The following is a 57,671-nucleotide window of genomic DNA, read 5'->3' on the forward strand; positions in this document are numbered from 1 at the left end:
AAAAACGGAAAACTCCTCTGCGACAGAAACTGAAAATCCGACTGTTTCTGAAATTCCCAATTCTGATCCAAATCCTGCTGATCCAAAAACAGATTCTCCCGCAGTAGAAACTGAAAATCCGACAATTTCCGAAAATCCCAATTCCGATCCGAATTCTGCTGAGATAAAAACGGAAAATTCCTCTGCCACAGAAACTGAAAATCCGACAATTTCTGAAAATCCCAATTCTGATCCAAATCCTGCTGATCCAAAAACGGAAAATTCCTCAGCGGGAGAAACCGAAAACCCCACAATTTCCGAAAATATCATCTCAACTATCTCAGAAAACACTCAACCAGCGATCGCAGTTGTCAACTCAATCGACTTCATCACAGGTGACAAAATCGAAACACCCGTCTTTTTCCAACCCGACAAACCAGAAATATCGGCAATACCCGCAGAATCCACAGACATTCTCACTGGGGAAATTGAAAACATCTCCCCAACTCTTATCGATACCCCCGAAATAGCCAGCCAAACTCCTGAAAATTTCCCGCTAATTTCTCCCGAAGAAATTTCCCAACTGTGGGAAAGCCTCAACAGCATATTAGCCCAACAATTCCCTAACATTCCCGAAACAGAATCCAGCCAAAATCATCAACCATCCGCATCAGAATATATAGTTACCGACGCCCAAACTATTATTCCCGAAATTGCAGTCACTGAAAATCATCACTCACAACAATCGGAAAATATCACCGCCGACAGCGACAATCAGCCACCAACAACCATCGATGAATATGTAAACCCCGACTTCGACTCCGAAAACATCGCCATTACTCCCGAAATACCATCCGAGGAAAACAATCAGCCAGACAATTCACTTCATATCATCGCTGACTCCGAAATCGCAACTGCAACTGACAGCGACTCCGAAACAACCATCAACGAATACACAATCACCGACACAGAAACCCAACCAGAAATAACCCCCAACCTCCCCCAACAAAACCAACCATTAATCGGCATCATCGACACCGGCTTCACAACCAACAATCCCAACATCAACTACAGCAAAATCATCCTCGGAAAAGACTTAATCGAGGGCGACAACAATCCCCTACTCCAACCAAACCAAGCAAACCAACACGGCGACACAATTTTAGAAATTATCAGCGACTCCGACAATCAAAGCGACATCAAAAAATCTCCTGCGATTTGGTTGGGACGAGCAACTGGCAGCGGCAACTGGCAGCAATCCCTGATAGAATTTGTAGACGCCGCCAAAGCTTCCAAACAACCCAATGCTGTCGTCAACCTCAGCTTCGACTTAACCCAAATCAATTCCGACGGCACGCAAACCACACGCTACCAACTGACACCAGAAGAAAAATCAGCACTTAAATACGCTCAAGATAACAACATTCTGATTGTAGCAGCGGCCGGTAATGAAGGAACTCTCGCATCAGCCCTCGGACAAGCCTCCACCGAATTCGACAACATTATCACAGTCGGAGCATCCGAAAACAACAATCGAGCCGCCTATTCCAGCTACGGAGGCGGTTTAGATATCCTAGCACCAACAAGCCTTACACAAACAGCAGAACAGTCAACAACCGAAACAAAACAAGGCACATCAATCGCTGCTGCTTTCGTTACAAATACCCTCTCCCAAATGTGGGCAGCAAACCCATCACTGAACCGCCAACAAATCAAAAACATCCTCCTAAAAACAGCAACAGACATCGACGTACCCTCATGGGACGAAAGGACAGGATACGGAATATTAAACCGCGAATTGGCAATTGCTACCGCCACAGAAACAATCCCCGCAATACCAGTATTAGCAGCCACCAAACAATTGACAAAATCGCTGATTGATGCCGATGCAAATGTCAGTAACTCTCCGAATAGTACAGCCAAACCCTCAGAAAGACCGACCGCAACCAACGCCCCAGGCACACCAAAAACTACCAGCACCTCAACCGGAGACTACAACTCTGGCACCAGCTCCTATACCACAGAATTAGCGCCATATACAACTACCTCTACCAGTAGTTCCAACGGCACAACCATCACCAACTCTCAAACCAATAGCAACTTCTCAAACACCGAATCAAGCTGGGATCAAAACGCCGTCAACACCAACAGCAAGGGCAACTCTTTTAACGAATACACCAGCGATTCCAGCACAAATGCTGCTACCTACACCAGCAAAAACTTTTCCCAAAACTCAGTAGAAAACACAAATCAATCGCAGCAAAACTACAGCCGAGTTAAATACGAAGGCACTCGCAACGACCAAAGCTCATATCTTCAAAAATCCCGCTCTTCTAGCAATTATACCAGTCCCGAACAAACTACAAACACCACTGCCGACAGTTACCGAAACAGTTTTTCCCAATCAGACAGTCAATACGGAACCGACTATGCAATTAATAACGGCAACCGCCAAGACGATTGGGGTTCAAAATCAACTTCAAACACTCACTATACTAGCAGCACCGGAAGTTCTCTCAACAACAGTTCAACTCAAATTCAAGGCAAAGCCGATTGGACGAATAGCAGCAATGGTAATAGTTCCATCAACACTCACAGCGGGGAAGAAAGCCAAGTAAATCGCTCGAACTATGAGAGTAGCAGTAGCAGCGGTTTTTACAAAAATGGCAACAGCAGCGACAACTATTCAGTAATCAATTCAACTTGGGACAACACTACAACTGACGGCAAAACAGTCGGCAGCAACAGCCGCGATACTTATTCAGAAGCCAATAGTAATTATCACAGCAGTTACGATGACGGCCAGTCAAAAAATACCAGCAATCGAGACAGTTACACCGTCAATCAATCTCAAGAAACCAACAGCAGCAACGGCCCCTCATACTGGCACAACAACCGCAATAACAATTATTCTGTAAGTCAAGGGAATGACACGCAAAGTTACAAAAACGGGCCGTCAACTAGCAGCCACAATCGGGATACTTATTCTGTCAGTAAGTCTAATTCTTCCAGCAGCAACAGTGAGGGGAAAGTTAGTTATAATTCCGAGCTTGAAAATTATTCAGAAAATCATGCTCAGTGGGAGAGCGAGTATAATGCTGATACTTATACTACTCAAAGTACCAGCGACGAATCGACAATAACCGCTACCAAAAGTAACAGCAGTACCGAGGGCAACAATTCCACCTCATCTAACAGTAGCGACACCTCCCGTACTTGGAATTCACAGACAGTTACAACTTATAAAGATGGCCAAAAAACAGAAAATGGCAGTTCGAGTTACGAGAAATGGTCGAGCGAAAGCACTTACGATAGTAACGGCGTAGCTAGTTCGGTGTCCAAGTATTCTAGCTGGAGTTCAAGTTACAGCAAGTATTATTTTAAGGGAGGTTACAGTTGGACGGAAACTGTGAGCGGTTACGACTCAGAATCGGTGACGAAAGGGGGTGTCTATACGAGTAATGGCAGCAGTTGGAGTTGGACTCGCAGCGGGACAGTATGGGATGATGGAAGGAATAGTTGGAGTGAAAGTTGGTCGAAATATAGTTGGAAAGATGGGGAGTATACGACGATTGAGTCCTCGTCAGCAGGGGGAGGGTTCGATGCTTCGGGGACGGGGGAGCAGGTTAATGATTTGCCCTCAATTGGGGAGGCGCCGCGGTTGAATAAGGCGCCGAAACAAGAGGTGCCGATTGATTTTCAGAAGTTGCCGAAGCCTAGTGATGATATTTGGCAGTTGCCGACTTTTATTGTTAAGGAGCCTGAGTTTAAAGATGTCTTTGCTAGTTATGAAGTTGATGCGCCTTCAGGTGGGAGTGGGAATGATTATTTAGCTAATAATCCGTCTGGTGGTTCTGGTGCTCCTGGTGGAAAATTACCTGAAAACAAACGTTCTGCACTGGCAGAAGTTATTCAACAATTGTTGAATTTTTTTAGACCTCTTGGGATGTTTGTTGCTGGCGCAGTATATCAGTATCTACGTAATATCGGAGATTCAACTAAATGGTTATTCCAGGTCTTCAACCCTTACTGGGATGGACAAGAACAAGATGTGGAACGAGGGCTTAAAGGGCTTCCCGACTACAATTATTTTTGGTGGGGACAACGGTTAGGAGATGGGGCAGCAATTGTCACAGGAATTTTGGAAATCATAGCAGGCGGTGGTGCTGCCGCGGGAGGTGGATTTTTATGTATAGCAGGATTCACTTGCATCGGAGGTGCTCCCGCCATAGTAGCAGGTGTAGCTTTGGGACTACACGGAACAACTACGTTGGTGGCTGGTCTAAGAAATATAGTTCAGGAACTTGGAGTATTATATTCTCAAGGAACAGGCGGTACAGGGAGTCAACTTTACCAAAAGATGACAACACCTCAATTGGAGAAAGCCCGAAACTCCTATCAAGACCTAATCCAAGAACACGAGAAAAAGCTCAATGACTACATAGCAAATCCCGATGCTTATGATAACGATGGCAGGCTTAAAAACGCACCAAATCCACAAATAAGGGAACAAATTATACAGGGGCGTATTAATGCACTTCAAAAACAAATCAAGAAGCAAAGAGATGAGTTAATCAAAATAGAACAAGAACTTAATCGCAGATAGAGAGGATAAATCGATGAATGTGACGGTTGGTGAACTACGGATATTGTTTGATAAACTCATGAATAAAATGGAACAAGAGGGCATTATATCATTAGATATTAATGATATAGATTACTATTGGATAGTTTCGTCTGATGAATGGACAAACTTTGAAACTGATGTTAGTCTAGATGTAGGTTCACTGATAGATGATTGGAAAAGCCTGCAAAAAGTTATATCCGAAGAACATATCCCCACATATGTTGATTTCGATCGCCTCGCCTCAATATTAAGAGCTGTAGCGGAGACGATTGTCCCACTAAAAGAGGGATAATATGACAAGCTCAAATAATCGACGTGGCGGGCGATTAGTTTTGTTCGCTCGAATGATTATCTATAGCTTTACAAAGAAGGGTGATAGTATTTCTCTGGATTACGAGAGATCGTAATTTTCTCTGGCGGGCGGAGGGAATCTGAGGGGATCGCACTTTGATATTAATGGCGATCGGATTTTTCGAGATTAGGGCGATCGCTCTTTTCTCAACTACGGCCGATCGTCCTTTCTTAAATTAGGGGCGAGCGCGCTTTTCCCTTACCTGCGATCGCATTTTCTTAAATGACGGGAGCTCGCACTTTCTAAAATTACGAGGAAATTACGGGCGATCGCACACGGGATAGTAAGGGTGTAGCTAGTTCGGTTTCCAAGTATTCTAGTTGGAGTGAGAGTTATAGCAAGTCTTATTTTAAGGGAGGTTACAGTTGGACGGAAACTGTGAGCGGTTACGACTCAGAATCGGTGACGAAAGGGGGTGTCTCGACGAGTAATGGCAGCAGTTGGAGTTGGACTCGCAGTGGGACAGTATGGGATGATGGGAGGAATAGTTGGAGTGAAAGTTGGTCGAAGTCTAGTTGGGAAGATGGCAAGTATGCGCCGAGTGAATCGGAGGTAACGAGGGGGTCATTTGACCCAGAAGGAACACAGACCCAGACGAATAATTTGCCGGAATTTGGGGAAGCGCCGCGGTTGAATAAGGCGCCGAAACAAGATGTGCCACCGGATTTGATGAAGCCTCCGAAGCCGAGTGATGATATTTGGCAGTTGCCGACTGTGATTTTTAAAGATGCTGCATCTAAAAATGCTTCTGAAGACAAGACTTTTTGGCTCCCAACTGATATTTACAAAGAGCTTGAGTCTCAGAAGGTAATTAATAGAGATGGCTATTTTAATGCAAGTAGCCCTAAGAACGAAAGCCCTTGGGACAAATTTTTGGCAAAATTGCGTAGATTTATCCAAAGGTTGTTGGAGCTATCTCAACAAGGCAAGCAAGCTGTTCTGGAATTTTTAGGCGCGCTTCTTTACTACTATCTCAAGAATAATGGGGCTTTACTTCAGCCTTTCACTGACCTTCTGATAAGTAGGTAGGCGTAAAAAAACCAAATTATGTTAAGATAAGTAAACACTCAAGATTTAATTTACAAAATCAACAAATATGGGCGCACGTTTAAGAGTATTTCTCAATCAAGAAGAAGACCGAACACTATTTGAATTGAGGGCGGCAACAACAGTACCTCAAAAAGTAAAAGATCGAGCACAAATTATTAGATTAAACTCCCAGGGATGTTATGTAGAGGAGATAGCAGCTCATTTTAATTGTAGAGAGCAAACAGTTAGAGAAGTAATTCATCGGTGGGTGAAAATGGGTTTGACAGGATTATGGTCAACCAGAGGTAGAGGGGTCAAACCAAAATGGAAAGAATCAGACATTGTTCATCTAGAAGAATGTCTCAGAAATGAACCACGCAGATATAATAGTCGTCAACTTGCTCAAAAATTAGAACAAGAACGTGGGGTCAAATTAAGTCCTGACAGATTAAGACGTATCCTCAAAAAAAAAAGATTATTTGGAAACGAACCCGACCAAGCCATAAAAACAAGCAAGACCCATTACAACGCTCAATAAAACAGGCAGATCAAGATATGTTGGAGTTGGCATCGGCGGCGGGAGAAATCGATCTGAAATATCTGGATGAATCAGGTTTTTGCTTGTGGAGTCCCACTGGATATACATATTACCCAATAGGAGTGCAAAAACGGTTAGAGCAAACTAAACGAAGGGGGCGAAGACTTAGTATTTTAGGCTTGCTACAGCCGTGTGTCAGTTTCGCATATGGGTTTGCTGTCGGGAGTTTTAGCAGCAAATCATATATCACTATGATGGAAAATGAAGCACAACAAGCTGAGTTGGAAATGAAATTAACTGGACGGATCAGAGTGATAATTCAAGATAATGGTCCCATACACAAATCTCTGGATGTCCAACAAAAATGGTCTCAGTGGGAAAGCCAGGGATTGTATATTTTCTTTTTACCTAAATACTGTTCGGAAATGAACAAGATTGAACTGGAATGGCAGCAACTTAAAAATCATGAACTGGTCGGACAAATGTTTGAAGATGAACTAGATATTGCCTACGCAGTAATGGATGGAATTGAAGCGAGAGGGCAACGAGGAAATTATATAACTAATCGCTTTAAATTCAGCTCCAATTCCGCTTGTTAACATTTCTTTACTTACCTTGGTTTTTTTATACCGACCTACTTACCAGGAGGAGCACAAGCACGAGACAAACTGGAAAAACTCTTACAAAAGAGTCAAGCAGCTCAGGCAGGAAGGGCTACTGCTGATTTAATCGGAATTTTGCAAGGAATAGCGGAAATTTTGTTTGGAGCTGGTGGTAGTATTGGAGGTGGTTTAACTGGAAACCCCGCACTGGTTGCTGCAGGATTGGGAGCGCTAGTACATGGGATCAGCTTAGTGGGAGTTAGTGTCCAGGATCTCTCTAATCTGATTGTTCAGGTGCTTCAAAGTAATTCCGGTAATAATCCTTGGGATGATGTTCCCGATGAGGACTTGGAAGAATTTTTTAATCCAGCGTATGAGTATATCAATACTCGTTCATGGCATCCAGGTAGTGAGGCGACACCTGAAATTTCTGTAAAAAAACATTTTAGGGATCATGGTGCGGAAGTAGGTGCAAATAATGTGGAGGAATATATTCAGCTAGCAGAGGATTTTAAACAAGTAGTTCTGAATGATAAAACAACCCAAATACGCTGAATAAGTGGAGCTACCTCAAATGTTTCTAGGTACGAACTGGGAGATAAATACATAGATTTAGTAGATTTGGATCAAGGAAGATATGGTATAATATATTTTGGAAAACTTTGGCATCGCTGATTGAATCAAGTGTTAATAGAATAAAGAGGTTTGTTGAAATATGGCGCTAGAACATAGATTTTTTTGCTTAAGAGAAGGAGAAGTCAGTTATGCAAAGTGCATGAATTATTATGAAAAGGAGTTTGAAGTTAGTATCCACGATGACATAATGCGGTACATGAATGATACCTTAATGTGGATACCGTGTACTCATCTTTCACTTCCCTATAAAAAGAAAACAAAGGGATTAGCGCTTTATGGTACTACAATTATTCACCAAGAAGATGGGGAAATGTTTTATCACGTAATCGATTCATGGTCTCGCTTATTTTCAAAAGCTCCTGATAAATTTCAGCTTGATGGAGGAATAATTATAGAAGGTGACAGAACGGTTTCTAGTCCACCCAAAGTTCATAATATCGAAGTTGAGCGAGACTTGCTTCTGGAAAAGCTGCAAATTTTGCTAAATTATGCCAATCAGGTGATTGAAGGTGAATTCTTTATTTTGCATCTAGGTATTTAGTGAGATTTGGACCATAAAATATCAGCTCCAGTTACGAGAGATGGTGGAGCGAAACAACAACCAAGTCTGACTTTTTAAATTGCGGACGATCGCACACCGGGTACAATTTCCTTTGAGTTGATCGACTTTACAAGCGAGTTGTTTTGTGCGCTCGCATGATTGTTGATAGTTTTATACCCCTCGGGCGATCGTACACCGGGTACAATTTCCTTTGAGTCGATGATCGGCCGGTCTGATTGAACAAACGGGCGTTCTCACTTTTGTACTGGCCGCAGGATCGATCGGGAAGGGCGATCGATCGGCTTGAAAAAGCTGTTGTACGGGCGATCGTCGTATCCTCTCATTTTTGTGTCACATCCTTCAGGGGATATCAGCACGCACCCCTGCCTGGCGTGCGATCGACACGGCACTAATTCTTGGAGGAACACCGGAGCTTGCTCCAATCTAGGATACAACGAGGCAAGAAAACCCGCCCTAGCCTGTAAACTAGGGATAACAGAATACGCAGGAAGGATCTATGCCGTCGGAACACCAAGACTTGCTCAAAACTCAAACACCTAACAGTCCAAAGTTGCCAGTTCCCTCAGACATTTTATTGAGCTTGGTCGCTTTACCCATGCTGGGCGGGTTGGTGGTGGCTAAAGCTGCTGCTGAGTTTGTTGCGTCGCTCGGCGTTGAAAGCGAAGAAGTCTTTCGGGGTTCGCGCCTCCCCGTGCTCAACTTTCCTCAATCACAGGACTAGAAGGCGCAAGGAAGGATGCAGCAGCTAGAAGTTAATTTTTTTGACCCCGCCCAAAAAACAAATACCAGCCCCCGACTTCTGTCGTGGAGAGCTCAAAATTTTCGACCCTAGTTCAAGAGCCCAGATTCATCTTTGAAGTAAATCTCACATCGTTCGACGCGATCGCCGAACGTCTCACGCCGATCGTCTAAAATCTCAAATCGCAAATCAACGAACCTGAAAGCTTGACAATCGGTACAATCCGTGCTGTGAGAATTAATTTTTCCTTATACTTTGTAAATAAGTGCCTTTTACTTTCTACCTTGCAATAAGTTGTCTCAAATTTGACTGCAAACAAAAGTGTTTTAGGCGAAACTAAACAATACAATTTTCTTGACACCCGCAGCTATTGAGGAACAGCCCGATGAGTTCAGTCCTCCAGTCTTCAGAACAGGCTATTGATGCAACATCTATTTCCCATTCTCCCGCTTACTCAAAATCAGACCTGTTTCTGCGAAATCGCCTCAAAGTAGTAGAGGACTTGTGGGAATCGGTGCTGCGACAGGAGTGCGGGCAGGAATTGGTGGATTTGCTCCAACAAATGCGATCGGTCAATTCCGCCGAGGGACAAGCCACTCACTTTCGCGAGTCGAATGTCGTACAGCTAATCGAAAAGCTCGATCTCAACGCTGCCATCCGCGCCGCTCGGGCTTTTGCACTGTATTTTCAGTTGATCAACATTGTCGAACAGCACTACGAACAGCGAGACCAACAGCTAGCTTACGCTAGCAGCAACGATGCTGGTGGGCGGATGTTTTCTAAGCTGCCAGGACAAGCAACCGATGCCCCCGATCGCCCGCGCCACAGGGAAGGCCCCGGCCCCGGCCAAATGGCTTTGAGCAAGGCAGACAGCAGCGAGACGATCGCCCGCGATGCCGGCACTTTTCACCAACTGTTCCCCATGCTGCTGCGCTTGAACGTGCCCAGCCAGCAAATTCAGCGCTTGATCGATCAGTTGGACATCCGCTTAGTATTCACCGCTCACCCGACGGAAATTGTCCGCCACACGATCCGCACCAAACAGCGACGAATGGCGAAGATTCTCCAACAGCTAGACCAAGTTGACGAGAAATTTCAGGTGTTAGGGGCAGACTATCCAAGCCCCTACCCGGTGTCTTGCTGGGAAGCGGCGGCTCTCCAAGAGCAACTGATGGAAGAAATTCGCCTCTGGTGGCGCACTGACGAACTGCACCAGTTCAAGCCGACTGTGCTTGACGAGGTGGAGTACACTCTGCACTACTTCGAGGAAGTGCTGTTTGATGCTATTCCCGAACTCTACCACCGCCTCAAACAAGCTCTGCACGCTTCTTACCCTTATCTGAAACCCCCTAGTTACAATTTTTGCAAGTTCGGTTCTTGGGTGGGTTCCGACAGGGACGGCAACCCTTCTGTGACTCCAAAAGTTACTTGGCAAACGGCTTGCTATCAGCGCCACTTGGTGCTAGAAAAGTACATCGTCGCGGTGAAACGGCTGAACGAACTTTTGAGTTTGTCGCTGCACTGGAGCGACGTGCTGCCGGAATTGCTGGAATCTCTCGATCGCGACAAATCGGAATTCCCGGAGGTTTACGAGCAGTGGGCAATCCGCTACCGCCAAGAACCTTATCGGTTGAAGCTGGCCTACGTGCTGCAGCGACTGGAAAATACGCGCGATCGTAATTGGCGGCTCTACAAAGGAGACGAGTTGCAGCGGGAGCGCGAAGCTTTGTCGGAACATCCCGGAATGACCGGCCTTTATCGATCGGGAACTGAGTTTTTGGCCGAGTTGCAGCTCATTGAGCACAATTTAGTGGAAACAGGTTTGAGTTGTCGGGACTTGGAAAATCTGCTTTGCCAAGTAGAAATCTACGGGTTTAATTTGGCTTACCTAGATATCCGCCAAGAGTCAACAGTACACTCCGACGCTTTGAGCGAAATTGCTGAATACTTGCAAATTTTGCCCAAGCCTTACAATCAAATGTCGGAATGCGATCGAATTATTTGGCTCGCAACAGAACTGCAAACTCGCCGCCCTTTAATTCCTGCAGAATTGCCGTTTTCTCCCAAAACTTGCGAGACAATCAATACTTTCCGAATATTGCGGCAAATGCAGCAGGAGTTTGGTCCGGAAATTTGCGAAACTTACGTGATCAGCATGAGCCACGATGTCAGCGATTTGCTGGCGGTTTTGCTGTTAGCAAAAGAATCAGGACTTTACGATCCGGCGACAGGAATTAGCACCATTCAAGTAGTTCCCCTGTTTGAAACGGTGGAAGATTTGAAAAAAGCGCCGGAAGTAATGCAGCAAATATTTGATTTGCCGCTTTATAGGGCTCTGCTAACAGGAGGATACGCGCAGGAAGTAGCGGATAAAAGCGAACACAATCCACAAAACCCAATCCACAAGATAAAATTGCAAGAGGTAATGCTGGGCTATTCTGACAGCAATAAAGATTCTGGTTTCCTCAGCAGTAATTGGGAAATTCAGAAAGCTCAAAAAGCTTTGCAAATGGTTGCGGAAAAACACAGTGTGGAGTTGCGGATTTTTCACGGCCGGGGCGGCTCTGTAGGGCGCGGCGGCGGGCCTGCTTACAAGGCGATTTTGGCTCAGCCCGGAAAGAGTATCAGCGGGCGAATTAAGATTACCGAACAAGGCGAGGTTTTGGCTTCTAAATATTCTTTGCCGGAGTTGGCGCTTTACAATTTGGAAACTGTGGCGGCGGCGGTAATTCAAGCTAGTTTGCTGCACACTGGTTTTGACGGCATCGACCCTTGGAATCAGATTATGGAGGAGTTGTCGGTGAGATCGCGATCGCACTACCGCCATTTAATCTACGAACAGCCGGATTTAGTCGATTTCTTCCACCAAGTTACCCCGATTCAAGAAATCAGCCAGTTGCAAATTAGTTCTCGCCCGGCCCGGCGCGGCGGCAAAAAAGACATCAGCGGTTTGCGGGCAATTCCGTGGGTGTTTAGCTGGACTCAAAGCCGCTTTTTGCTGCCTTCTTGGTACGGTGTCGGCACAGCTTTGCAAGAGTTTTTGCTGGAGGAACCGGAAGAACACATGAAACTTTTGCAGTATTTCTACTTGAAATGGCCGTTTTTTAGAATGGTAATTTCTAAGGTGGAAATGACTTTATCTAAGGTGGATTTGCAGATTGCAGAACACTACGTCCAGGAGTTAGCTTTGCCGGCTGACAGGGAGCGTTTTAAGGCTTTATTCGATCAAATTGCTGCTGAATTTCACTTGATTCGGGATTTGGTTTTAACTATTACCGGACACCAACGTTTGTTGGACGAAGATCCGGCATTGCAGCGTTCCGTGCAGTTGCGAAATGCGACGATTGTGCCTTTGGGTTTGTTACAGGTTTCGCTGCTGAAACGCTTGCGGCAGCACGGTAGTGGCGGGATTCCGGGGGTGATTCACTCGCGTTACAGCAAGGGTGAATTGTTGCGGGGAGCTCTGCTGACTATTAATGGTATTGCTGCGGGGATGCGGAATACGGGCTAGGGAAATAGTTTTGAGTTTTGAATTAGTGGTAAGGTGCGCTGCAGCGCACCTTACCACTGGTAGTTTCAGAATTCAGGCGATCGCCCATTGTAGTCACAGCCATAGAAAACTGTTCGCTATCCTAGCTGAGATTTTTTTATGTCTAAACGCAAACAGTCTGAAGGTTGCCGCCCGATGCTGCGGCGCACTTTTTTATTTTTAACGGGCATAGCTTTGGCGCGGGTTGCGGCTGACTATTTTGTGATCGCCCACAACCGAGATAGTTTCTTGACTCTCGCGGGTCAAGTGTGGCAAAAGTCACTCGCTTTCTTATCCAGTATACAATCAAATCAAACTCCTCCACATCTCCCTAACAATCCCATTGTAAAATCGGGAAAAACCAATCAACCTCTGCCGAGTAATCCTATTGTAAAATCCTCCGAAAATTCTCCTGCTTCGCCGCCGTCTCAACCTCAAATTCTCAAACGTTCCGCTAAGCAAGCAAAACCTGTACAACTGGGCCGCCAAAATGTAGCTGGCGCAAGTTTTTATCTAACAACTATTGACCTTGCAGACCCGGAAATTTATATCACAATTGGGTTAGCTAATAATGCAGATTTTGCAAATACTTCTAAAGTAACGCGGGGCGACGAACCTTTTGAAAATATGGTGTCGCGTTACCGGGCTGCTGTTGTTGCTAACGGGACTTTTTTTGGTAAAGATGAGCAGAAATCTGTGCTGGGAAATATGGTGGCGGCGGGTAAGTTTCTGAAATACAGCCGATGGGAAAATTACGGCACGACTTTGGGGATTAAAGCGGGAAATCAATTGGAAATGGTGACGGCTAGAACTGAAGGTAAGCCGGATTGGAGTCAACATTGGTTTTCTCTGACTTGCGGGCCGAGATTGGTTAAAGGGGGGAAAGTTTGGCTGTCTCCTTTATCGGAAGGTTTTAAAGATTCTCATGTTTTGGGCGTGGGTTCGAGAACGGCGATCGGCTTTCCAGCTTCCAGAGATAAGTTATTTTTGGTGACTTTTCTTGATAGTTTGTCTTTGGAAGCAGAAGCTAAGGTTATGCAGGCGATGGGCTGTTTTGAAGCGATGAATTTGGACGGGGGCGCTTCCGTGGGTTTGGCTCATCAAGGGGAAATTTTATTGCCACCGGGCCGGAATTTGACGAATGTGCTGGTGGTTTACGATCGCGAAAATCCAGCGCCGGCTCAGTTAAAGGAGTCCTGGGAACGCTTTCAAAAGGGATCTCGACCTTCCCCCGATCCGTCCGTTTTTTTTGATTGATCTAGCAGAATGAAGTTCGGCTTCCGTTGCAGGCGATCGGGATGTAACGGATGGAAGAAAGAAGGAAGAAGGAAGAAGGAATCGAGGGAGCATCCCGATTTTGGGTAGTGATCCCGAGGGAAGGATGAGAGAATTAGAGATCATGCTATAACCAGTGCTTGGGATACGTCCTTTCTGCCGCTAAATTATTAAAGATGACGGCGCACAAGACCAAGATTATTGAGCCCTCAAAAGCAGGTGTTAGCAAAAATTTCCAGTCTGGTTTGGTCATCATGACGACTAAGGCAACTGCTCCCGAAGGCGGATGTAGAGTTCTGGTAATCTGCATAATTCCGATCGCACTAGAAACAGCCATTCCCATCGCCCAGGGAGAAGAACCGAGAAAATGCACAATCATTAAACTGGTGAGAGCAGCTAATAAATTGCCCCCAATGACGTTCCGGGGTTGAGCCAAAGGGCTGTCAGGGACACCAAAGATCAGAACGCTTGTAGCGCCAAACGGAGCCATTAGTAAAGGAGAATTAGTTTTTAAAGCAAGATAGGACGTTGCAGTAATTGCCAAAAAACTGCCAATCAAACTCCAAAAAATATGCCGAGGATGAGGTCTGTCTACTGGGCAGGTCAATGGACACTTACGCCATCTCCCAAAGGTTTTAAACCAATAACTTTCCCATTTCAGTTGAATTTTTTTACTGTCAATCATAAATCAGGTTACTTGATAACCAGGCTTCTTAAATTGTCTGAACTAGCCTCGGGTAAAGTTAAGATATCATAACAATTGGTCAAAAAGTAGTTAAACGCACAGATTTTTTACTTCTATGCCACTATAGCTGCCACTAACCACTCCGTTGGAACGGACTAGCAAGTTTGGTCGGTTATTTGTAAGGTGCGAGGCGCAGTAAGCATGAATTGAAAGATCGCACCCACACTTGGGATAAGTCTCTAGTTCAGAATGCGATCGCCGTTTTCTGATTAGTGCGATCGTCTCGATCGCACTCGGATATAATGACGAACTTAATCTGCGCTACGGAGAGTTTTCCCACTCGGCGGTAAGCTTGCGGAAATTGTATTTAGATGCACCGGGGTGACAAGTAACGCAACTGCTGATATTTGCTGGTTGCTGCAGCTTGACTTTGGGGTGCAGTGCTTTGAAATAGCGAGAACTGGCGACTCGGTAGGCCAGTTCTTCATCTTTTGCTTGGGGACGGGAAAAAGTTTGCAGGTAGTTCCACACTAGGATGCGGGGCGGGTCTACTAGCAGTTTGATGGTTTGTCCGTAGTGTTGGGGATCTTGCAGCAATCGGCGCCAAGTTTCTGTGGGTAATACTTGCGGCGGTAAACCGATGTGACAGGTGGCGCAGTTTTCTAGGTACAGTTGCTGTCCGAGTTGGTAGCGTTCGGGGATATGATCGACAGTGCCATTATCCTCGATCGAAGATACCTGAGCCAGTCGCGCGGGAGTGCCAGAATAGGCAGTCTGAGCTGCAACCCATCCGCCGCAGGTACAACAGATAATTATCAATACTAGCAACGTTGAGTAAAGCCCCCGCAAGCCTACTATGCGACGTTTGCGGGGTTTTTCCTGTTTCATAATTCTGAATTTATTTTTGATTAAATCACTGGTATGCTCATGCCTTCGCGGGCTAAGCAGGCATTGGCAAACGCTGCCTGCACCTCTGCTTCGACTCCATCAAGAAAATTGTCGTCGTGACCCGGATCGTGGTGAAACATCACGATTTTTTTGACTCCAGCAGCTTTCGCTACTTCTACTCCTGCTTGCCAAGTCGAGTGTCCCCAGCCGACTTTGGGGGTTTTGAAGTTGTAATACTCTTCGTTGGTGTAGTTGGCGTCGTAAATCAGCACGTCGGCGTTGCGAGCTAGGTGTACCACATTGTCGTCCAGGCGATCGGGGAAATGTTCTGTATCGGTGCAGTAGACGGCCGTGTGTCCCTCCCAGGTGACTCGATATCCGATCGCGGTGTTGGGATGGTTGAGCAGCGCCGTTTCTATTTTCACATCGTCTAGTTCGAGAATATCCCCAGGGGTCAAATCGTTGAATTTGAGGTCAGATTGCATCACCTGGATGGGGACTGGAAAATTGGGGTGGTGCATTTGATCGGCAAGACGGTGTTTGATGGTAGTGCCGTTGGGGGCGATCGCACCGTAAATGTGAAAGCAGTTCCCTGGGATAAAGGCGGGAGTAAAGAACGGAAACCCTTGAATGTGATCCCAGTGAGTATGACTAAAAAACATATGGGCTTCGACAGGCATTTGCCGCAGCAAGTTTAAGCCCAGAACTCGCAGGCCAGTGCCACCGTCAAAGATTAGGCGTTTTTTGCCCAAGCGCATTTCTACACAGGAGGTGTTGCCTCCGTAGCGCAGGGTTTTGGTGCCGGGGGTGGCGATGCTGCCCCGCACACCCCAAAACTGAACGACAAACTCGGTCAAAGGACTATTTTCCATTGTGGCTTTGCGATCGGAAGGCTGTGGATTGGGTAGAGAGGGTGCGGAATCAGGCATTTTTTTTAGTTTTGGGGGCAGGAATTTGGGAGTTGAAATCTTAGTTTTTACTTTTTAGTTTTTAGCAATCTGTACTATAATCAAGCGCTTGATCGGGAAACCATTCGAGTGCCTAATACTTGTAGGAGATGTCACGCTTGAGAGATTATTTGTTGTACCCTGTGGGCTGTTGAGCTTGTTCTGTGTTCTGAGATTAAGATAGCGCCGAACAAGAGTCTTAGGGTAAAATTTTCTCAAACGTAGAACGCATTCCCCTGGGGTAGAATTTGCGCTTCATATTACTCTAGGAGTAGTATTTTTTTCAAGATTGGGGGCGGGGTTTTGAGGAATGCCGTTCCGGTGACTCGGCATTCACGACTGATTTGACATTCTAGCTACCCGTTCCTCGACTGCATCCCTAGACGTGCAGCGATCGCCTTAAGTTCGGCCTCCTGAGTTTTTAGTCGGGGTTGCAGTCGAGGAGTGCGGGCTAGGGGCTTATTTGCGATCGGCTGCGATGCACTTTTCCACTAAGGGCATTACTTGATCGACATCTTGCCAACCCAGAATTTCTGTGACTTTTTTCTCCAAATTTTTGTAGGTTCTAAAAAATTCGGCTATTTCGTCCAAGCGGTGGGGGGCTACGTCTTTGAGGGACTTATAGTGAGCATAGCGGGGGTCTTTGTCGGGAACGCACAGGAGTTTTTCGTCCCTGTCGCCTCCGTCGATCATTTCCAGCATTCCGATCGGACGAGCCGCAATCACGCACCCTGGAAATGTGGGCTCATCCATCATCACCATGCCGTCGAGGGGGTCGCCATCATCGGCTAAGGTATTGGGTATGAAGCCGTAGTCGCACGGATATTGGACTGAGGAAGAAAGCACCCGATCGAGAGCAAAGGCTTGCAAGTCTTTATCAAATTCGTACTTGTTTTTGCTACCGGCGGTAATTTCGATGAGGACGTTGAGCAGTCCTGGTTTCGGCTGTGCCGGAATTAGCGATAAGTCCACAACAATATCTCCAAGTTAACAGATGATTGGGATGAGTGCTACTTGCCAAATCCCTTTGATAGCATTTTACGGGCGATCGGGCCGCACGGCTGCATGAGATTGAGAGAATGCGGGGGAGGGCGATGGGGGTTGCACAATTTGAGGATGATGCTTGTGGGGTGTCCCGCCTGCTGGGAAAATACACCGGAGGGGCGGGACGCATCCTACAGTTTGAGAGGGGAATGCTTTGTTTGGGCGATCGGAGATATTTTCAGAACCATTTATCTGTTTTACCGTTTCTCAAAGTTCTGTGAATTTTCAATCCCAACCGCTGGCTTAGTTCTGTCGCTAACCACTCGATTTCTGATTCACTTAGTCCCTGCTTCACTCCTAGTCGATATTTTTGGTTGCCGGCTTGAATAATCATCTGAGAAACTTTGTATCCAATTTGTTTAATTTCTAACTGGCAAATGTCCTGTCTGCGGGCAGGCTTGGAATGATTCCATCTCAACCCCAGCAGATTGCTGGTATGGGAGATTTGCTCCCGATCAATTCTGAGATGCAATTCCCGAAATAGCGCACATAGAAACATTGCTACTACCGTAACTAAGCAAATTCCTGATACTATATTAAATTCCGCATATGTCCGCCCCTCAACAAACTCGAACAATAATTTGAGATTCGCAGCAATCCAACTCCAAACCAGGGCAATTAAACCAAAACCGACTCCCTGCGGCGGAGTGGTAATTTCTATAAAATCCGAAGTTTTTGTTAGTTTAACATCGCTGCCTTGCCGTTGCACTGCCATAGACTTTTTATCGATCGGGCGGGGATTTTTGAGCGATTGCAATGCTTCTTGGGCCGAAGACAATCGTTTGGGCAAGCTCGGTTCTGTCATCCACTCCAGCCAATCTATTAAATTAGAATTGAGATGCCTTACCCGATCGGCAAATTGAATTTTTAAATCCTGCTGGGACAGTTCGGTCGGATGCAAACCTGTTACCAAATAAATTAAAGTTGCGCCTAAACCGTAGAGATCCGAAGCTGGAACGGATCGCCCGCCAAATTGTTCCGGTGCCATATATCCGTAAGTTCCGACTACCGTAATTGTCCCGCCAAATTTTGCAGCTTGGTTCTGCACCGAACCGAAATCAACTAAATAAACTTGTCCGACCGAGTTACCGGATCTGCTGTGCAGTAAAATATTACTGGGTTTAATGTCACGGTGAATAACAGGAGGATTTTGCTTGTGCAAATAATTCAAAATTGCTAACAGCGATTTAGCTAATTGTTTCACCTCGCTTTCGCTAAAAGTACGCCCCGAACGCAAATGCTCTTCCAAAGTTTTTCCCTCTACATAAGTCTGTACCAGGGCAAAGCTTTTACTGTTTGGTTCGTCAATTTCCAGGTAGTCGAGGTAGCGCGGAATTGATGGGTGAGAAAGTGCTTTTAAAGTTTCCGCTTCCCGTTCAAATAGCTTGAGGTCTTGCCATTCAAAATCGCTACCGAGGAATAGCTGTTTGATGACAACTAATTTTTGAGTTTGAATATCGCGAGCCAGCAGCGTTTGGCGGCCTGTTTGTTTTCCTAGTTGTCGCTGCACTTCGTAGCGTTCTGCTAATATTCTGCTACTCATGTTTTTTTAGCTTTATTTTAACTTGAGGTTATCATCGGGATTCAGAAACCTGGTTTTTTAGTGAGTCTGGCGGTTGCAATGAAGTATTTTAGTAAAAACCTGATTTCTTTGGTCGGAGTGCGTAAGTCCTATCTAAATTTTAAATTAAAGTTCACTTTCTTGTTGATACCACCGGGCAATAGACTTGCTAGTTGCCCGCATTGATAGTCCTGCAATTATCGACGGTGCAAGTACGAAGATAAAATAATGTATGGCACTTACTGCTCTACCATTGAATCCCCCCACCTTTTCTAAGAAGACGATGCTTATCGAAGTACAGATTACGATACTAATTGCATTTAAAACTTGTCGGTGAAGTTTGGGATTAGTTAAAGGAAAAAACCACAAGCGCGTCACGATTCCTACGATTATTCCGTTCCCCAACCCCAGCAGCAAGCCGAGAAAAAAGCCCATGGTTACTGTCATAGTTATCTGATCGGGGGGCATAATGAAGATGAAGGGAATAGCTACACCAACTCCTAGAGCTAGAGAGCCTGTCCAAGTGCTGCGCCCGATCGCATTCTTGAACAAGCTAAAGGTGTTCACGGTTTTTCCCTGTCTCAATGGCAGGGAATATTGTTTTATTTGCTGTGGTTTTTCTAAAACTTCTTTTGCTATTTGGACTGAGGCGGGACGGCGCTCTAAACTGGGATGCGTCATCCACTTCAGCCAGTTGGTAAAAGCGGGGCTTAGTTGGGTGATTTGCTCGAATTCGATCTGCAAATCTTTCTGCGGCAAGTCGGCAGGATGCTGCTTGGTAATTAAGGCGATTAAGGTTGCTCCCAAGCTGTACAAGTCGGAAGCGGGAACCGCCCTCCCGCCAAATTGTTCGGGCGGCATATAGCCATAAGTTCCGACAACGGTGACTGTTTTCCCTTGTTGGGTTGCTAGGGTTTGAACTGCACCGAAATCGACTAGGTAGACTTCCCCGACGCTGTTGCCCGATCGATTTTTGAGCAAGATATTGCTGGGTTTAATGTCGCGGTGAATCACCGGGGGCTGTCGCTGGTGTAGGTAGGCGAGGATGTCTAGTAATGCTGTTGCTAATTGTTTGACTTCGCTTTCGCTGAAGCTGCGGCCGTCTGAAAGATATTCTTGTAGGGATTTGGCTTCGATGTAAGTCTGAACTAGGGCGAATCCTTTGCGGCTGGGAGTGTCGATTTCAAAGGAGTCGAGATATTGGGGAATTGCCGGATGGGATAGGGATTTTAAGGTTTCGACTTCTCGCTGGAACAGTTTTAAGTCTTCCCAGTTAAAATCGCTGCTGAATGAGAGCAGTTTGACTACTACTTGCTGTTGGGTTTTTAAGTCGCGGGCGAGTAATGTTTGCCTTCCTGCTTGCTTGCCGAGCCGCCGATCGCACTGATAGCGATCGGCTAATATTTCTCCTGACAAATCGCCGATGTTTTGTCCGCTCATGTTCTCTTGCCCTAGAACCAATTAAACCTAGTTTAGTTGACAAAAATGCAATAATCGGAAATGTTCGGGCTATGGCAAAAAACTTTCTGTCAAAGAGCAACCGCCTTTAAAAGCCAGCGATCTCGCACAATAAAGATGCGCCTGATTTAAGCTTGAATTTAACTTTGAATTTGCTTGTAAATTGACTGCACTACGTCGAGCAGGCTCAAGACTTGCTGCCATTCGGGGGCATCGGGGTTATAGCTTTTGGCGCGCTGAGTTTTCAAACTGTGGTGCAAGAGGGAAAGCAGCGCGTCTGGAGACTGTAAAGAATTGTCATCTTCATCGGCTGGGGTTTGGGTTGCATTTTCTTCAATATCTTCTTTAATTTTTTGTGCTCGATCAGCTAGGGCTAAAGATCTGCCTGCAAGGTTTTCCGGCATTTTGGGCTGTTCGGACAAAGACGCGCTGGTTAGTTCTACCAATAGTTGGCAGACTCGATCGACCCATTCGCGATCGTTTACTGAAAAGGAACCGGATTTGAACACTTGCCCGTCAGGCCTTTGCTGAATGCTTTGTACCTTCTGGATCAGAGGAATAGCCTTAACAGTAATATTTTCCGGGATTCTGGGGATATCTGACAGGGAGCTCCGAGCAATCTCCAGCAATAGTTGGTAAACCTGATCTACCCACTCAACATCTCCCGATTGCGAATTCCAATTATCCATAACTGACGCTAGTGGTTTTCTATATCTAAGACTAGAACATTGATTATCTGCGAAGGAAGCTCTTTTTAGGAGCAGCTAACGCTATTAAGACTTACGCGGGCGGGGTGAGAAACCCGGTTTTTGAGCGGATGTTTCGTCGCCTTTCTCCAAGATTTTTCTCAGAAACCGGGTAACGCTGCCGCGAGTCATAACTATTTTTAAGCGCTTCAAATAATAGAAGTGCTAAGTTTGTTGCGGTAGGTAGTGCGAAGGAAACACGTAGGGCTAAACCCCCGGCATCTCGCTTGCAAATTCAAATCCGGTTATTTGACATACTCACCGAGTTCTCTTCAGCGGTGATTCTTGACAGTTCATCGGGTCTTGCTACCGAAGTAGTCTTACAGTCCCTCCCTGTCCGTTTAAAGTCTCCCAATGCCCTATGGCGACTTTTACTCTTGCCTTCCGGGTTAGAGTCAACCATTGCCCTTCTAGCTGTCTTTAAGTTTGCTCTCATCGTAGCTGTTTCAACGTGTCTTGAGCCTAAAGATCCTTTGAGTATTCAGCATTTTAATACAAAGCCGTCCTAAAAGGACAGGGTTTTAAACCCATCTTCCTGATAACCATAATACCTGTTGGAGCTTATTTACAATTATCTCAATAGGATATTAAGGTTAATTGGTGGTGGGATGGGAGGCGCACCCCCGATCGCGATCGCCCCCCCGGAACCCTGACGCCACCGCCAGCATTTGCTGTGGGCTACTGCTATTTTTCTGTGAGATTCCACACACCATCCCAGTTGAGTACGTCTGAAAACGCATGCTGAAATAACATACAGCGATCGACGTGCAATTTAGCTGCCTTGTTTTTCTGGTCAATTTTCAGAACCGCGTCAAATTCGCGTTCAGCGTCTTTAAAGGCTTGCTTGGCTTTTGGTTCTAAAGCTTTCTTAAACTCGCTCAGTAGCTTTTTCACCCGATCGAGTCCCAGGTTTTCAAATTCCTCATCTAACATTTCTGCAACTGTCTCGCAGGCCCGACTTTTAATTTTCGCCTGCAATAGCTGCCTGATCTCTGCGGGTTTCAGCCTCTTGATTTGGGGATTTGATGGTTCTAAGATGTCTGCTTCCAAGAGCTTTTTAACTTCGCCTTCTTGCAAGTATTTAATATCGTCTTCCGAGAGGGGCTTGATTTTTGCTTGCAGCAGCATTTTGGCTTCGTCTTCCGAGAGGTTTTTGATGCCTTCCAATTTCAGCAGTTGGATTTCTGGCTGCAACAGCACGATGAGTTTGTCTGCTTCGCACAGGTTTTTCGGGTCGTACTCTGATAGCTTTTTCAGTTGGTGTAACAGCTTCTTGAGTTCGTGTTCCAACTGTTGCTCTACAAAATTGTTGGGGGGCAGTTTCTTAATCTCTGCCTCTGGCATGGAGGCGACCTCATTTAAGATGTTTTTCACCTCACTTTCTGAGAGTCTTTGGCTAACTGGAGTTTTGTAATGTTCGCGCCCCTTGGTGTAATGTTCTATAATTTGTTGCTGTGTTTCGGTTAGTGACTTGCCCACTGGCGAGTATCCCTCGCGGATGCCGACGAGTTCGTAAACGATTACGGGTTCGCTTTTGCCTTTGACAGTAATAAAGTCGAGTTCTCGCACGTAGAGCCGATCGGCATAATCTCTGTAAGTATTGTCACTGATAATCAAGTCGGTGCCGTACTGTTTGCTGGCGCCTTCTAAGCGAGAGGCGAGGTTTACGCCGTCTCCTATAGAAGTCAATTCCATGCGTTTGCTACTACCGATGTTGCCGCTGACAACTTCATCGGAATGCACGCCCATACCAATGCCGATCGGCAGTTCGCCATTTGCCACGCGATCTTGATTGAACTCTGCCAGTTTGGCCCGCATTTTCACTGCGGTTTGCATCGCGCACCAAGCATGATCCTCTAGGGGCGCTGGAGAGCCAAAAACTGCCATCAGAGCGTCGCCGATGTATTTGTCGAGAGTCCCTCCGTACTCGAATACGACATCTACCATCACTTCAAAATATTTGTTGAGCATCACTACCACTTCTTCGGCTTGCAATTTCTCCGTAAGTGTGGTATAGCTGCGAATGTCGGAGAACAGCACCGAAACTTTTTTGCGCTTGCCGCCCAATCCAGTATCTCCTGAAGCTAACAAAGCTTCGGCTACTTCTGGAGTCATGTAACGGTACATCAAATTTTTGATTTGCTTGGCGCTGCTAATATCTTCCATGACGACTAACGCGCCGTTGACCTTGTTGGCGTCGGTAGCGTCAGTCATTGAATTAATGGAGAGATTGATACTCTGTCCTTGTCCTTCCAAGGTAAGCAAAACTTGATCTGGGTAATACTGCTGGCGGTCATGATCGTCTTCTGGAGACAAAGACGCATCAAACCATTTGGCAAAATCGCCTTTTTCTAACTTAATTAACTCGCGCAAAGATTGACCTTCGGCTAATTCGGCATCGCTGACACCCAGTAATTTTTGGGCACTGGGATTTGTCGCTACTATATTGCCTTTTTTATCTGTAGAAATCACGCCGTTAGTCAGGGCGTTTAGCATATCTTTTTGTCTTTGTTCTTGCTGTTTGACTTCGGCAAAAAGTTTGGCGTTTTGCAGCGCCACTCCGGCTTGGATGTTAAACGCCTCCATAAATTCCATGTCGTTGCGATTGAAACTCGCTTTCCACTGTTCGGGGGCGTGCGGCCAATCTGTCGGGTTGTAGGGAGGGAATTCTCCTTGTCGTTTTTTGTTGACTAACTGCGTAACTCCAATCAATTTTTGGTCGGAGTTAAACACTGGCATACACAGCATACTGCAAGTGCGGTAGCCGGACTTTTGATCGACTTCTTTGGAGGTGCCGGCGCGGGGGTCGTCGTACACGTCAAAGGGAATCAGCAGGGGTTGGCTGGATTGGGCGACTTGGCCTGCAAAACCGGCGGTTCTGGGTATGCGAATTTCTTTCAGGTTGCCGCCGATCGGGATTTTTGTCCACAGTTCGTCTTTGTCTTCGTCGATCAGCCAGAGGGTGCTGCGATCGGCATTCATGAGTTTTTGAGCCTGATCCATCACCCTTTTTAGGGTATCTTCTAAGTCTAGACTGCTCTTAGAAAGGGCGTTTACGGCTTTCATCAGCGCCGTGGCGGCCCGCTGTCTCTGAGTGGCTGCGTAGAAAGATTTAGAAGATTCTAGGATTAGGCGAATTGAGGGAGCAAATTCTTTAAAAACTTGTTCGTCTTCTTCAGTAAATCCTGTCCTGTCGATTTGTTCGTCAAAATTATGGTAATTTTCGTGGTTCGGTTTGAGTTTATTAATCAGTTGAACGACTGCTACTAACTCGTTTGTTTCTTCATTTATCAGGGGCATTGCCAGCATTGTATAAGTGCGGTAGCCCGTTCTTTCATCCATTTTTTGGGCGTTTGCCGATCGTTCGTCGTTATAAAAATCGTAAGGGATGTTAACCACTTTTCTGTCTGTGGCTACTTCTCCGGCAATACCTACATGGGCGGGAACTCGGATTTCTAGGTTTTTACCATTTTCGTCTTTAGCGACGATCGCCCAGAGTTCGTTTTTTTCGTCATCTAATAAATATATCGTGCTGCGATCGGCACTCAGCAATTCCCCTGTTTTGAGGGTAATCGACTGCAACATCTCGTTGAGGATGGCATCAAATCCCTCGCTCTCCAGGATATTGTCGAGCATTCCCAGGGTTTGATTGACAACCTTAAGTTTGTCTTCTACTTCCTTAACTACTACTGTGAAACTTTGCTTATTTAGAAGGTCGAGAATGCCGGAGAGGTTTCCTTGGCGCGGGATAATTGCACTGCTGCTAGGGGGAGAGGGAGGGGGAGAATAATGTTCCTGATGATGATTTTCACCGCCGACAACAGCGACTTCTATCACGTTGTCCAGAGAAGAGTAATTGGTGGGAGATGCAGATTTCATAGACCTTTACAGAATCTTAAGCGTAAGGGTTAGTCTCTAAGCTAGGAGAGCGGGCAAGTTCATTAATGAGTCACCTGTCGCAGAAAACTCAATTATGTGTGAAAGTATTTCCCAGTTTACAGAACTCCGGCCACAGGGAAAGGCCAATTCAGTTGGGATTGCTGGTGAACTGCTGGTGCGACGGTAAGGCTGCTGTGGCATTGCTGCACTCTTTTGAAAGAATGCGAATCCTGTTTAAATGGTTTATTAACTGATTTTGACATTGTGCGTGCCTGGTTTAAGTAAGTTCTGCCGATCTTTGAACCGATAGCCCGCAGGAACATGAATGCGTACTGGCGGGAAGACTGCTGAAAGAGGGGTGGCGTTGTGGGACTAGCGGCAATTGTGACACTACCAGTTGCTAGTGATGTGTGCCCTTCTCTACACAATTGTGGTTTTTAACTAGAATTTCTCTTTATTTTGCTGCTCTTAGCTTTCATCCCACTAAATTCACGGGGTTTTCAGCTTTTTTTTGTAAAATTTGCGGTTGATATTTTTAGTGTAACCTCCGACTCTGAAAAAACTCCGCCTTTTAACCCCCCGATCGGCTTGAGGGTCTGCTTAGGGTTTGGCAGACTGAGTTTGGCGCAATCCGGCGGCTTCGACAAGCAGGGATTCGGCGAAGGCGATGGCTTCTGTTGCTGAGCGGCCACTGGCGAGTTGGGCCAGTTCTTCCCGCCGCTGCTCACTGTTGAGAGCGGCAACTCTGACTACTGTACGTTCGACTGGTTCGGAGTTGGCTGCGGGTTCCTCGATACTTGGTTCTGCTTCGATCGTCTGTTTGTTGACACGAAAATGAAAATCAGCCATCGCGGCGATCAGCGGCTGGTGGGTGACGCAGAGAACTTGGTGTTTGTCGGAAAGTTGGTAGAGTTTTTTGGCGATCGCCCCGGCGACTCTCCCGGAGACTCCGGCGTCGATTTCGTCAAAAATCAGCGTACCCGCACTTTCTATTTGGGAAAAACAGGCTTTGATGGCGAGTAGAAAGCGGCTCATTTCTCCCCCGGAGGCGATCGCGCCCAAAGGTTGCAAAGGTTCGCCCGGATTGGGACTGAAACAAAATGCGATTTGGTCGGCACCGGTCGCGGTTGGGGTACAAGGCGATATCTCGACTTGAAATTGCACTTTTTCCATTGCTAACGGCTTAAGTTCTCCTACGAGGTGCGTTTCTAGTTTGAGGGCTGCTTCGCGTCGCAGGGTGGTGAGGTGGCTGCAAGCGTCTTTTAATTGCTCTAAAGCGGTCTGATATGCGAGTTCTAAGGCTTCCATTGACTCGCCTCCTTCTAAAAGTTCATTTAGTTCGTTTTGGATGCTTTGGTAGTAGGCGATCGCTTCTTTGAGCGGCCCGTATTTGCGACAAATTTGTTTGAGTTCGCGAATCCGATCTTCTACTTCTTCGAGTCTTTCGGGATCTGCTTCTAATTGTTCGCCGTAGCTGCTAATTTGCCGGCTGGCTTCTGTGGCTTGGGCTAAAGCATCGCTGACCATTTCGAGGATTGGGTGCAATTGGGCATCGTAAACTGCCATATCGCTTAAAATTTCCTCGGCTTTGCTCAACAAGTCGGCGGCTGAGGCGCTGTCGCCATCGTTTTGGTAAAGGGCTTGGTGAACTTTGTAACTTTGCTGCTGCAATTCGACGATGTGGCCGAGGCGGATTGATTCTTGTTCTAGGTGTGCGAGTTCGTCGCTGTTTTCGATGTTGGCTTCGCTGAGTTCTCGGACTTGGTATTCTAACAAATCAAGTCTTTGCAGTCGCTGCTGTTCCGACTGACGCCTGCGTTTGAGGGCTGTTTTGGCGCTGTTGGCTTCGATCCAGGCTGTGGTGATTGTTGATCGAGCTTCAGTGAGCTTTTTGCCGCCGTATAAATCGAGCCATTCTCGCTGGAGGGTTTCTTGTCCGAGGTGGACGGTTTGGCCTTGGGCGGTAATTTCGACGAGCCGATCGCGCAGTTGATCCATTAACTGGCGGTTGACGAGAATTCCGTTCAAGCGGGATCTGGTGCGTAGAGCACCGCTTGATGCGTTAATTTCCCGGCTGCAAACGGCTAAATTTCCGTCTATGGGTTCGATTTCTTGCTCGCCCAGCCACAAAGCTGCGGCTTTGTCCAATTCAAAGGTAGCTTCCAATATTGCCCGCGCTGCTCCGGTGCGAATTGATCGGCGATCGACTTTCCCGCCCAAAACTGCATCGATCGCATCTAGGATAATCGATTTACCAGCGCCGGTTTCCCCTGTAAATACGTTCAAACTCGGGCCAAAGTCTAGATCCAGGCGGTCAATTAGGGCAAAGTTTTCTATTCTGAGGGATATTAACATGGGGAATCGGGAATTGGGAATTGGGAATTGGGAATTGGGCATCGGGCATCGGGCATCGGGCATTGGCTCCTCCACTATCGGGCGCGTCGAATTTCCCGAGTCCAATTTTCATTTTTAACTAGAATACTTTTGATTTTGCCATTATTGATGGAGTCTCAACCTTAATGCAAAATAAATTTCTGTTTCCCATTGCTCTATTAAGTGTTGTCTTGATTGGAGCTTTTGGGTGGAATCTGCACCAAGACAAGCAGCGAGTCCATGAATTAACCCTGGCGACTGGAACGAAAAGCGGGAATTATTATCCTTTCGGGCAGGCAATTGCTGAGGTAGTTACGCAACAAAATCCGCGTCTGCGAATTCGAGTTATTGAGAGTCAAGGTGCTGAGGAAAATATGCGCCTGCTTCAGGCAAATGAGGTGCAGTTAGCGATCGTGCAGAACAATACACAGGGGGGGGCTTCGGCGAGGGTAGTGGCTGCTTTGTTTAACGAGGTTTTTCACTTAATTGTTTCGGAAAAGTCTGGCATTCAAAATGTTGCTGATTTGCAGGAAAAAAATATTGCGCTAATGGCTGAAGGCAGCGGTTCTTACACTTCTTTTTGGTTGGTTAGCAAACATTACGGTTTGAAAGAAAGCGATTTTAAATTTACTGCTGGCTCTTGGGATGATGCTACTAAGTTGTTTGCTAGTGGCGAGGTTGATGCTATTTTTAGGGTGCTACCTCCGGGGAGCGATGTTGTTAGCGATTTGTTGCAAAATACCCCGAGCAAGTTGGTGCCGATTGACCAAGGAGCTGCGATGAGAATTAAAGTGCCTTATCTGGAAGCTGATATGATTCCTAAAGGTACTTACAAGGCAGATCCTGCGGTTCCCGATGCGGATTTACCCAGCGTTGGAGTGCAGGCTAATCTGCTGGCTGGGGAGGATCTAGATCCGATCATCGTCAAGGAAATTACGCGAATTTTGTTCGAGCACCGCCGCAACTTGGTAGCTGCTAATTCCCTGGGAGCTATGATTAGTCAGCCGGGAGGCAGCGGGAGTTTGTCTTTGCCCGTTCATGAGGGGGCTCAGGCTTATTACGATCGCGAAAAGCCGGATTTTGTTGCTGCTAATTCTGATGCTATCGGTTTGTTTTTGTCCATCGGCACTCTTTTGGCTTCTTGGCTTTGGCAGTTGCGATCGCGCTTTTTGCAGAAACAAAAAAATCGAGCTGATAAATTTAATTTGGATATTTTAAGTTTGATCCAACAAATTCGCCAAGCGAAAGCTTTGGAAGAAATCGATCGGTTGCAGGCAGAGTTATTTGATATTTTTAATCAAGTGATTGTGGATTTGGATGAAGATCGGATTGATTCTGAATCTTTTCAAGCTTTTACTTTTACTTGGGAAACTGCTATAAAAATTGCGCGCGAGCGAGAAAAGATGTTGCGGGAGTTACGGCTGGCTGCGGATAGTTGATGATTGATTATTATAGACATATATCAAGTTAATTGTTTATGGCTACTTCCAGATTTTGCGATCGCCTCCGTAAAAAGAGTGAATCAAAATCCACTAAAATAGCCAAAGAAGCGAGCTACGCCCGGATGAACTACAGTCGGCAGGGCTTGCATGAGTTTGTGGATCGGCTTTTGCTTGACGACTCCGAGGCAGTGGAAATGTGTATTCTGTTTGTGGAGGCTGACACATTAGTGGGAGTAGCTGGGCATGGCAGAGCGCGTGCCAGGATGTGTCGTCGTCTCAAGCACTGTACCTTGACTGCATCGCAGAGCCAACGCCTCGTTTTTTGCATCACCGAACGTCTGGATTCTGGTCATTTTTCCCAACAGTTTAAAGATCAATTGCGACTTGCTCTCCACCTTGACCTTCAGACAACTCTCGCAGTAGCTTTAGCTTGTTCCAACGACTCCTGTGATTATGTCCGCCGATATGCCGAATGGATTGTGACTCACTATTCCCATTGAATTAACACATGACCCAACCTCGATGATTATTTAAGCACACTCCATCTAACGTACCCTACAATAATTTAGGTGAGACAAAACCTAAGTGTTTCCAAGCAGCCGCTGTGGCAATTCTGCCCCGACTTGTCCGCTGCAAAAATCCGATTTGCATTAAGTACGGTTCGTACACGTCCTCAATTGTTTGAGTGTCTTCTCCTGTGGAAGCTGCAAGAGTTTCTAAACCCACCGGGCCGCCGTTAAAGTTTTCGATCATTGCTGTCAAAAGACACCTATCTGTCCAATCCAAACCTAGCGGATCGACGTTGAACAGTTCTAGGGCCACTGAGGCGACTTCGGCATTGATTGGCTTTAAATTTTTGACTTCGCTGTAGTCTCTAACTCGCCGCAGCAAACGGTTAGCGATGCGGGGCGTTCCGCGAGCTCGGCGGGCAATTTCTGTGGCTCCTTCTGGGGTGATTTGAGTGTCGAGAACTTGGGCGGTTCTTTGGACAATTAGACTAAGTTCGTCTATTTCGTAGTAGCGCAATCTTTGGATCAAGCCGAAGCGATCGCGCAATGGAGCTGTCAGCGACCCGACTTTTGTGGTTGCTCCTACTAAGGTAAAGGGTTTCAGGGGAATGCTGCGGATTTTGGCGCTTTTGCCTTGACCGATCGTAATATCTAACCGACAGTCTTCCATCGCCGGATAGAGGATTTCTTCTGTAACTTTAGATAAACGGTGAATTTCGTCGATAAACAGCACGTCGCCTGCTTTGAGGTTGATCAGCAATCCAACAATATCTCGCGGTTTTTCTAAAGCTGGGGCTGTGGTGATTTTGCATTCAACTTCCATTTCTGCTGCTAGAATTAGCGACATTGTGGTTTTTCCCAACCCAGGCGGCCCGTACAGTAACAGGTGATCCATCGGTTCGCCCCGCGATTTGGCTGCGGCAATTGCGATCGCCAAAACTTCTCTCAAGTCTTTTTGCCCGATGTATTCAGCTAACCGCTGTGGTCGGATTTTGTCGTCTTGTTTGCTGTTGATTTCGTCGGGTAGTTCTTGCGATTCTAGCAAAGATTCCGCCTCGGGTTTGGCCACTTTTTTGCGACGGGTCGGGGCTATGTCTTCGGGTAGATTTTGGTCGGAGGGCTGTTGTTTGGAGGAGATAATAGCCATATTTATCTGCGATCGGGCAGCGGGAATTGTTTACAATTATTGGCAGAATCTTGACAATTATTGAGTTCGTTATGAGTATTCCATCTTCTTTATTAGCATCGGAAAGCATAACTTTTGAGGGGGCGATCGAGCTGACTCAATCTTTACTGTCGTTTATTGAGGCCGATCGACTTTTACAAGCCGACATCCGGCAAGCTGTTACATCTCTGGTGAAAACACAGAACGGTGCTAGGGGGTTTTTTGTCACCTATCTAACGGACGATCGACAGGAGGCAGATCAGCCATCACCCGGAGTAGTCGAGGCGCTGCGATCGGCTCCTGAGATCGTAGCAGAACTGCTGGTGAAAAATTTGGCGATGTCGGCGGCGATGGTTGTACATCATTCGCGCCAGCAAAAGGAGGAAATGGCGGCCGATTCTGCTAGAGTGCAGGAGCGATCGCGCAATTTAATTCAAATGCTGCAAATGCCAGCCTGTCAAACTATAGCGTCGCAAATGCTAAAAAGTTTGCAGAGTGCCAACGGCGAGTATGAAAAATTTTTCCAGCGGTGGGGCTACGACAACGAGCAAAAACTAGCGATCGGTTCGGCAGTGCGATCGGCGATCGGCTAAAATAACCTCCGAAGGAAGGGGAAAGAAGAAAGAAGGAAGAAGCCCAAGCCAAGGTGGCAGATGCTTGATCAAAACGACGGGGCTGTGGAATAATTGCGGTTTAGCAAAAGCTGCACAATTGTAGCTTGAGTTGATTTAGGTGTGAAGCTAGTGAACGAGGGCGAAAAAATTGCAGAGAACTGTGAAAGGAGTTGCCCAAAAGGCCCGAAAGCTGGGCGGCAGGCTGCCCAGAAATACGCCCCGGCGGTGGGCGAAGCTGAATCTGCTGGCAACATTGGTGCGCCGGGACTTGGAAGCTCAATACAAAGGCTCGATTCTGGGCAATTTGTGGCCGCTGCTGAATCAGCTATCGCAATTGGTGATTTACACTTATGTATTTTCGATCGTCCTCAAGGTAAAGCTCAGCCTTGCAGGCTTCCCAGAAAACAGCGACATTACATTTGGAGTCTGGTTGTTTGCAGGTTTGCTGCCTTGGACTGCCTTCACCAGCGGTTTGATCAAGTCGGGAGTATCGGTGGTGGGGCAGCCGAATTTAGTAAAAAAAGTGGTATTTCCTCTCGGTTTGCTGCCCCTAGTGCCGATTTTTACAGCTTTTATTGAAAGTTCTCTGGGTTTAGCAGCTTTGATTGTGATAGTAGCAGTGTCGTCACAAAAGCTCAACGCTACTTTATGCTTGCTGCCGCTGGTGTGGATACCTCAGTTGCTGATAACTGCTGGTTTGGGATATTTGACAGCGGGCTTGACTGTATTTTTGCGAGACATTCCTCAGACATTAGGTGTTATTCTAAATTTTTGGTTTTATTTGACGCCGATCGTCTACCCAGCATCAATCATCCCCCAAGAGTGGCGAGCGTGGATATTTTGGCTAAATCCAATGGCCGCCATCTCGGAGGTTTATCGAGATCTCATACTGCTTGGAGAAGTTAAGCATTGGGGCGAATGGGGTGTCGCCACGCTAATTTCTGCTGCTATATTTTGTGGAGGTTTGGCGGTTTACCGGCGTTTGCGTCCCGCTTTTGCTGACGTGCTGTAAATTTATTTGAGAGCGAAAGTCCATCTAAAATCTAAAATCTAAAATCTAAAATCGATTGTGCTGTAAATATGTTTGAGATTTCAAGTCAATCTAAAATCTAAAATCTAAAATCTAAAATCGATTGACTGCCGCCAATGACAGAAAATGTAATTTCACTAAAAAATGTTTCCAAATGCTTTAAGCGGTACGATCGTCCAGGAGACCGCTTAAAGGAAATTATTTACCCCGGCAAAAAACTTGCTGACGAATTTTGGGCCCTACACGACATCAATCTGGAAATTCCTCAAGGACAAACTCTGGGAATCGTCGGTCGCAACGGTTCGGGGAAAAGCACTCTCCTGCAAATAATTGTAGGGACGCTAACGCCTACCGCAGGAAGCGTGGATGTTAAAGGGCGAGTCTCCGCTTTGTTGGAACTCGGAAGCGGGTTTAACCCGGAATTTACCGGGCGACAAAATGTGTTTTTTAACGCTCAGTTACTGGGATTCAATCAAAAAGAAACTGAAGAAAAATTTGACGATATAGCTGCTTTTGCTGATATTGGCGATTTCATCGAACAGCCAGTCAAAACTTACTCTAGCGGTATGTTTGTCAGGCTAGCTTTTGCCGTTGCGACTAGCGTTGAGCCAGATATTTTGGTGGTTGACGAGGCGCTTTCGGTGGGCGACGAAGCTTTTCAACGCAAGTGTTTTGCCCGCTTGCAAAGCATTCAGGAAGGTGGCGGAACAATTTTATTTGTTTCTCACGCTGCTACTTCTGTGGTGCAACTTTGTACGTCGGCGATTTTAATGGATAGCGGTGAATTGCTGCTCGCTCACACGCCGAAAGTGGTAATTTCTAAGTATCAAAAGCTGATTTATGCCGATCCGGATCAGGTTTTGGGGTTGAAGTCAGATATTCGAGCTCTGAACCAACTGACAAAACAGGAAAGTCAAGACCACATTCAGGATGCTAATTTAGAAAGCACAAAGAGGGAAGTTAAACCGGAGCAACATCTCTCCAAACCCCAGGAATATTACGATGAATTTTACGATCCGGGGATGATACCGTCGAATACGGTAAGGTATCCGTCTCGCGGAGCAGAAATTATCAACCCCCACATCGAGACGCTGAAGGGAAATGTGGTAAATCACTTGCTCGGCCGTCAAGATTATATTTATACTTACTCTGTCACTTTCTCCCGGTCAACTTCCAAAGTTAGGTTTGGAATGTTGATTAAAACAATTAGCGGTTTTGAGTTGGCGGGTGCTTCTTTGAAGGCTTCTACTCAGTCAGTTAGGTATGTGGAAGCGGGAACGACAATTGTAGTGAAGTTTCATTTTAAATGTTTGCTGAATCCGGGTGTTTATTTTCTGAATGCTGGGGTTGTGGGAACGGTAGATGGAGATTTAACTTATCTGGATCGCTGCGTTGATGTGGCGATGTTTAGAGTTCAGTCTTGTACTGAGTCCTGCGGTAACGGCATCGTTGACTTGCTGATCGAACCGTGTTTAACTGTTGTTAATGCTGATTCTCTAGTGAAAGAGCAGTCAACAGAGGTTATCTAAAATTCTGTAAAAACAATGAGCGATATCAATTTAGATTTAGTCGAAAATCCCGTAATCAAAGCATTTATTCAAGATCAAGCTAAGTTCCCCGAAAATTTTAAACTGAATATCTGCGAAGACGATGAAATGTATTTGTTCAGCTTGAACAACGTCAAAGACGATCGCGATCGAGCTTTGGTGCGCTATTATTCGATCGGGCGTCGCATCTTGGATACGGTTAAACAAGTTGTGGACTGGCATTTTGGCAGTTTTGAAAAGGTACCCTCTTTTCTGGATTTTGCCTGCGGTTACGGTCGATTTACCAGGTTTTTGATTCAGGAAATACCGCCCGAACAAATTTGGGTTTCTGATATTTATGCTAACGCGGTTAAGTTTCAAACTGAATACTTGGGCGTCAACGGTATTGTCTCAACTGGAAAACCAGAAAAATATTTAATTGACCGCAAGTTTGACTGCATTCTGGCTAATTCTTTTTTCAGCCATATGCCGGAAAGAACTTTTACAAGTTGGTTGCAAAATTTGTACGATTTGTTGACTCCTAACGGCATTTTGATGTTCAGCGTTCACGATGAGTGTTTGCGCCTAGCCAATATAGAAATGCCAGCTAATGGTATTTTGTTTAGTCCTCAAAGCGAAAGCCAGTCTTTAGATAAGGAGGAATACGGCACAACTTATGTAACTGAAAAGTTTGTGAGAGAATGTGTCGCGCGAGTTAGCGGAGGCAAAGCTTTTGTTCACCGCATCAAAAAAGGCATATGCAGGTTTCAGGATTTGTATGTTGTAACAAATGAGTTAGTTAGAGATTTTTCGGAGTTGAAATTCCATCATCACCCGGAAGGATATATTGATGTTGCTGCTTTTACGAATAAGGAGAATTTGTATCTAGAAGGATGGGTAGCTGATGTGAATTTAGACGGTCGAGTTGAGGAGCTGCAAGTGCTGGTAAACGGCGAGGTTGTACAGAGGTGCGAGCCTTTTTACGATCGCCCGGATGTGGCTGGATATTTTGAAACTGATGGGGCTTTGCAGTCGGGTTGGAGGTGTTATTTACTAAAAAATACCGTGGCGTTGGAGGATGTGTTAATAGTCAAAGCAATCAATAACTATGGTTTGGAATGGATTCTGGAAACTTGCACGGTTAAATCGCTGGTTAACCAAAGGCAATCGCAGTCTTTATTGGGGTCTACTCAGACAAAACTAAAATTACTCGAAACTCAGTTAGCTTCGGCTAAGATAGAATGGGAGCAAAGCCAAAGTAAGTTAATGATTACTCAAACGAAGTTGGAAGAAACTCAAACTGAATTAGTTTTAGCTCAAACGCAGTTGGAGAAAACTCAAAATCACTTATTATCGGTGCAAATGCAGTTGGAGAAAACAGAAAATCAGCTAATTAATCTCAATCAAGAACTAGAGCAAGCGAAGTGTCGAGTTTTAGCAATGGAAAGCAGCAAGTTCTGGAAGATCAGAAGCGCGTGGTTTCAAGTCAGGCGATCCCTGGGCTTAGCGGGAGAGTAGCGATAGCAAGTAATTTGGGTGTGGGAATTAGGGCAAGGGAGAGAAATTGTGAGTACAAATGACAGCAAACCGTCGGTTTTTATTGTTACTGGAATGCACCGTTCCGGTACGTCTTTAACGGCTTCTTTGTTTCAGAAAGTCGGGGTTGATATTGGCAAAAAGTTGGTGGGCCCGGCCGACGGAAATGTGAAAGGTCATTTCGAGAATGTTGATTTTGTGGAGTTTCACAAGAGTGTTTTACGATCGCACGGCATAGATGAACTCGGCTGTACGTTGGAAAAAACGATTCCGGTAGCAGCGGAATACGTGGAAATTGCGAAACGGGCGATCAACCAAAATCAACAAACTCAGAAGCATTGGGGCTGGAAAGACCCGCGAACCGCCTTGTTTTGGGATTTTTGGTTAAAATTGCTCCCCGAAGCTAATTTTATCTGCGTTTATCGATCGCCCTGGGAAGTAGTCGATTCGCTGTACCGCCGGGGAACCGATGTCAGCTTGCTGCAGCATCCCGAAATGGCAGTAAAAATGTGGCTGCACTACAACCAACAAGTATTAGAATTGTTTGAAAGTTTTCCCGATCGCTGTCTGCTGGCCAACGTTTACCCGATCGGCAACACTCCCGAATTTTTTATCGATCGAGTCAACGAAAAATTTAACGTTAACTTAAGTGCGATCGCAGCCGACAACTTTGAAGAATCTTTATTAGTCAACGATATTGTTAAAAGTCATAGACCGAGTTTAATAGAACAATATTTTCCCGAAGCATTAGAACTATATCAAGTTTTAGAAACCAAAGCCGGCAATCTCAGCAGCAAATCTAAATTGTCGAATGACCAAATTATTCATTTTCCAGTATCTCCTGTCGGGCCTTTTGAAGATTGGCTCAAAATCCGCTTGCTGGAAAAACAACAAAAAACCAGCAATTTAGAAGTCAAACAGTGGCAAGAACAATTTCAACAAGCTCAAGCAAAAGTGTTGGAATTGGAAACGAAGTTAGGAGAAACTCAAGTACAGCTTGATGGCAAAGAATCTCAATTTCAAAAAGCCCTAGCAAAACTGCTCGAATTAGAAACAGAATTAGGAGACACTCAGGTACAGCTTGACGGTCAAGAATCGCAATTTCAAGAAGCCTTAACAAAAGTCTTGAAATTAGAAACAGAATTAGGAGAAACTCAAGTACAGCTTGACGGCAAAGAATCTCAATTTCAAGAAGCCTTAGCAAAACTGCTCGAATTAGAAGCAGAATTAGGGGAAACTCAGGTACAGCTTGCCGGCAAAGAATCGCAATTTAAAATAGCCTTAACAAAAATCTTAGAATTAGAAGCAGAATTAGGAAAAACTCAGGTAAAGTTTGAAGAAAAAGAATTTAAATTAGATCAAAAATTAGCTGAATTATTGAGCTTGGAAACAGTCCAGAGTCAAACTCAGCAATATTTGGAACAATCGCGGCAGGAAAATGCCAAAATCCAGGCTGAACTTTCTGCAATCAAGTCTTCTGACTGGTGGAAACTTAGAGAAAAATGGTGGGAATTTAAGCACAAAATCCGCGATTTGTTCCCAAGATTTGTTTTTTCTTTAGACCAACCAACTACTTGGCAAGTTAGCGATTCCCACCTGTTAATTGTGGGCTGGGTTTTTAACACAAAAAAAAATATTAAAGCCGTCCGCGCCCGAATTGAAAATAAGAGTTTTGCCGCTGTTTACGGTCGGGAAAAAAGCGACATAGCTTGCTGGTATTCTAATATTGAGTCGGCAAAAAAATCGGGTTTTACAATTGAATTGCAAGCCCCCGCCGGACGGCATGAGGTGTTGTTGGAAGCGCAAGACGAGGGAGGAAAATGGCATTTTTTGGCAGCTTATCCGCTGTTAGTTTCAACGATTCAAGCGTCGTTAGATGTACCGGTGGTGTGGGAACAGCGTCAGGGTCAAGTTTTGTTTGCGGGTTGGTGTTGCCACCACGATCGCAAAATTGCTAAATTAAGTCTTTTGTGCGGCGATACTTCTGTAGAATGCGCCTACGGTTTGCGCCGAAAAGATGTCGGCGAAGTGTTTCCTGACTGGGTTAACAGTTCGGAAAGCGGCTTTGAGGCGCTTGTCAATTTGCCTCCGGGTGAATGGCACGTTTCTCTGCAAGCCGAGTTAGAAAACGGGGAAATTTTGTATTTTCAAGCACCGAAAATATTGACTGTGCGGCGCTACGATATTTGGCAGCGAAGTGCTGATAAATTTGAGGAGTTTTCGAGTTTTGTAGAGGCAATTCGGCAGCGGGCGAGGGAGAGAAAACAGCGTCTCGGCAGAATTGTGCCGATGCCTTGGGAAATTGTGAAGGTGATGCGTCAGTTTGGGAAGATTTACAAGCAGCAAAAACAGTTTACTGCGCCGGGAGATTTGCTGCCGCCTGCGGGTTTTGTGATTGCTTCACCGATTGATAGGTATGATGCTTGGCTGCAGGTGAATCAGTGGAACGATCGCGCGCGCGATTACCTGATTTCTCGGCTAAAATCCTGTGGGGAAGCGCTGCCAAAAATCTCGGTGGTAATGCCAGTTTACAATCCGCAGATAGATTTTCTCGAAAGTGCGATCGACAGCGTAATCAATCAAGTTTATCAAAACTGGGAACTCTGCATCGCCGACGATCGCAGTACCGACGCTAGGGTTGCTGAAACTTTGAAAAATTGGGCCGCAAAGGACGATCGTATCCGCATCACATTTCGCACAGAAAACGGCAACATCAGCGCCGCCACCAACAGCGCCGCCGCCCTCGCCACAGGCGACATCATCCTGTTTTTAGACAACGACGACGAACTAACTCCCGACGCATTAGGCGAAGTCGCCTTACATTTTGCCGCGCATCCAACCACCGACTTTCTCTACTCAGACGACGACAAAATCGACACCAAAGGTCGCAGATTCGCCCCGCAATTCAAACCAGAATGGTCGCCGGAACTGCTGCTTTCCTATATGTATCTCGGTCATTTGTGCGCCGTCAAAAAAGAAATCTTTGAACAAATAGGCGGCTTGCGGCTCGGTTTTGAAGGCTCGCAAGATTACGATTTTGCCTTAAGAGCAACCGAAATTTCTCGCCGCGTCGCCCACCTGCCTTTAGTGCTTTATCACTGGCGAACCGCACCAGGTTCTACAGCCGTATCTGGCGCCGCGAAACCATCCAGTTTTTCCGCAGGTCAACAAGCCATTCAAGACGCACTAAACCGCAGAAAAATTAAGGGAACTGTCGCTCAGCACGCCTGGGCAATCAAAGAAAATTTGGGCATATTTGCCCAAGATTTCCCTGATGATGGCCCGTCAGTAACTTTGATTATTCCTACTAAAAATCAAGTTAAACTGCTGAAAGCCTGTATCGATTCTCTCGAAATTACAACATACAAAAATTATCAAATTGCTGTCATTGACAACGAAAGCGACGATCCAAAAACCCTGGAATATTTAAATCAGTTAACTTGTCAAGTTTTACGAATCAAAAATCCTGGAGGAAAGTTTAGTTTTGCGGCAATTAACAACCGCGCTGTCGAACAAGTTGACAGCGAATACGTGTTGTTTTTGAACAACGATACTGAAGTAATTACCCCGCGATGGCTGAGTCAAATGGTCGGATACGCTCAAATTCCTGCTGTGGGTGCAGTCGGTGCGAGGCTGTTATATCCCGACGGCAGAATTCAACACGCGGGCATAATTCACGGCCTCCATCACGGTTTAGCGGGTCACGCTTTTAAGCTGATGAACAGCGACAATCGAGGTTATCTTTCTCAAGCGATGGTAACGCGAAATTACTCGGCGGTAACAGCCGCTTGCACGATTACTCCGCGTCAATTGTTCTTAGAATTGGGAGGCTTTGATGAGGAGAATTTTGCTGTTGCTTACAATGATGCAGATTATGGATACCGATTGTTAGAACTCGGTTATCGGTGCGTTTACTGTCCCGATGCGGAGTTGTTGCACAAGGAGGGAACTTCTAGAGGTTTTACTGACAATCCTCAAGAAGTTGCAGCTTTTAGGCGCAAGTATGCGAGGAAAAATGATGGTTTTTACAGTCCTCATTTGTCTTTGGAAGATGAGTATTTTCATATTCAACCCCGACGGGTTTTTATGAAGGAAGAAGGTTCGGCAACGGATTATGTAACGGATGTAACGGATGTAACGGATGGCGGATTGGCAGCGGATTTTGTAGCGGATTTAACGGATTTAACGGATGTCACTGATGGAAGGGACAAGGGAGAGTTACAATTTGCTGATGCTGGTTTGTTGGTAGGAGAAGCAGAGAATCTGATTCATCCTATCAAAGTTTTGATGTGCAGCAATTCGCTGGATTTTACGGGCGCGCCGCTGCATCAGTACGAAATTGCGGTGAAATTGGCGGCTGAGGGTGCGATTTTGCCGATCGTACTTTGCACCACAGACGGGCCCCTGCGTCAAGCTTACGAACAACAGGGAATTGAAGTCATTGTGCGCGACAATCCCCTCGAACACATCTATCAGCGCGATGCTTACGATGAAGCTATCCGCAGTTTTAGCAAGGAAATTGAAAGTTTAAAAGTAGATGCAGTTTATGCCAATACTTTAGAAAACTTCTTTGTAGTTGATGCGGCCCAAGAAATCGGAATTCCGACGGTGTGGAACGTGCACGAAAGCGAACCGTGGCAAACTTATTTTAATAGGTTTGGTTCGGAGATTGCGGCGAGAGCTTTGGAATGTTTTCGCTTTCCTTACAAGGTAATTTTTGTGGCGGATGCGACGCGGGACAGATATTTACCTCTCAACAGCCACTACAATTTTACAGTGATTCATAACGGCTTAGATTTGAGCAAACTGGAAAATTTGGATAATTCAGAATTTGCTAGAAAAAGTTTAGGTGTTGCAGCCGAAGATGTGGTAATTTTGTTGCTGGGGACAGTGTGCGAACGCAAAGGCCAGCAGGATTTAGTTAAAGCACTTTCGCTTTTACCTGAAAAATGGCACAATAAAATCAGGTGTTTCATTGTGGGCGATCGGCCGAGTATTTACAGCAGTAAATTAGCTGATATGGTGGGCGAATTGCCGGAAGAGTTGCGGCAAAGGGTGACAGTAGTTCCAGAAACTGGGGAAGCGGGAAAATATTATAAAGCGGCGGATATTTTTGTTTGCACTTCTAGGATAGAAAGTTTTCCGAGAGTGATTTTGGAGGCGATGGCCTGCGATTTACCAATTATTACATCGCCGGTTTTTGGGATTAAGGAACAAGTCAGACCGGGAATTAACGGTTTGTTTTATACACCCGATCGCCCGGACGAATTAGTTGCAGCTTTGATGAGTTTATTGGAGGATAAATCATTGCGGCAGCAGTTAGCGGGAAATGCTAAATATGTCTTGGATTCACTCAATACTTTTGAGGAAATGACTCAAGCTTATGCAGAGATTTTCTGCGAAGCATATTTCAGCAGTGATTAGTCATGGGGCATGGGGCATTGGGCATTGATAATTGGTAATATCAAATCCGGCTGTACCGGAATTATTAAACCGCAGAGAACACAGAGGACACAGAGGGAGAGAATGGAGAGATGAATCATTCCAATGAAGACCGGATTTGATATAATTGGTAGCACAGGGAATGAGAAATGAAGACTTGCGGAACATATTGAAAATCCAGACATCTATACTATAAAACAATCAAAAATGAATGATGAAAAAATGACCGATCGCCCAAGAGTAGATTATGAAACCGCATGGGATAGTTACGCCCAACAGTGGCAAAAAACTAATGCCGAACTTGCCCATATTGGCGACGAATGGATAGGTAAAGCTGCAGGTGCCGCCAACTCCTTAACCGAATACGAAGCGCTGATCGAACAGCAATTTATTGCACCGTACATCAAAAAAGAACATCGGGTTTTAGAAATTGGTATCGGTGGCGGAAAAACTGGTTCCCTGCTGCTGAAATATTGCGATCGCCTAATTTGCGCCGACATTTCCAGTCAAATGCTGCAAGCCGCCCGATCGCGCTTGGGAGACGATCGCGTTTCCTACGTCAAACTCGACGGTTTAACATTAGACGGCATCACCCCCGGTGCAGCCGATGTCTGCTTTTGCTACGATACAATGGTACACGTAGAACCCGTAGACATATTCAACTACCTAACACGCATTCCCAAACTGCTGCGGGGCGATCGCCTTTGCGTCTTTCACCACGGCAATATTCTCACCGAATTGGGCTGGGAAAAATTCGCCAGCGAGTGGGATAAAAACTTATTGGGACGCAGAGATGGCACTGCATTCTCAGTAATGACTGATACAATTATGGAAAAATTTCTCAACCATTTAAACTATGAAATCATCCTGAAAAACACCGAATCTGTCCCGCGAGATTGCGTCTGGATCTGCAAAGCGCCAGTCAGTAGTTAGGAGTCAATAGTCATTAGTCATTAGTCATTAGTTAGGAGTCAGTTGGTAGGGGCGGTGCCCCCGTGCGGGCCCTCTTGGTAGTCATCAGTTAGGAGTCATCAGTCATTAGTTAGTTGTTATTGGTAAGAGTTAACGAATCACCAACAGACAACATTCAACAGTCAACAGTCAACAGTCAACAGTTAACAGCCAACAGCCAACAGTCAACAGTCAACAGTCAACAGACAACAGTCAATGAAAGCATTATTTCTTCACCCAAACTTCCCCGCCCAGTACCGCCACATAATCACGGCTTTAGGCGCAGATCCCAAAAATCAGATTGTTTTCGGCACTAAAAACGAGCGTCCCGAATGGAACATTCCCGGCGTTCGCAAAGCAGCATTTACACCAAGCCGCGAACCTAACCCGCAGACTCACCAATACGTCCGCCCTTTAGAAAGTGCCGTCATCTACGGACAAGCCGTGTTTAGAATGGCAGAACAACTCAAAGCAGACGGTTTTGTACCCGATATTATTTGCGGACATTCCGGTTGGGGGCCGACACTGTTTGTCAAAGAAGCTTTTCCAAATACGCCGCTTTTGTGTTATTTCGAGTGGTTTTATCACTCTATTGGTTCCGACGCAGATTTTGATCCGGCGGAACCTTTAACAGTTGACGACATGGCGAGAATTAGAATCAAAAATGCGCCGATTTTGATCGATTTATACTCTTGCGATTGGGGTTTGTCGCCTACATACTGGCAGCGATCGCAATTTCCCCCAGAATTGCAGCAAAAATTGTCCGTACTCCACGACGGCGTAGATACAGATTACTTCAAACCCGATCCAGGCGCTAAACTAATTTTACCCAACTTAGATTTGTCCGGCGTTGATGAAATTGTTACCTATGTATCGCGGGGAATGGAACCTTATCGGGGCTTTCCAGAGTTCATTGAGTCGATCGCCTACGTGCAAGAACGCCGCCCCAACTGTCACGTAGTTGTTGTTGGTTCAGACAGAGTTTGTTACGGCCGTTCGTTACCAAATGGCGAGTCTTACAAAGACCATATGCTCAAAAAAGTGCCGCTAGATATGTCGCGAGTTCACTTTGTTGGGCCGCTACCTTACGGACTGTATTTAAAAGTAATTCAAGCATCGGACGTACACGTTTATTTAACCAGACCTTTCGTGCTATCTTGGTCGATGATTGAATCTTTATCGGCAGGATGTTTAGTAATCGGTTCCGACACCGGGCCCGTGAGAGAAGTTATCCGCGACGGAGAGAACGGTTTAATCGTCGATTACTTCTCGCCGAAACAAGTAGCCGATCGCATTGACGAAGTTTTAGACCATCCTACCCGCATGGCAGAAATTCGCGTCAAAGCCCGTCAAACCGCTCTAGAACGCTACAGTTTAACTAAAATGCTGCCGCAGCAATTACAATTGATCGAGCAAGTAGCAAATCGTTCCATGCCACCTACAGTTGGTATGGAACCAGAACGGGAATTAGCAGCATCTTTTGCAGTGAGAATTTAGCAATAAAGTTAGTCAGGACTACGCGCTGCATAATAGCGGGATGATTTTGATTTTTTTTGTGGGATGGGCGTCCCGCCCGTCCGGCTTATTTTCGGGCCTTCCATAATGGAAGGCAGTCCGTTAATCATTTCTAGGCTAGTCGCAAACTAGCTTCCAGAGCAATAGACCTCTTGCAAAAAAAATCTATGTTATACCAATTTCCTAAAGTTCGGCTACAGATATAGCCTCTAAAATGAACGGATATCCCGTCAAAGAAGCAATGACTTCATTTGTTAACTTTTCTAATTCTTTTTGCACCGCATCTCTCAACCATTCTATATTATCAAATCTAACCATTTCAATTGTTCTTTTATACAGCAGATTCCATGTATATATGATACACTGTATTGAGTAGATTAGCGAAAAAAATGAAAGCTTATTCGATTGAGTTTCGTGAGAAAATAGTTAAAATACAGCGGATTCCAGGCTCATGAACTACAGTAGCAGCAGCTTGTAAACCAGTTTTTAAAGTGCTTAATATTGACTAAATCAAGCGCAGTAGCAAGTATTACATCAACCATCTTGGTAGTGGTTGGTGAAAACTGACGTAAAAAAGCTGGTAGTCCTGCATAGTCAGGACGACGCCAATTTTAACAGAAAAAAGTGGCTGTACTTGCTTGAAAGTACCGATTTTTGTTACTATTGTTAAAACCCAACTAAATTTTTATGAAATCAACTACTAGGGCGCTGAAAGAATGGAATGTAGCAGTTAATGCTTTGGAACAAGGTCAAACGATTGTGCTGTTGCGGAAGGGGGGAATTCGCGAGCAAGCCGGACAGTTTAATGTTGGTGACAAACAGGTTTTGCTGTATCCAACTTTTGAACACCAACAGCCGGATTTATTAAAACCGGAGTTTGCAGAGCAAGTAAAAACTGTCGAATCTGGCTGGCATCCTGAAGTTATTAGAATTGGCAGTTGGGCGGAGATTACCGATGTTTTTTTGGTAGCTTGGGAACCAGCCATTACTGCGCTGTTTCCTTATCATATTTGGAATGAAGAATTTGTTAGCGATCGCCTGAAATGGAAACAAACTCAGCCCATTTATATTTTATTGCTGCGGGCTTACCGCCTTGCAGAAATCCGCGAAATTCCCTACATTCCTGAATACGGCGGTTGCCGTTCTTGGATCGATTTGGCAGATGCTATTTCGCTGGAGGGAAGCCAAGCTGTTTTGAGCGATCGAGAGTACCTTGAACGCTCAAATGAAATCCGCAATCTGATAGCAAATCCTGCGAATGCTTCTGGTTCGCAGAGAGTGACAACGCTGACGGAAGGTAGCCAGGATTTTAGTCCTCATTAATAGTTTTTAAGGTACTTTTCGAGAGGCGCGCTTCTACAAAACCCAATCCAAAATCCGCAGCTAAGGCCATTAAAGCCGCCGGAATTGCCCCAGCCAAAAGTAACTGATTGTTGACGGTAGCAACGCCGCGAAAAATAAACACCCCCAAGCCACCCGCGCCAATTGCAGCGGCGATTGTAGCGAGTCCGATCGCAATTACTGCTGCAACTCGCACGCCCGCCAGAATTACGCTCAGTGCCAGGGGAATTTCCACTTGCCATAACAGTTGTATATCAGTCATTCCCATGCCTCTTCCGGCTTCCGTAATCGCTGGATCGATGCCGACAATACCAGTATAAGTATTGCGGATAATTGGCAGTAAAGAATACAGAGTGAGGGCGATGATTGCAGTGCGATCGCCTATTCCACCCACTACTGGCACCGGGATTAGCAAGCCAAACAAAGCTAAACTGGGAATTGTTTGCATAATATTAGCAAATCCCAAAATTGGCTTTTTCAATTTGGGTTTTCTGGTGACTAAAATTCCTAGGGGCATCCCCACAATAATAGCGATAAAAATTGCAACAGTTACTAAATATAAGTGTTCACTGGCGCGCTGAATTATCTCAGCGCCATAGCGGTTGATAAAATTGATCATTGGGTAATTGGTTATTACTGATTGCTGTCAATCTTATAAATCATTTTCCATTTCAGGACTTGGTTCACCAGGATAGAAGCGAGAATCCAGAATTTCCTCTAAGCTGTAAAGGCAATTTTGAGGAAATGTTTTGAGAGGTAAATCGGTTTCTCCTACTGCCAAATCTCTACCGTTTTGATAAGCTTCTTGGAAAGCTTCTTGCAAGTAAGGTTTCAGACTTGGGTTATCTTGTATCAGTCTCTGAGTGTCCCGCCGCTGCACTCGAATTGTAGACAGCCAGCTACGACTCCGCTGCTGGGGCTGATATTGCCACTTCAGCAAATGTCCCAGCAAAATGCTCAAACGATTTCTAATTTCTTGACGTTCCTGTTTGCCCAAAGATTCAATCTCCTCAATTAAATTTGGCAAGTCAAGTTGACTCCACTGACACTTGCGAAGTAACTTGGCTTGTTCTTGCGTCCAAGCATAGAAGTCTGTCTCGTAAAGACTGTGCATCGTTTGATTATCAGCTTAGTTACTAAAACTATATTATCAAATTTTTGCTAAATTATTCAAATTTAGCTACTTGCAAACATTCAAGAAATGCGCGAGCTTCTGGATGCTGAGATTTTAAAAAATCATCCGGCGAACCCAATTCAACCAATCGTCCATCCTGCATTAAACCAATTTTAGAAGCTAACAAAAAAGCTTCTTGAATGCCGTGAGTTACAAAAATCACAGTTTTACCCAGTTGCTGCTGCAATTGACCGAATTCTCGCTGCAATTCCAGACGAGTAATGGGGTCTAAAGCACCAAACGGTTCGTCCATTAACAATATCGGAGGGTCAGCCGCCAGTGCTCTAGCGACGCCTACCCGCTGCCGCTGTCCGCCGGATAACTGATGGGGATAGCGTTTGGCGAAATGCTGGGGGTCGAGGTTGACTAATTCTAACAGTTGCCGGACGCGAGATTGAATACGATCGCCCTCCCAACCTTCCAATTTCGGCACTAAACCGACGTTTTGCTCGACGGTAAAATGGGGAAATAAACCGATTTCTTGAATCACATAGCCAATTTTTCTGCGTAGTTGAATTGGGTTCCACTGAGTTGTTGGTTTTCCCATGACAAGAACTTCGCCGCTGCTTGGCGTCAGTAAATTGTTAATCAATTTTATGGTAGTAGTTTTGCCACTACCGCTGCGTCCCAGCAATACTAAAACTTCTCCTTGCAGCACTTTGAAATTGAGTTTGTCTACTAAATGCCTGCGGTTGAGACGATATGTAACGTCGAGGCATTCGACAGCAACTTCATTATTGAGAGGCATGATTAGCTCCGGTGATTTGGGTTTTCAGGAATTTTAGGACTTACAGACAAGGGGCTAGAAACCAGGTTTTTTTCTTAGATAATTTGCTGCTTTACCCAAGATTTGGCAGAGAAACCGGGTTTATGAGCGTAAGTCCTAAAATTCAAATCAGCGAGCAGCGGGGGACAATTGCCAATTCTAAAATCTAAAATTTAAAATCAACTTGATTTTGCCATTCTAGCAGTAATGCTCGACATTGGAGGCAAGTTAATTTTTTAAGCAAGTCGCGAATTCCGTCTGGGGTGACAGGATATTCAGCACCGATAAGTTCAGGGTTGACTGTTGCTGTAGGGTGCAATTCTGCAACAAAACCGTAGAGTTTTTGATTGGAGAAGGAACTGTTTATTGCCCAGCCGACGGTGTTAATGGGTTCCATGCGGGCGATCGCGCTTTCTGTCACGCCTAGTTCTTTCTTGAGTATAGCTGGAACAGCCGCTGCTGGCGTGGATTGGGCTGGTACGCGACCGCCGGGAAAATCCAGGGTTGCTTCTGCCACGCCGGGGCGATACATCGGTGGGGGAAACAGCAATTTGTCAGCTTGAATGGTCAAGATTACAACTGAATCAGCTCTTTCTACTCGCCAATATTCTACTGTTTGCCCTTCGGTCGTTTCGAGATGTTCGGCGATTAGTTTTACCCAATGAGAGTTGATTTCTACAAAGCGGTCCAGAGTTTTCCACTGAGATTTGGCAGTTTGGTTCATGTTGACAGTTGACAGTTGACCAAAGGAAGAGGGAAGAGGGAAGAAGGAATTAAGAACCTCCTAAGCGTCGGGTGCGGTTGCTATGAATCCGATGTTTTTACGATCGTAATCGATCGCTACCGATCGCAACAATAGCCGATCGACCTTTTCAGCTTTGAGCCTGTGTTTTCCTCTCGATTGTAAATTTTTGCTACAAGGCTACACATTTGCCTAGATAATTCCGTAACATAGACTACATAATCAAAGTTTATCTGCGCCTTCGCTCTGCGTTGTTTCAACCGCGCCCTGGTGCAGACTCTTAGCTAGACAGGAGTAGTTATGCAACTGCAAACAGATATTCGTACTTGGCAATCTCAAGCAACGCCCGGAAGCTTCGCCGGTGTCCGCGACTGGGAAAAATTTGGCTGCGCCGTACCTGCACCAAAATTGGCTCCTTCTATGTGGGTTAAATTGTTCAATCCGCCAACCGCATTCAGCTTTGACGAAGCGTGGCTGTTGTGTGAATGTTCGGAAGAAAAGTGGCTAGCTTGGATTCCTGATTATGGGGAAATTTTACTGAGTACACATGAATTTTGCGCTACTAAATCGTGAATTACCCAGACAAACTTTGATAAACCAGGTGTTAAAATCCATATCCCTCGGGTTCCACGGGATTTTTTGGGAAAAATCTGGTTTCTGCGTAATTATGTCGTTTGCAGTGAGGAATGCAAGTCCTTATCACAGTTTAAGGACTTGCATTCCTCACTACAAACCTCTTATATGATGTCGTTTCAGCCGATATCATAGAATTCCTAATCCAATACGGTTCACTTAACATATTTATGCCCCGGAGATCCCCCTAAATCCCCCTTAAGAAGGGGGACTTTGAGGGCATTCTTGTCCCCCCCTTTTTAAGGGGGGTTAGGGGGATCTGTCTTAAGTGAACCGTATTGAGTCCTAATCGATATTAATTGAAATTTCGCTAACAAAAAGAGCAATAGAAAACCTATTGCTCTTTTTGTTCAAAAACACTCTCTAGTTTTTATCTGTAGATAGCGGAAGTTATATCAACTGGCCTCGATTGACCCCAATATCGCTGCGGTGACGGGTTTAGTGTATAGATGCTTGCATGGGAGATATTGGTGAACCCGCCCTTACAGCAATTACGGTCAATTTAGCCCCTGTGATATTGCTGGCTTATTTGCAAACTGCACGGTTATTTGCATTTCTGACAATCGTGCCTACTCTACCATTAATCTGAATCGGGTTCTTAGTGCTGGCTCGAATCAACAGCGGTTGTTTGGCAAGACATTCTCTGATTGATGCTGCCCAGGCGGTGAGAGCTCCGGTGTATTCTGTACGACCCGCTGGGGCGCGAAACTGATCGGTAATTAGGAAATCCGAGGTGATGCTAGTGTCAGTACCAACATTGGTAATAATTGGAAAGTCAAAGGCTTTAGGCAAGGTTCGGTCTTGGATTCTGCCCGGTACCAACTGATATTTCTTCGAGCCACCCTTGTAGTCAATACCTGCTTGAGGGCTGGTGGGAGGGCTGGTTTGAGCCAAGGCGGAAACAGGCAAGCTTGCTACCAAAACGGTGCAGCAACTCCAAAATAATTTCGATTTCATCTGATTCATCTCCTCAACTTTATGATGATTAGCACTAATTAGGTAGGTTCTAAAAACAGTAGCTTTTATGAAAAAAGCGCCTCATGACATTGAGCTTTTGAGTTTGAGTTTAACCTGCCTAATTTATTACCAAACATTCTCAAAAATGTTAAAACTGGTTGGCCTGACAAACTGTAGAAAAGTTTCAGTTGAGTTAGATATTTACACATCTGAAGTTGTTACAGCATTGGGGAGTCGGTTTTACCAGAATGATTCATTTTCGAGCGATGTCATTGGAACTTTATCAAATTTTGTCTCAGATATCAAGTTTTGCCGATCGCACATCGCATCTTAACACTGTCCCAGCAGGTCGATCGCCCTTTGAGTGTTACGCGCTATACCAGGACGAGAAAGATGCTACAGTGCATCGATGGGCGTTTGAGTGTTTTCAAGCGACAATAGGCAGAGAAGGGGCTTGAAAATAGGTGAATTTAGTGGAAGATAGCAAGATTATAGACTTATCGGAAATTATGGGTGTTCCCGCGGCTCCTGCGGGTTACAAATCGGGCTTTGTGGGTATTATCGGGCGGCCGAATGTTGGCAAATCCACGCTGATGAATCAGTTGGTGGGGCAGAAAATTGCGATTACTTCGCCGGTGTCTCAGACGACGCGCAACAGGCTGCGGGGCATCCTGACGACACCTGAAGCACAAATTATTTTTGTCGATACTCCCGGAATTCACAAGCCGCACCACCAATTGGGTAAGGTTTTGGTGCAGAATGCGCGCACTGCGATTCAGTCTGTGGATGTGGTGCTGTTTGTGGTGGATGGTTCGGTGGAATCGGGTGGGGGCGATCGATATATTATAGAAATTCTCAGCAATTGCAAAATTCCGGTGATTTTGGGGATGAATAAGTTGGACGAACAACCGGAGGATTCCGTGTTGATCGATCGCACTTACGAGCAAATTGTCAATCCTGAGTGGCCAGTCGTCAAGTTCTCGGCTCTCACGGGCGAAGGTGTCGAACCGCTGCAACAATTGTTAATCGAACATTTGGAGGTTGGGCCTTATTATTATCCGCCAGATTTGGTGACTGACCAGCCGGAACGCTTTATTATGGGCGAATTGATTCGGGAACAGATTTTGCTGCTGACGCGGGAAGAAGTACCGCATTCTGTAGCAATTGCGATCGACATTGTTCAAGAAGAAGCGAAAATTACCCGCATTCTGGCGACGATTCACGTCGAACGGGATTCCCAAAAAGGTATTTTAATCGGTAAAAGCGGCAGTATGCTCAAGTCGATCGGCAGTGCGGCCCGGGAACAGATTCAAAAGTTAATTGAAGGCAAAGTATACTTGGAGTTATTTGTCAAGGTGCAGCCGAAGTGGCGGCAGTCGCGCACTCGTTTGGCGGAATTGGGCTATCGGGTGGAAGAGTGAAACTTTGGCAGTTGGCAGTTGGGGTTCTTCCGTTCTATGAATCAAGAATCGAGCACGACTTTCGCTCTGAGAGAGTTTCATCGGGGCCGAAGAGTCGGTACAAACTCCCGCTTAACAACTAGAACGCCATTCCAACAACAGTACAGTAAACTGAGAGCAGCCCCATTCGCCCCAGTTGACCTATGCCGCGTTGGTTCAATACTGCTGGCCCATGCCGCGATGACATCCACTATCTGCTTCCTGCCACCCGTCGCCTCCCGAATTTAGAGCGACTGATTGCTCCGCAAAGCTATTTCGTCATCCATGCACCCCGGCAAGTGGGGAAAACCACCGCTATGCTGGCGTTAGCCAAACAACTCACCGAAAGCGGACAATATACAGCCGTGATGCTGTCAGTTGAAGTGGGCGCACCCTTCAGTCAAGACATCGCGGGTGCAGAAGAGGCGATTCTCGGTGCTTGGCGAGACAATATTTCCGTCCGCCTCCCACCCGAATTACAACCGCCTGACTGGACAGCGATGCAGTCGGGACAGAAAATTCGGGCTGCTTTACAAGCTTGGGCACAAGTTTCATCTCGTCCTTTGGTGGTTTTCATCGATGAAATTGACGCACTACAAGACCAAGCTTTGATTTCTATTCTGCGACAACTGCGCGATGGTTATCCCAATCGCCCGAAAGCGTTTCCGCAATCGGTGGGTTTAATTGGTTTGCGGGATGTTCGCGATTACAAAGTGGCTGCAGGGGGAAGCGATCGACTCAATACCTCCAGTCCGTTTAATATTAAAGTGCGATCAATTACTCTGAGAGATTTTAATGCAGAAGAAGTCGCGGAACTTTACGCGCAACATACCCAAGATACCGGACAAGTTTTTACACCTGAAGCCGTAGCATTAGCTTTTGAACTGACTCAGGGACAACCTTGGTTAGTGAATGCTTTAGCTAAGGAAATTGTAGAAGAATTAGTAGCAGATGAATCTATAGAAATTACACCCGAACATATTTTATCAGCTAAAGAAATTTTAATACAACGGCAAGATACGCATTTGGATAGTTTGGCAGAACGACTCAGAGAAAACCGAGTCAAAGCCATTATCGAGCCGATGTTGGCGGGTTTGGAACTGGGCAATATCCCCAATGATGATATTCAGTTTTTAATCGATTTGGGTTTGTGTAAGATGGATGTTCAGGGTGGATTGACGATCGCCAACCCAATTTATCGCGAAGTTTTGCCCCGCGTGCTCACCGTAACGCCAATGGCTTCTCTGCCCCAAATTGCACCGAGTTGGTTGACTCATGAAGGCAAATTAGACACGCAAGCGTTACTCAAAACTTTTCTAGAATTTTGGCTACAGCATGGCGAACCGTTACTCAAAAGTGCATCTTATCCCGAAATTGCACCGCATTTAGTGTTGATGGCATTTCTGCATCGGGTAATTAATGGTGTGGGAACATTGGAGCGGGAATATGCGATCGGACGCGACAGAATGGATTTATGTTTGCGTTATGGTGAGGTAACATTGGGAATTGAACTGAAGGTTTGGCGAACTCGAAAAGTCGATCCGTTGAGTAAAGGGTTGGAACAGTTAGATGGATATTTGGCTCGATTGAGAGAAGATGAAGGGTGGTTGGTGATATTCGATCGGCGCGAGAATGCGCTCGAATTAGAAGAGCGATTGAAAACTGAAATTCATCTGACACCAATGGGGCGAACCGTTACAGTTATTCGTGCGTGAAGAAGTTCTGATGAATGTCTCGATTTTTGCGATCGCCGAGAGTGTGCGATCGACTCTAATCTAAAATATAATTAAGAAGGGGTTGACATACACGATCGAGCTGCGGTATTACTCGATTATATCCAGTATTGTACCGCAACTGCAATACAATTATTCGATCGCGCACCCATGTAACAAGCTAGTATATCTAATCTTTTCGCCAAACCTCAAACGAGGAGATTCTCAAAAATTCCAACTATGAACTACCGAAACCACATCACGATCGAGGCAAATAAACGCGGTGGTAAGCCTTGTGTGCGCGGCTTGCGAATTACGGTTTATGAAGTGCTTGAGTACCTGGCTTCCGAGATGACCGAAGCAGAAATTCTCGACGATTTTCCCGATTTGACGCGAGAAGATTTAAAAGCCTGCATAGCTTATGCTGCTGACCGCGAGCGTCGGTTTATGACCGCGACCTTATCGGCATGAAATTACTTTTTGATGAAAACTTGTCGCCCAAGTTGCCGAATCGTTTGAGCGATATTTTCCCAAATTAGCTTCACGTCCTTTGATGTGGGCATGAAAGCAACGATCGACCCAATAGTTTGGGATTATGCAAAAGACAATAATTTGATGATTGTCTCGAAAGACGCGGATATGCACGATCTGAGCTTAGTATTTGGGAATCCACCGAAAGTTATTTGGCTTTGTCTTGGAAACTGTTCGACATTGCAAATTGAAAATTTGCTGCGTCAGAATTTTAACGCGATCGAATTATTTTATGAAGACGATAATTTATCGCTGCTTGCTTTATCATAATGCACCGATCGCCGAGAGTGTGCGATCGACTCTAATCTCAAAGATAATAAAGATAGCTTTTTTCAGTGCGACGGCTTAAGTGTTTAAGTTGAATTGTGCGGCGAACTCGATCGAGGAAAGGAGATTCTGATGGGGAGTAAGAAGGAGTTGACCTACGTCCTCGATCTGCGGTATTATTCGATTTTATCCAGTATTGTACCGCAACTGCGATACAATTATAAGTTAGGCTACCTTGAAAGTTTCTTTTGTCAGCAGGAAAATCCTGTTTATAGTGTAGTCATGCCCCTTTATGGTAAGTGAAGAGAATTAGCTTTATGACAATAGACTTCGGCAGTATCAAAGGCTACAATCCTGATAGAGGATTTGGGTTTGTCGGTCATACTTTTTTTAATCCTGATGGAAAAGTTTTCTTCCATATCAAAAAAATCAAGAAAAAACATCCTGAATTAGCTCAAAAATTGGACATTGGCGAAGCTTTTGAAACAGTCAATTTCTGGTATGAAATTGAAACCACCGAAAAAGGCGAACAAGTTAGTAAGCTTTGGCTAAACGCAGACAATATCCCTCAAAGTTACAAAAATGAATTATCTGGTTTGATCCAAAAAGTAGAGAGTATCTGGAAAAATATAGGCTCTCCAAAACCTAGTTTCCTTGACCTTGTAACGATAGACTTGGTTGGAGTTGATCGCAAACATGAACTAAGTGTTGAGCGAGATAACTTAGAGAGTCAGCTTAGAGCGGCAGAGGAGGAGCAACGCAGGGAAGCAGAGGAGGAGCGACGCAGGGAGGCAGATGAGGAGCGACGCAGGGAGGCAGATGAGGAGCGACGCAGGGAGGCAGATGAGAAGCGACGCAGGGACGCACGTATTGAGTTGTTGCTACTACTAAAGGAGCTGCGTCCTTTAAAATTTAAATATAGTAATCAACTCTCAGCTTATATTGTAAACAATCAACTTGGTTATAGATATCCAAATATCTCAGGTATTGTAACAATGGCAGAAGAAGGTAGACAATGGGATTTTAAGGGGGGATTTTCTAAAGAAGTTTATAAAATTATTTGTAGGGAACTCGGTTTGGCAAACCAGGGGACGGGTGCTACAGCAATAGATTTTGAATCATTTCAACAACTATCAAATAGGATGAGACAGAAATGAGTAAACCCTATTACAAAAATAAACTTACAGACAATTATGGTGTTCTTGAAGGGCTGGTATGGTCAAATCAGTCTTCCTACCTCCAACTGAGGCTTGTAAGCGCTGTTGACGGAGAGATTGAGTTGAGTTACCAGTACGAAGATGTTACGACTGAAAATCTAGTTGAAGTCTCATCGGAGGAAGTTCAAAAGGCTCTATTGGGTTTTTAGTTAAGTTGTTGAAGCCCGCCTAACACTGCGTTGGTGCGGACGGAACAGAGGTTATCGGTGGGTGATCTAACCTGTCTGCCGCCGCTCACTTTAGCCGTTATCTCATAAACCCTGCCTCACCTTGGAGATGATTCGGAAGCTCGATCGCGAGTTTGACCTACAAAAAATTGGTAGGATCGGGCAAGGTCGGAGAGCGATCGCCTGATTCAGGAATTTTGTCAGGAGTTGGGGATTGAGGTGAATTTATAATTTAGGCAATAAAAAATAATTTTTGCTAAATTGTTAACAACACTCAAAAAAAGTGAACACCATGCTTAACCTCTCCCATAGCCGTCCTCTGAACCAATTTCAACAGGAAGCTGCTGAGTTGCTTCATCAGTTTGAAACAGATAAAACACCAATCGTAATCACCATTAATGGTAAAGCGGTTGCTGTGCTTCAGGATGCGGAAAGTTATGAAAAACTACTTAATCGGTTAGAACTTCTTGAAACTCTTGCAGGTATTCGTCAAAGCTTAGGGGAATTCGATCGAGGCGAAGGGGTTTCTATTCATCAAGTTTAGGGAAGGGGGGAGTATTTTCAAAGATGGAAACTCAACTATACGAGAAATTCATTCAAAAGGTAATTATTTTAGGTAAACAAAAGGAATTCTCATTAACCTCTTCGATCGACAACTATTTAATCATGAATTATCGGCTTAAATTAGAACGAATCGATAAACTAAAAGCTTGGCTAGATGGGTTTAGACCGTTCGATTCCACCCTCGTCGCCGAACTCAAAAAGCTCTATGATGTTCGCTTTACTTATAACTCAAATGCCATTGAGGGTAATACTTTAACCCAAAGTGAAACGGAATTAGTTTTAACGAAGGGCATTACTGTGGGGGGCAAAACCCTTGACGAACATTTAGAAGTTATTGGACATAAGGAGGCGATCGATTATATTGAAAATTTAGCCCAAAGGGATACGGAGATTAATGAATGGGAAATAAAGCAAATTCACAATCTTATTCTCCGCAAAATTAACCCGGAGGAAGCGGGTAGTTATCGCACTCTGGATGTGATGGCGGCAGGAACGAACTATCGTTATCCTCCCCATTATTTACTATCTCAATTAATGGGGGATTTTGCGCTTTGGCTCAACTCGGAATCTGCTTTAAGGCTCCATCCAGTCGAATATGTAAGTATCGCTCATTATCGTTTTGTTTCTATCCATCCTTTTCGGGATGGGAATGGTCGAACGGCCAGATTATTAATGAATTTACTCTTAATCCGTGCAGGCTATCCGATTGTGGTGATTGACAACCAAATCCGCAATGATTATATTAATGCTTTAGCCTACGGGCAACAAAACCAAGACGATTTAAGCCAGTTGTTTGCATTGATTTTTGATGCTACGATTAGTTCGCTTGTGGAAGTTTTAAGATTGTTGGTGACTGCAAGTAGCAGCAGGGGAAAGGGACAGGCTTTTTATCAGGAGATTACTGATTTTCTCGATCGCAGCAGTGGTTTAGGGAATGGCGAATAGGTAATGGGTGGGATGTTAAACCAAAAATGTTCCTGCGTACCAATGCTATCTCGCAAACGCTGCCTGACTTTGGAGATGATTCGGAATCTCGATCGAGAGCTTGACAAATCAGAAAATTGGTAGAATAAATAGATACGCTTCGATCGCGCACCATGCAACAAGCTAGTAGATCCAATCTTTTCGCCAAACCTCAAACGAGGAGATTCTCAAATGCCATTGGCTGAACTAATGTCACAGATCCAGGAACTTTCAAAAATTGACAAGCTTCGGCTGATGCAGTTTCTGGCAACAGAACTGGTCAAAGAAGAAGATGCAACAAACTTTTTTTTTGCCGATCGAGAGTATCCGGTCTGGTCGCCTTACAATTGCTCTGAGGCTGCCAATGTTTTAATGAATCTTCTGACGACAAAACAACAAGAACAGAATGGTTGACGCTCAGAGATTTCCCTACAAAATCATTGACAGCAGTCTTGGCATGGTCGATCGAATGCCGTATCTGCCATTGACACAGTTCAATAGCTTATAAAAGCTAGCGTATCAGGGCAGCTTTTTGAGATTGATTCATGTAGAGTAAACTATAAATATGAATTCTCGCAAAGAGGTACATGAAATGACACTAGCTGAAGTGCTTCCGTCCGCACGATTGCTTTCCGCAACAGAAAAACTCAGACTAATTCGGATTCTGGCTGAGGATTTGGATATGGCTGAGGATATTTCACCGTTGGAACCATTTAAAACATATGATTTGCCAACGACCTATGATAGCTTTGGGGCGGGTGCAGTTTTGATGGAAACCCTCAAAAAATCAACACAGAGCAATTGATGTATGCGATTTAAGTATTCAACCACCAGCCCAGCCCAAAATGAGTTTGATAGTTTACCAAGACTGTAATTATCATTACGCCGGGAAGATCGAATAGTTGAATCGATCGGTTTGGTGGATAGTGGGGCTACAGTTAATGTCCTACCTTGCGAACTTGGTCTTCAACTGGGCGGCGTGTGGGAAGATCGCAAAGCCATTATTCAATTAGCTGGTAATCTCGGCAACCAACCAGCAATGCCTTTTTCTGCGATCGCCAGAATTGGAGAATTTCCACCAACTGAATTAGTCTTTGCATGAGTGAAGCGTCCAAATACACCTTTGATTCTGGGGCAGACGAATTTCTTTCTTGAATTTGATGTTTGCTTCTACGGTTCCCAAATGGAATTTGAAGTCAAACCGAAGTCCCCGTAACCATCCAACTAACAAGTTATTGGAGCGGACGCACAGGGTTTTCGCACTTCGTTTTGGTCATATCTGTCGCCACTGAATCGAACCGTTCTCTCGTAAACGCTGCTTCCGCGAGGAGATGGTTCGGAATCTTGATCGAGAATTAAGGATGCCGTAGGAGATTCCGATCGAGCTTTATCCGGCCCAAAAACAAAGAAAAAGCCGCCCTAAAAGGCGACGTACTGAGCCTTGCACTTGATCCTTGCACTGATCCTTGCACTGCCCTTCGACGTAGTTTATCCTGAGCGTAGTCGAAGGGCTCAGGAACCGCGTAGCCGAAGGGTAGCCGAAGGGTAGCCGAAGTGACGGGACTTTAGCACTCCGCTACACTCCGCTTATTACCAACAACTATCAAGGCAACTCAACGGAACTCGGTTTAGCAATGTGAGGCAAGCCCCAGCCCAATTTTTCCCGCAAAATGTGGAAAAACTCAAAAGATTGCACCCGAATAAATCGGGCTTGGTACGGAGCTCGCTCGACTTGCACCCAATCTTCGGGCAGAACATAACATCCGCCGTTCCCGTCTACCACCATTACCAGGCGGTTTGGACTTGCCGGCAAAATCTTGACCGGCTCGGTGTTGGAAAACACCAAAGCCCGCGAAGCCATTGAATGCGGGCAAATAGGCAGCAACTGCAACACCGGCACTCCGGGAATGATGACAGGCCCACCGGCGGAAAGGGCGTAAGCTGTCGATCCTGTCGGAGTCGCGATGATGACTCCATCTGCTGCAATGTCAACAGAGGCGTGCTGACCGATCGCCACTT

The 57,671-nt window shown here is 45.5% G+C and carries 49 protein-coding genes and 1 pseudogene (1 of these 50 cut by a window edge); 33 read left to right on the forward strand and 17 right to left on the reverse strand.

What is annotated here, in order from left to right; translation table 11 throughout:
• The 10 genes and pseudogenes from QUA58_RS14130 to QUA58_RS14175 form a co-directional block, all read left to right on the forward strand.
• On the forward strand, nucleotides 1-4,585 hold a 4,585-nt coding region (locus QUA58_RS14130), incomplete at its 5' end, for a S8 family serine peptidase (RefSeq protein ID WP_333394581.1).
• 13 nt (nucleotides 4,586-4,598) lie between these two features.
• The gene (locus tag QUA58_RS14135; RefSeq protein ID WP_333251604.1) at nucleotides 4,599-4,898 is read left to right on the forward strand and encodes a hypothetical protein; all 300 of its coding nucleotides are present in this window, start codon (nucleotides 4,599-4,601) and stop codon (nucleotides 4,896-4,898) included.
• A 438-nt stretch (nucleotides 4,899-5,336) separates the two neighbouring features.
• Nucleotides 5,337-5,987, forward strand: coding sequence for a hypothetical protein (locus QUA58_RS14140; protein WP_333394582.1), 651 nt, complete (start codon nucleotides 5,337-5,339; stop codon nucleotides 5,985-5,987).
• 67 nt (nucleotides 5,988-6,054) lie between these two features.
• A pseudogene (locus tag QUA58_RS14145) lies at nucleotides 6,055-7,124 on the forward strand (IS630 family transposase).
• A gap of 138 nt (nucleotides 7,125-7,262) precedes the next feature.
• On the forward strand, nucleotides 7,263-7,682 hold the full coding sequence (locus QUA58_RS14150) for a hypothetical protein (RefSeq protein WP_333394583.1): 420 nt from the start codon (nucleotides 7,263-7,265) through the stop codon (nucleotides 7,680-7,682).
• A 220-nt stretch (nucleotides 7,683-7,902) separates the two neighbouring features.
• On the forward strand, nucleotides 7,903-8,304 hold the full coding sequence (locus QUA58_RS14155) for a Coagulation factor 5/8 type-like protein (protein WP_333394584.1): 402 nt from the start codon (nucleotides 7,903-7,905) through the stop codon (nucleotides 8,302-8,304).
• 260 nt (nucleotides 8,305-8,564) lie between these two features.
• A complete protein-coding gene (locus tag QUA58_RS14160; protein ID WP_333394585.1) occupies nucleotides 8,565-8,717 on the forward strand; it encodes a hypothetical protein in 153 nt (50 codons plus the stop codon).
• Nucleotides 8,718-8,821: 104 nt separating this feature from the next.
• Complete coding sequence (locus QUA58_RS14165; protein ID WP_333251608.1) at nucleotides 8,822-9,046, forward strand: hypothetical protein; 225 nt, start codon at nucleotides 8,822-8,824, stop codon at nucleotides 9,044-9,046.
• Between the two features lie 403 nt (nucleotides 9,047-9,449).
• A complete protein-coding gene (gene ppc / locus QUA58_RS14170; protein ID WP_333251609.1) occupies nucleotides 9,450-12,575 on the forward strand; it encodes a phosphoenolpyruvate carboxylase in 3,126 nt (1,041 codons plus the stop codon).
• Between the two features lie 138 nt (nucleotides 12,576-12,713).
• Complete coding sequence (locus QUA58_RS14175) at nucleotides 12,714-13,850, forward strand: phosphodiester glycosidase family protein (protein ID WP_333394586.1); 1,137 nt, start codon at nucleotides 12,714-12,716, stop codon at nucleotides 13,848-13,850.
• 145 nt (nucleotides 13,851-13,995) lie between these two features.
• Here QUA58_RS14175 and QUA58_RS14180 read toward each other — a convergent pair whose 3' ends face one another.
• From QUA58_RS14180 to recN, 9 genes are all read right to left on the reverse strand, one after another.
• Nucleotides 13,996-14,553, reverse strand: a complete 558-nt coding sequence (locus QUA58_RS14180) for an HPP family protein (protein WP_333251611.1) — start codon at nucleotides 14,551-14,553, stop codon at nucleotides 13,996-13,998.
• Between the two features lie 321 nt (nucleotides 14,554-14,874).
• Nucleotides 14,875-15,441 carry a diheme cytochrome C gene (locus QUA58_RS14185; protein WP_333394588.1) on the reverse strand — a complete coding sequence of 189 codons (567 nt, stop codon included), beginning with the start codon at nucleotides 15,439-15,441 and terminating at the stop codon, nucleotides 14,875-14,877.
• Nucleotides 15,442-15,461: 20 nt separating this feature from the next.
• Entirely contained in the window at nucleotides 15,462-16,370 is a 909-nt protein-coding gene (locus tag QUA58_RS14190) for an MBL fold metallo-hydrolase (RefSeq protein ID WP_333394590.1), read from the reverse strand.
• A 477-nt stretch (nucleotides 16,371-16,847) separates the two neighbouring features.
• Entirely contained in the window at nucleotides 16,848-17,360 is a 513-nt protein-coding gene (locus QUA58_RS14195) for an inorganic diphosphatase (RefSeq protein ID WP_333251614.1), read from the reverse strand.
• A 250-nt stretch (nucleotides 17,361-17,610) separates the two neighbouring features.
• A complete protein-coding gene (locus QUA58_RS14200) occupies nucleotides 17,611-18,975 on the reverse strand; it encodes a serine/threonine-protein kinase (protein WP_333394591.1) in 1,365 nt (454 codons plus the stop codon).
• A gap of 144 nt (nucleotides 18,976-19,119) precedes the next feature.
• Entirely contained in the window at nucleotides 19,120-20,433 is a 1,314-nt protein-coding gene (locus tag QUA58_RS14205) for a serine/threonine-protein kinase (protein WP_333394592.1), read from the reverse strand.
• Between the two features lie 158 nt (nucleotides 20,434-20,591).
• Entirely contained in the window at nucleotides 20,592-21,140 is a 549-nt protein-coding gene (locus tag QUA58_RS14210) for an inorganic pyrophosphatase (RefSeq protein WP_333251618.1), read from the reverse strand.
• Nucleotides 21,141-21,881: 741 nt separating this feature from the next.
• Entirely contained in the window at nucleotides 21,882-25,076 is a 3,195-nt protein-coding gene (locus tag QUA58_RS14215) for a GAF domain-containing protein (RefSeq protein ID WP_333251619.1), read from the reverse strand.
• A gap of 600 nt (nucleotides 25,077-25,676) precedes the next feature.
• Entirely contained in the window at nucleotides 25,677-27,431 is a 1,755-nt protein-coding gene (gene recN / locus QUA58_RS14220; RefSeq protein ID WP_333251673.1) for a DNA repair protein RecN, read from the reverse strand.
• Nucleotides 27,432-27,595: 164 nt separating this feature from the next.
• Between recN and QUA58_RS14225 the strand changes: the two genes are divergently transcribed.
• Together QUA58_RS14225 and QUA58_RS14230 are read left to right on the forward strand one after the other, a co-directional pair.
• The gene (locus QUA58_RS14225; RefSeq protein ID WP_333251621.1) at nucleotides 27,596-28,888 is read left to right on the forward strand and encodes a TAXI family TRAP transporter solute-binding subunit; all 1,293 of its coding nucleotides are present in this window, start codon (nucleotides 27,596-27,598) and stop codon (nucleotides 28,886-28,888) included.
• A gap of 38 nt (nucleotides 28,889-28,926) precedes the next feature.
• Nucleotides 28,927-29,391 carry a hypothetical protein gene (locus QUA58_RS14230; RefSeq protein ID WP_333251622.1) on the forward strand — a complete coding sequence of 155 codons (465 nt, stop codon included), beginning with the start codon at nucleotides 28,927-28,929 and terminating at the stop codon, nucleotides 29,389-29,391.
• A gap of 55 nt (nucleotides 29,392-29,446) precedes the next feature.
• On the opposite strand, the gene ruvB is transcribed toward QUA58_RS14230, so the two are convergent.
• Nucleotides 29,447-30,547 carry a Holliday junction branch migration DNA helicase RuvB gene (gene ruvB / locus QUA58_RS14235; RefSeq protein ID WP_333251623.1) on the reverse strand — a complete coding sequence of 367 codons (1,101 nt, stop codon included), beginning with the start codon at nucleotides 30,545-30,547 and terminating at the stop codon, nucleotides 29,447-29,449.
• A 71-nt stretch (nucleotides 30,548-30,618) separates the two neighbouring features.
• On the opposite strand from ruvB, the gene QUA58_RS14240 reads away from it, so the two are divergent.
• The 7 genes from QUA58_RS14240 (at nucleotide 30,619) to QUA58_RS14270 (ending at nucleotide 43,161) form a co-directional block, all read left to right on the forward strand.
• On the forward strand, nucleotides 30,619-31,158 hold the full coding sequence (locus tag QUA58_RS14240; protein WP_333251624.1) for a hypothetical protein: 540 nt from the start codon (nucleotides 30,619-30,621) through the stop codon (nucleotides 31,156-31,158).
• A 181-nt stretch (nucleotides 31,159-31,339) separates the two neighbouring features.
• Nucleotides 31,340-32,191 carry an ABC transporter permease gene (locus QUA58_RS14245; RefSeq protein WP_445243665.1) on the forward strand — a complete coding sequence of 284 codons (852 nt, stop codon included), beginning with the start codon at nucleotides 31,340-31,342 and terminating at the stop codon, nucleotides 32,189-32,191.
• 134 nt (nucleotides 32,192-32,325) lie between these two features.
• Nucleotides 32,326-33,738 carry an ABC transporter ATP-binding protein gene (locus tag QUA58_RS14250; protein ID WP_333251625.1) on the forward strand — a complete coding sequence of 471 codons (1,413 nt, stop codon included), beginning with the start codon at nucleotides 32,326-32,328 and terminating at the stop codon, nucleotides 33,736-33,738.
• Nucleotides 33,739-33,753: 15 nt separating this feature from the next.
• A complete protein-coding gene (locus QUA58_RS14255) occupies nucleotides 33,754-35,253 on the forward strand; it encodes a methyltransferase (RefSeq protein WP_333251626.1) in 1,500 nt (499 codons plus the stop codon).
• A 48-nt stretch (nucleotides 35,254-35,301) separates the two neighbouring features.
• Complete coding sequence (locus QUA58_RS14260) at nucleotides 35,302-40,695, forward strand: glycosyltransferase (RefSeq protein WP_333251627.1); 5,394 nt, start codon at nucleotides 35,302-35,304, stop codon at nucleotides 40,693-40,695.
• Nucleotides 40,696-40,920: 225 nt separating this feature from the next.
• A complete protein-coding gene (locus QUA58_RS14265) occupies nucleotides 40,921-41,646 on the forward strand; it encodes a class I SAM-dependent methyltransferase (protein WP_333394593.1) in 726 nt (241 codons plus the stop codon).
• Nucleotides 41,647-41,880: 234 nt separating this feature from the next.
• On the forward strand, nucleotides 41,881-43,161 hold the full coding sequence (locus QUA58_RS14270; protein ID WP_333251629.1) for a glycosyltransferase family 4 protein: 1,281 nt from the start codon (nucleotides 41,881-41,883) through the stop codon (nucleotides 43,159-43,161).
• 201 nt (nucleotides 43,162-43,362) lie between these two features.
• Here the strand turns inward: QUA58_RS14270 and QUA58_RS14275 are convergent, their stop codons facing one another.
• Nucleotides 43,363-43,497: a hypothetical protein gene (locus tag QUA58_RS14275; RefSeq protein ID WP_333394594.1), complete on the reverse strand. Its 135-nt coding sequence runs from the start codon at nucleotides 43,495-43,497 to the stop codon at nucleotides 43,363-43,365.
• 369 nt (nucleotides 43,498-43,866) lie between these two features.
• On the opposite strand from QUA58_RS14275, the gene QUA58_RS14280 reads away from it, so the two are divergent.
• Nucleotides 43,867-44,502 carry a DUF1802 family protein gene (locus QUA58_RS14280; RefSeq protein ID WP_333394595.1) on the forward strand — a complete coding sequence of 212 codons (636 nt, stop codon included), beginning with the start codon at nucleotides 43,867-43,869 and terminating at the stop codon, nucleotides 44,500-44,502.
• Here the strand turns inward: QUA58_RS14280 and QUA58_RS14285 are convergent.
• The 4 genes from QUA58_RS14285 to QUA58_RS14300 all read right to left on the reverse strand — a co-directional run bounded on the left by QUA58_RS14285 (nucleotide 44,489) and on the right by QUA58_RS14300 (nucleotide 47,184).
• On the reverse strand, nucleotides 44,489-45,139 hold the full coding sequence (locus QUA58_RS14285; protein WP_333251631.1) for an ABC transporter permease: 651 nt from the start codon (nucleotides 45,137-45,139) through the stop codon (nucleotides 44,489-44,491). The genes QUA58_RS14280 and QUA58_RS14285 overlap by 14 nt on opposite strands.
• A 33-nt stretch (nucleotides 45,140-45,172) precedes the next feature.
• Nucleotides 45,173-45,634: a DUF29 domain-containing protein gene (locus QUA58_RS14290; protein WP_333251632.1), complete on the reverse strand. Its 462-nt coding sequence runs from the start codon at nucleotides 45,632-45,634 to the stop codon at nucleotides 45,173-45,175.
• A gap of 52 nt (nucleotides 45,635-45,686) precedes the next feature.
• A complete protein-coding gene (locus QUA58_RS14295) occupies nucleotides 45,687-46,442 on the reverse strand; it encodes an ATP-binding cassette domain-containing protein (RefSeq protein WP_333394596.1) in 756 nt (251 codons plus the stop codon).
• 184 nt (nucleotides 46,443-46,626) lie between these two features.
• The gene (locus QUA58_RS14300; RefSeq protein ID WP_333251634.1) at nucleotides 46,627-47,184 is read right to left on the reverse strand and encodes an NUDIX hydrolase; all 558 of its coding nucleotides are present in this window, start codon (nucleotides 47,182-47,184) and stop codon (nucleotides 46,627-46,629) included.
• A 318-nt stretch (nucleotides 47,185-47,502) separates the two neighbouring features.
• Between QUA58_RS14300 and QUA58_RS14305 the strand changes: the two genes are divergently transcribed.
• A complete protein-coding gene (locus QUA58_RS14305) occupies nucleotides 47,503-47,775 on the forward strand; it encodes a hypothetical protein (protein WP_333251635.1) in 273 nt (90 codons plus the stop codon).
• 585 nt (nucleotides 47,776-48,360) lie between these two features.
• On the opposite strand, the gene QUA58_RS14310 is transcribed toward QUA58_RS14305, so the two are convergent.
• The gene (locus QUA58_RS14310) at nucleotides 48,361-48,792 is read right to left on the reverse strand and encodes a hypothetical protein (RefSeq protein ID WP_333251636.1); all 432 of its coding nucleotides are present in this window, start codon (nucleotides 48,790-48,792) and stop codon (nucleotides 48,361-48,363) included.
• Between the two features lie 248 nt (nucleotides 48,793-49,040).
• Between QUA58_RS14310 and QUA58_RS14315 the strand changes: the two genes are divergently transcribed.
• From QUA58_RS14315 to QUA58_RS14370, 12 genes are all read left to right on the forward strand, one after another.
• The gene (locus tag QUA58_RS14315) at nucleotides 49,041-49,250 is read left to right on the forward strand and encodes a hypothetical protein (protein ID WP_333251637.1); all 210 of its coding nucleotides are present in this window, start codon (nucleotides 49,041-49,043) and stop codon (nucleotides 49,248-49,250) included.
• A 51-nt stretch (nucleotides 49,251-49,301) separates the two neighbouring features.
• Entirely contained in the window at nucleotides 49,302-50,213 is a 912-nt protein-coding gene (gene era, locus QUA58_RS14320; RefSeq protein ID WP_228042427.1) for a GTPase Era, read from the forward strand.
• Between the two features lie 182 nt (nucleotides 50,214-50,395).
• Nucleotides 50,396-51,946: an ATP-binding protein gene (locus QUA58_RS14325; RefSeq protein ID WP_333394597.1), complete on the forward strand. Its 1,551-nt coding sequence runs from the start codon at nucleotides 50,396-50,398 to the stop codon at nucleotides 51,944-51,946.
• A 237-nt stretch (nucleotides 51,947-52,183) separates the two neighbouring features.
• Nucleotides 52,184-52,414, forward strand: coding sequence for a DUF433 domain-containing protein (locus QUA58_RS14330; RefSeq protein ID WP_006634608.1), 231 nt, complete (start codon nucleotides 52,184-52,186; stop codon nucleotides 52,412-52,414).
• A 90-nt stretch (nucleotides 52,415-52,504) separates the two neighbouring features.
• Nucleotides 52,505-52,744: a DUF5615 family PIN-like protein gene (locus QUA58_RS14335; protein WP_333251640.1), complete on the forward strand. Its 240-nt coding sequence runs from the start codon at nucleotides 52,505-52,507 to the stop codon at nucleotides 52,742-52,744.
• A gap of 314 nt (nucleotides 52,745-53,058) precedes the next feature.
• On the forward strand, nucleotides 53,059-53,898 hold the full coding sequence (locus QUA58_RS14340; protein ID WP_333251642.1) for a hypothetical protein: 840 nt from the start codon (nucleotides 53,059-53,061) through the stop codon (nucleotides 53,896-53,898).
• Nucleotides 53,895-54,107 carry a hypothetical protein gene (locus QUA58_RS14345; protein WP_333251643.1) on the forward strand — a complete coding sequence of 71 codons (213 nt, stop codon included), beginning with the start codon at nucleotides 53,895-53,897 and terminating at the stop codon, nucleotides 54,105-54,107. Before QUA58_RS14340 ends, QUA58_RS14345 begins: the two co-directional genes overlap by 4 nt.
• A gap of 310 nt (nucleotides 54,108-54,417) precedes the next feature.
• A complete protein-coding gene (locus QUA58_RS14350) occupies nucleotides 54,418-54,669 on the forward strand; it encodes a type II toxin-antitoxin system Phd/YefM family antitoxin (protein ID WP_333251675.1) in 252 nt (83 codons plus the stop codon).
• A gap of 23 nt (nucleotides 54,670-54,692) precedes the next feature.
• Nucleotides 54,693-55,634, forward strand: a complete 942-nt coding sequence (locus tag QUA58_RS14355; RefSeq protein ID WP_333251644.1) for a Fic family protein — start codon at nucleotides 54,693-54,695, stop codon at nucleotides 55,632-55,634.
• Between the two features lie 210 nt (nucleotides 55,635-55,844).
• Nucleotides 55,845-56,066 carry a hypothetical protein gene (locus QUA58_RS14360; protein WP_333251645.1) on the forward strand — a complete coding sequence of 74 codons (222 nt, stop codon included), beginning with the start codon at nucleotides 55,845-55,847 and terminating at the stop codon, nucleotides 56,064-56,066.
• A gap of 151 nt (nucleotides 56,067-56,217) precedes the next feature.
• Entirely contained in the window at nucleotides 56,218-56,457 is a 240-nt protein-coding gene (locus QUA58_RS14365; RefSeq protein ID WP_333394598.1) for a hypothetical protein, read from the forward strand.
• A gap of 111 nt (nucleotides 56,458-56,568) precedes the next feature.
• On the forward strand, nucleotides 56,569-56,754 hold the full coding sequence (locus tag QUA58_RS14370; RefSeq protein WP_333251647.1) for a hypothetical protein: 186 nt from the start codon (nucleotides 56,569-56,571) through the stop codon (nucleotides 56,752-56,754).
• A gap of 501 nt (nucleotides 56,755-57,255) precedes the next feature.
• Here the strand turns inward: QUA58_RS14370 and QUA58_RS14375 are convergent.
• A protein-coding gene (locus QUA58_RS14375; RefSeq protein WP_333251648.1) for an NAD(+) kinase crosses the window boundary here: on the reverse strand, nucleotides 57,256-57,671 show its 3' end. It continues 502 nt past the right edge of the window; the window shows 416 of its 918 coding nt (coding positions 503-918); its start codon lies beyond the right edge, outside the window; its stop codon occupies nucleotides 57,256-57,258.

The sequence above is a fragment of the Microcoleus sp. N9_A1 genome, from assembly GCF_036701795.1.
In the GTDB taxonomy this organism is placed as follows: Bacteria; Cyanobacteriota; Cyanobacteriia; order Cyanobacteriales; family Microcoleaceae; genus Microcoleus.

Excerpts from the sequence above, each read along its gene's own strand:
- QUA58_RS14155 (WP_333394584.1), top strand. The coding sequence starts at position 7,903 with ATGAATTATTATGAAAAGGAGTTTGAAGTTAGTATCCACGATGACATA.
- QUA58_RS14365 (WP_333394598.1), top strand. The coding sequence starts at position 56,218 with ATGAATTCTCGCAAAGAGGTACATGAAATGACACTAGCTGAAGTGCTT.
- QUA58_RS14350 (WP_333251675.1), top strand. The coding sequence starts at position 54,418 with ATGCTTAACCTCTCCCATAGCCGTCCTCTGAACCAATTTCAACAGGAA.
- QUA58_RS14345 (WP_333251643.1), top strand. The coding sequence starts at position 53,895 with ATGAGTAAACCCTATTACAAAAATAAACTTACAGACAATTATGGTGTT.
- QUA58_RS14330 (WP_006634608.1), top strand. The coding sequence starts at position 52,184 with ATGAACTACCGAAACCACATCACGATCGAGGCAAATAAACGCGGTGGT.
- ppc (WP_333251609.1), top strand. The coding sequence starts at position 9,450 with ATGAGTTCAGTCCTCCAGTCTTCAGAACAGGCTATTGATGCAACATCT.
- QUA58_RS14325 (WP_333394597.1), top strand. The coding sequence starts at position 50,396 with ATGCCGCGTTGGTTCAATACTGCTGGCCCATGCCGCGATGACATCCAC.
- QUA58_RS14335 (WP_333251640.1), top strand. The coding sequence starts at position 52,505 with ATGAAAGCAACGATCGACCCAATAGTTTGGGATTATGCAAAAGACAAT.
- QUA58_RS14185 (WP_333394588.1), bottom strand. The coding sequence starts at position 15,441 with ATGAAACAGGAAAAACCCCGCAAACGTCGCATAGTAGGCTTGCGGGGG.
- QUA58_RS14285 (WP_333251631.1), bottom strand. The coding sequence starts at position 45,139 with ATGATCAATTTTATCAACCGCTATGGCGCTGAGATAATTCAGCGCGCC.
- era (WP_228042427.1), top strand. The coding sequence starts at position 49,302 with ATGGGTGTTCCCGCGGCTCCTGCGGGTTACAAATCGGGCTTTGTGGGT.
- QUA58_RS14240 (WP_333251624.1), top strand. The coding sequence starts at position 30,619 with ATGAGTATTCCATCTTCTTTATTAGCATCGGAAAGCATAACTTTTGAG.
- QUA58_RS14310 (WP_333251636.1), bottom strand. The coding sequence starts at position 48,792 with ATGAAATCGAAATTATTTTGGAGTTGCTGCACCGTTTTGGTAGCAAGC.
- QUA58_RS14250 (WP_333251625.1), top strand. The coding sequence starts at position 32,326 with ATGACAGAAAATGTAATTTCACTAAAAAATGTTTCCAAATGCTTTAAG.
- recN (WP_333251673.1), bottom strand. The coding sequence starts at position 27,431 with ATGTTAATATCCCTCAGAATAGAAAACTTTGCCCTAATTGACCGCCTG.
- QUA58_RS14360 (WP_333251645.1), top strand. The coding sequence starts at position 55,845 with ATGCCATTGGCTGAACTAATGTCACAGATCCAGGAACTTTCAAAAATT.
- QUA58_RS14135 (WP_333251604.1), top strand. The coding sequence starts at position 4,599 with ATGAATGTGACGGTTGGTGAACTACGGATATTGTTTGATAAACTCATG.
- QUA58_RS14175 (WP_333394586.1), top strand. The coding sequence starts at position 12,714 with ATGTCTAAACGCAAACAGTCTGAAGGTTGCCGCCCGATGCTGCGGCGC.
- QUA58_RS14230 (WP_333251622.1), top strand. The coding sequence starts at position 28,927 with ATGGCTACTTCCAGATTTTGCGATCGCCTCCGTAAAAAGAGTGAATCA.
- QUA58_RS14270 (WP_333251629.1), top strand. The coding sequence starts at position 41,881 with ATGAAAGCATTATTTCTTCACCCAAACTTCCCCGCCCAGTACCGCCAC.
- QUA58_RS14355 (WP_333251644.1), top strand. The coding sequence starts at position 54,693 with ATGGAAACTCAACTATACGAGAAATTCATTCAAAAGGTAATTATTTTA.
- QUA58_RS14215 (WP_333251619.1), bottom strand. The coding sequence starts at position 25,076 with ATGAAATCTGCATCTCCCACCAATTACTCTTCTCTGGACAACGTGATA.
- QUA58_RS14165 (WP_333251608.1), top strand. The coding sequence starts at position 8,822 with ATGCCGTCGGAACACCAAGACTTGCTCAAAACTCAAACACCTAACAGT.
- QUA58_RS14205 (WP_333394592.1), bottom strand. The coding sequence starts at position 20,433 with ATGAGCGGACAAAACATCGGCGATTTGTCAGGAGAAATATTAGCCGAT.
- QUA58_RS14295 (WP_333394596.1), bottom strand. The coding sequence starts at position 46,442 with ATGCCTCTCAATAATGAAGTTGCTGTCGAATGCCTCGACGTTACATAT.
- QUA58_RS14225 (WP_333251621.1), top strand. The coding sequence starts at position 27,596 with ATGCAAAATAAATTTCTGTTTCCCATTGCTCTATTAAGTGTTGTCTTG.
- ruvB (WP_333251623.1), bottom strand. The coding sequence starts at position 30,547 with ATGGCTATTATCTCCTCCAAACAACAGCCCTCCGACCAAAATCTACCC.
- QUA58_RS14190 (WP_333394590.1), bottom strand. The coding sequence starts at position 16,370 with ATGCCTGATTCCGCACCCTCTCTACCCAATCCACAGCCTTCCGATCGC.
- QUA58_RS14300 (WP_333251634.1), bottom strand. The coding sequence starts at position 47,184 with ATGAACCAAACTGCCAAATCTCAGTGGAAAACTCTGGACCGCTTTGTA.
- QUA58_RS14280 (WP_333394595.1), top strand. The coding sequence starts at position 43,867 with ATGAAATCAACTACTAGGGCGCTGAAAGAATGGAATGTAGCAGTTAAT.
- QUA58_RS14180 (WP_333251611.1), bottom strand. The coding sequence starts at position 14,553 with ATGATTGACAGTAAAAAAATTCAACTGAAATGGGAAAGTTATTGGTTT.
- QUA58_RS14210 (WP_333251618.1), bottom strand. The coding sequence starts at position 21,140 with ATGGATAATTGGAATTCGCAATCGGGAGATGTTGAGTGGGTAGATCAG.
- QUA58_RS14290 (WP_333251632.1), bottom strand. The coding sequence starts at position 45,634 with ATGCACAGTCTTTACGAGACAGACTTCTATGCTTGGACGCAAGAACAA.
- QUA58_RS14305 (WP_333251635.1), top strand. The coding sequence starts at position 47,503 with ATGCAACTGCAAACAGATATTCGTACTTGGCAATCTCAAGCAACGCCC.
- QUA58_RS14200 (WP_333394591.1), bottom strand. The coding sequence starts at position 18,975 with ATGAGTAGCAGAATATTAGCAGAACGCTACGAAGTGCAGCGACAACTA.
- QUA58_RS14255 (WP_333251626.1), top strand. The coding sequence starts at position 33,754 with ATGAGCGATATCAATTTAGATTTAGTCGAAAATCCCGTAATCAAAGCA.
- QUA58_RS14315 (WP_333251637.1), top strand. The coding sequence starts at position 49,041 with ATGATTCATTTTCGAGCGATGTCATTGGAACTTTATCAAATTTTGTCT.
- QUA58_RS14265 (WP_333394593.1), top strand. The coding sequence starts at position 40,921 with ATGAATGATGAAAAAATGACCGATCGCCCAAGAGTAGATTATGAAACC.
- QUA58_RS14340 (WP_333251642.1), top strand. The coding sequence starts at position 53,059 with ATGACAATAGACTTCGGCAGTATCAAAGGCTACAATCCTGATAGAGGA.
- QUA58_RS14275 (WP_333394594.1), bottom strand. The coding sequence starts at position 43,497 with ATGGTTAGATTTGATAATATAGAATGGTTGAGAGATGCGGTGCAAAAA.